The organism is Gillisia sp. Hel_I_29 (genome assembly GCF_000744275.1).
Taxonomy (GTDB): Bacteria; Bacteroidota; Bacteroidia; order Flavobacteriales; family Flavobacteriaceae; genus Gillisia.
The window spans coordinates 288357-344698 of record NZ_JQLP01000003.1 but is presented as its reverse complement, the minus strand read 5'-3'; the positions used below and the strand labels follow the sequence as shown (position 1 = coordinate 344698).

Annotated in this window: 43 protein-coding genes, 2 tRNA genes, 2 rRNA genes and 1 pseudogene (1 of these 48 only partly in view); 22 read left to right on the top strand and 26 right to left on the bottom strand. The window is 34.0% G+C overall.

The window, feature by feature from the left end; translation table 11 throughout:
* From P163_RS05115 to P163_RS05095, 5 genes are all read right to left on the bottom strand, one after another.
* A 23S ribosomal RNA gene (locus tag P163_RS05115) occupies nt 1-824 on the bottom strand; the annotation flags it as partial.
* A gap of 248 nt (nt 825-1072) precedes the next feature.
* Nucleotides 1073-1146 (bottom strand) — tRNA-Ala (locus P163_RS05110).
* A gap of 110 nt (nt 1147-1256) precedes the next feature.
* Nucleotides 1257-1330, bottom strand: a tRNA-Ile gene (locus tag P163_RS05105).
* 134 nt (nt 1331-1464) lie between these two features.
* Nucleotides 1465-2984, bottom strand: a 16S ribosomal RNA gene (locus P163_RS05100).
* Between the two features lie 963 nt (nt 2985-3947).
* Entirely contained in the window at nt 3948-4622 is a 675-nt protein-coding gene (locus P163_RS05095) for a DUF4294 domain-containing protein (RefSeq protein ID WP_034888301.1), read from the bottom strand.
* Between the two features lie 114 nt (nt 4623-4736).
* Between P163_RS05095 and P163_RS05090 the strand changes: the two genes are divergently transcribed.
* A complete protein-coding gene (locus tag P163_RS05090) occupies nt 4737-5825 on the top strand; it encodes a M42 family metallopeptidase (protein ID WP_034888299.1) in 1089 nt (362 codons plus the stop codon).
* A gap of 164 nt (nt 5826-5989) precedes the next feature.
* Nucleotides 5990-7066: a DNA topoisomerase IB gene (locus tag P163_RS05085; protein WP_034888297.1), complete on the top strand. Its 1077-nt coding sequence runs from the start codon at nt 5990-5992 to the stop codon at nt 7064-7066.
* Between the two features lie 117 nt (nt 7067-7183).
* Here the strand turns inward: P163_RS05085 and P163_RS05080 are convergent, their stop codons facing one another.
* Complete coding sequence (locus tag P163_RS05080; RefSeq protein WP_034888295.1) at nt 7184-7861, bottom strand: hypothetical protein; 678 nt, start codon at nt 7859-7861, stop codon at nt 7184-7186.
* Between the two features lie 41 nt (nt 7862-7902).
* Nucleotides 7903-9822: an acetate--CoA ligase gene (gene acs / locus P163_RS05075; RefSeq protein WP_034888294.1), complete on the bottom strand. Its 1920-nt coding sequence runs from the start codon at nt 9820-9822 to the stop codon at nt 7903-7905.
* 185 nt (nt 9823-10007) lie between these two features.
* Here acs and P163_RS05070 point away from each other — a divergent pair, with 185 nt between their 5' ends.
* The gene (locus tag P163_RS05070) at nt 10008-10721 is read left to right on the top strand and encodes a family 16 glycosylhydrolase (RefSeq protein WP_231556157.1); all 714 of its coding nucleotides are present in this window, start codon (nt 10008-10010) and stop codon (nt 10719-10721) included.
* A 69-nt stretch (nt 10722-10790) separates the two neighbouring features.
* On the opposite strand, the gene P163_RS05065 is transcribed toward P163_RS05070, so the two are convergent.
* Nucleotides 10791-11747, bottom strand: coding sequence for a phosphoribosylaminoimidazolesuccinocarboxamide synthase (locus P163_RS05065; protein ID WP_034888292.1), 957 nt, complete (start codon nt 11745-11747; stop codon nt 10791-10793).
* A 76-nt stretch (nt 11748-11823) separates the two neighbouring features.
* Nucleotides 11824-12777 (bottom strand): PhoH family protein, encoded by a 954-nt coding sequence (locus tag P163_RS05060; RefSeq protein ID WP_034888291.1) that lies wholly within the window; start codon nt 12775-12777, stop codon nt 11824-11826.
* A gap of 209 nt (nt 12778-12986) precedes the next feature.
* Between P163_RS05060 and P163_RS05055 the strand changes: the two genes are divergently transcribed.
* From P163_RS05055 to dnaN, 5 genes are all read left to right on the top strand, one after another.
* The gene (locus P163_RS05055; RefSeq protein WP_034888290.1) at nt 12987-13817 is read left to right on the top strand and encodes an S-adenosyl-l-methionine hydroxide adenosyltransferase family protein; all 831 of its coding nucleotides are present in this window, start codon (nt 12987-12989) and stop codon (nt 13815-13817) included.
* 2 nt (nt 13818-13819) lie between these two features.
* Nucleotides 13820-14116 carry a putative quinol monooxygenase gene (locus P163_RS05050; protein ID WP_034888289.1) on the top strand — a complete coding sequence of 99 codons (297 nt, stop codon included), beginning with the start codon at nt 13820-13822 and terminating at the stop codon, nt 14114-14116.
* A 15-nt stretch (nt 14117-14131) separates the two neighbouring features.
* Nucleotides 14132-14869, top strand: a complete 738-nt coding sequence (gldF, locus tag P163_RS05045; RefSeq protein ID WP_034888288.1) for a gliding motility-associated ABC transporter permease subunit GldF — start codon at nt 14132-14134, stop codon at nt 14867-14869.
* A gap of 3 nt (nt 14870-14872) precedes the next feature.
* Nucleotides 14873-16543 (top strand): gliding motility-associated ABC transporter substrate-binding protein GldG, encoded by a 1671-nt coding sequence (gene gldG / locus P163_RS05040; RefSeq protein ID WP_034888287.1) that lies wholly within the window; start codon nt 14873-14875, stop codon nt 16541-16543.
* A gap of 197 nt (nt 16544-16740) precedes the next feature.
* Nucleotides 16741-17859, top strand: coding sequence for a DNA polymerase III subunit beta (gene dnaN, locus P163_RS05035; RefSeq protein WP_034888286.1), 1119 nt, complete (start codon nt 16741-16743; stop codon nt 17857-17859).
* Between the two features lie 67 nt (nt 17860-17926).
* On the opposite strand, the gene P163_RS05030 is transcribed toward dnaN, so the two are convergent.
* From P163_RS05030 to P163_RS05020, 3 genes are all read right to left on the bottom strand, one after another.
* Complete coding sequence (locus tag P163_RS05030; protein ID WP_034888285.1) at nt 17927-19036, bottom strand: capsule assembly Wzi family protein; 1110 nt, start codon at nt 19034-19036, stop codon at nt 17927-17929.
* Nucleotides 19037-19084: 48 nt separating this feature from the next.
* Nucleotides 19085-19369, bottom strand: coding sequence for a hypothetical protein (locus tag P163_RS05025; RefSeq protein ID WP_156100655.1), 285 nt, complete (start codon nt 19367-19369; stop codon nt 19085-19087).
* 261 nt (nt 19370-19630) lie between these two features.
* Nucleotides 19631-19972: a DUF4870 domain-containing protein gene (locus P163_RS05020; RefSeq protein ID WP_034888283.1), complete on the bottom strand. Its 342-nt coding sequence runs from the start codon at nt 19970-19972 to the stop codon at nt 19631-19633.
* A gap of 102 nt (nt 19973-20074) precedes the next feature.
* Between P163_RS05020 and mnmE the strand changes: the two genes are divergently transcribed.
* Nucleotides 20075-21487 (top strand): tRNA uridine-5-carboxymethylaminomethyl(34) synthesis GTPase MnmE, encoded by a 1413-nt coding sequence (mnmE, locus tag P163_RS05015; RefSeq protein WP_034888281.1) that lies wholly within the window; start codon nt 20075-20077, stop codon nt 21485-21487.
* 277 nt (nt 21488-21764) lie between these two features.
* On the opposite strand, the gene P163_RS05010 is transcribed toward mnmE, so the two are convergent.
* From P163_RS05010 to P163_RS04995, 4 genes and pseudogenes are all read right to left on the bottom strand, one after another.
* Nucleotides 21765-22535 (bottom strand): membrane protein, encoded by a 771-nt coding sequence (locus P163_RS05010; RefSeq protein WP_034888279.1) that lies wholly within the window; start codon nt 22533-22535, stop codon nt 21765-21767.
* A 112-nt stretch (nt 22536-22647) separates the two neighbouring features.
* A complete protein-coding gene (locus P163_RS05005) occupies nt 22648-23229 on the bottom strand; it encodes a phosphatase PAP2 family protein (protein ID WP_034888278.1) in 582 nt (193 codons plus the stop codon).
* 82 nt (nt 23230-23311) lie between these two features.
* Nucleotides 23312-24526, bottom strand: a complete 1215-nt coding sequence (locus P163_RS05000; RefSeq protein WP_051931151.1) for a sensor histidine kinase — start codon at nt 24524-24526, stop codon at nt 23312-23314.
* Between the two features lie 76 nt (nt 24527-24602).
* Nucleotides 24603-25276 (bottom strand): annotated as a pseudogene (locus P163_RS04995) (response regulator transcription factor).
* Nucleotides 25277-25539: 263 nt separating this feature from the next.
* Between P163_RS04995 and P163_RS04990 the strand changes: the two are divergent.
* Complete coding sequence (locus tag P163_RS04990) at nt 25540-26304, top strand: exodeoxyribonuclease III (protein ID WP_034888277.1); 765 nt, start codon at nt 25540-25542, stop codon at nt 26302-26304.
* A gap of 100 nt (nt 26305-26404) precedes the next feature.
* Here the strand turns inward: P163_RS04990 and P163_RS04985 are convergent, their stop codons facing one another.
* From P163_RS04985 to P163_RS04975, 3 genes are all read right to left on the bottom strand, one after another.
* Nucleotides 26405-26626 (bottom strand): CDGSH iron-sulfur domain-containing protein, encoded by a 222-nt coding sequence (locus P163_RS04985; protein ID WP_034888276.1) that lies wholly within the window; start codon nt 26624-26626, stop codon nt 26405-26407.
* A gap of 166 nt (nt 26627-26792) precedes the next feature.
* Nucleotides 26793-27335: a hypothetical protein gene (locus tag P163_RS04980; RefSeq protein ID WP_034888275.1), complete on the bottom strand. Its 543-nt coding sequence runs from the start codon at nt 27333-27335 to the stop codon at nt 26793-26795.
* A 42-nt stretch (nt 27336-27377) separates the two neighbouring features.
* A complete protein-coding gene (locus P163_RS04975) occupies nt 27378-29231 on the bottom strand; it encodes an adenylate/guanylate cyclase domain-containing protein (RefSeq protein WP_051931147.1) in 1854 nt (617 codons plus the stop codon).
* A gap of 455 nt (nt 29232-29686) precedes the next feature.
* Here P163_RS04975 and P163_RS04970 point away from each other — a divergent pair, with 455 nt between their 5' ends.
* The 6 genes from P163_RS04970 (at nt 29687) to P163_RS04945 (ending at nt 39355) form a co-directional block, all read left to right on the top strand.
* Nucleotides 29687-30628, top strand: coding sequence for a YitT family protein (locus P163_RS04970; protein ID WP_081891288.1), 942 nt, complete (start codon nt 29687-29689; stop codon nt 30626-30628).
* Complete coding sequence (locus tag P163_RS04965; protein ID WP_034888274.1) at nt 30573-31163, top strand: HD domain-containing protein; 591 nt, start codon at nt 30573-30575, stop codon at nt 31161-31163. The genes P163_RS04970 and P163_RS04965 overlap by 56 nt, the downstream gene beginning before the upstream one ends.
* A 224-nt stretch (nt 31164-31387) precedes the next feature.
* A complete protein-coding gene (locus tag P163_RS04960; protein ID WP_034888273.1) occupies nt 31388-33742 on the top strand; it encodes a PAS domain-containing sensor histidine kinase in 2355 nt (784 codons plus the stop codon).
* A gap of 112 nt (nt 33743-33854) precedes the next feature.
* On the top strand, nt 33855-34949 hold the full coding sequence (locus P163_RS04955; RefSeq protein ID WP_034888271.1) for a sensor histidine kinase: 1095 nt from the start codon (nt 33855-33857) through the stop codon (nt 34947-34949).
* A 144-nt stretch (nt 34950-35093) separates the two neighbouring features.
* A complete protein-coding gene (gene sbcD, locus P163_RS04950; protein WP_034888269.1) occupies nt 35094-36317 on the top strand; it encodes an exonuclease subunit SbcD in 1224 nt (407 codons plus the stop codon).
* Nucleotides 36314-39355: an AAA family ATPase gene (locus tag P163_RS04945; protein ID WP_034888267.1), complete on the top strand. Its 3042-nt coding sequence runs from the start codon at nt 36314-36316 to the stop codon at nt 39353-39355. The genes sbcD and P163_RS04945 overlap by 4 nt, the downstream gene beginning before the upstream one ends.
* A gap of 57 nt (nt 39356-39412) precedes the next feature.
* Here P163_RS04945 and P163_RS04940 read toward each other — a convergent pair whose 3' ends face one another.
* Nucleotides 39413-40984: a serine hydrolase gene (locus P163_RS04940; protein WP_034888265.1), complete on the bottom strand. Its 1572-nt coding sequence runs from the start codon at nt 40982-40984 to the stop codon at nt 39413-39415.
* Nucleotides 40985-41187: 203 nt separating this feature from the next.
* On the opposite strand from P163_RS04940, the gene P163_RS04935 reads away from it, so the two are divergent.
* The 3 genes from P163_RS04935 to P163_RS04925 are packed head-to-tail and all read left to right on the top strand — an operon-like array spanning nt 41188 to nt 42840.
* Nucleotides 41188-41739, top strand: a complete 552-nt coding sequence (locus P163_RS04935) for a hypothetical protein (protein ID WP_034888264.1) — start codon at nt 41188-41190, stop codon at nt 41737-41739.
* Between the two features lie 2 nt (nt 41740-41741).
* Nucleotides 41742-42164 carry a hypothetical protein gene (locus P163_RS04930; protein WP_034888263.1) on the top strand — a complete coding sequence of 141 codons (423 nt, stop codon included), beginning with the start codon at nt 41742-41744 and terminating at the stop codon, nt 42162-42164.
* A gap of 13 nt (nt 42165-42177) precedes the next feature.
* Entirely contained in the window at nt 42178-42840 is a 663-nt protein-coding gene (locus tag P163_RS04925; protein ID WP_231556156.1) for an SOS response-associated peptidase, read from the top strand.
* Nucleotides 42841-42854: 14 nt separating this feature from the next.
* On the opposite strand, the gene P163_RS04920 is transcribed toward P163_RS04925, so the two are convergent.
* Entirely contained in the window at nt 42855-43886 is a 1032-nt protein-coding gene (locus P163_RS04920; protein ID WP_034888262.1) for a hypothetical protein, read from the bottom strand.
* 204 nt (nt 43887-44090) lie between these two features.
* Nucleotides 44091-45368, bottom strand: coding sequence for a cation:proton antiporter (locus tag P163_RS04915; protein WP_034888261.1), 1278 nt, complete (start codon nt 45366-45368; stop codon nt 44091-44093).
* A 214-nt stretch (nt 45369-45582) separates the two neighbouring features.
* Here P163_RS04915 and P163_RS04910 point away from each other — a divergent pair, with 214 nt between their 5' ends.
* Nucleotides 45583-46161 (top strand): pseudouridine synthase, encoded by a 579-nt coding sequence (locus P163_RS04910; RefSeq protein WP_034888260.1) that lies wholly within the window; start codon nt 45583-45585, stop codon nt 46159-46161.
* Here the strand turns inward: P163_RS04910 and P163_RS04905 are convergent.
* Genes P163_RS04905 through P163_RS04890 form a run of 4 tightly spaced genes read right to left on the bottom strand, consistent with a single transcriptional unit; the run spans nt 46158 to nt 53190 of the window.
* A complete protein-coding gene (locus P163_RS04905) occupies nt 46158-46727 on the bottom strand; it encodes a biliverdin-producing heme oxygenase (protein ID WP_034888258.1) in 570 nt (189 codons plus the stop codon). The two genes, P163_RS04910 and P163_RS04905, sit on opposite strands and share 4 nt — an antisense overlap.
* The gene (locus tag P163_RS04900; RefSeq protein WP_034888256.1) at nt 46717-47274 is read right to left on the bottom strand and encodes a response regulator; all 558 of its coding nucleotides are present in this window, start codon (nt 47272-47274) and stop codon (nt 46717-46719) included. Before P163_RS04900 ends, P163_RS04905 begins: the two co-directional genes overlap by 11 nt.
* Before the next feature lie 33 nt (nt 47275-47307).
* Nucleotides 47308-49536 carry an ATP-binding protein gene (locus P163_RS04895; RefSeq protein WP_034888254.1) on the bottom strand — a complete coding sequence of 743 codons (2229 nt, stop codon included), beginning with the start codon at nt 49534-49536 and terminating at the stop codon, nt 47308-47310.
* A gap of 3 nt (nt 49537-49539) precedes the next feature.
* Nucleotides 49540-53190 (bottom strand): chemotaxis protein CheB, encoded by a 3651-nt coding sequence (locus P163_RS04890; protein ID WP_034888252.1) that lies wholly within the window; start codon nt 53188-53190, stop codon nt 49540-49542.
* A gap of 313 nt (nt 53191-53503) precedes the next feature.
* On the opposite strand from P163_RS04890, the gene P163_RS04885 reads away from it, so the two are divergent.
* Nucleotides 53504-55624: a M3 family metallopeptidase gene (locus P163_RS04885; protein WP_231556158.1), complete on the top strand. Its 2121-nt coding sequence runs from the start codon at nt 53504-53506 to the stop codon at nt 55622-55624.
* A gap of 143 nt (nt 55625-55767) precedes the next feature.
* Nucleotides 55768-56342 carry the beginning of a translocation/assembly module TamB domain-containing protein gene (locus P163_RS04880; RefSeq protein WP_034888250.1) on the top strand. Its footprint extends 4408 nt past the window's final position, so only the first 575 of its 4983 coding nucleotides appear in the window; it begins with the start codon at nt 55768-55770; its stop codon lies beyond the right edge, outside the window.

The window sequence follows — 56342 nt, the reverse complement described above, 5'->3', positions numbered from 1 at the left end:
TTCCGAGTTTGATTGGCCTTTCACCCCTACCCTCAGGTCATCCCAAGACTTTTCAACGTCAACGGGTTCGGTCCTCCACTATGTGTTACCACAGCTTCAACCTGCCCAAGGGTAGATCACACGGTTTCGCGTCTACCACTACCAACTACAGCGCCCTATTAAGACTCGCTTTCGCTACGGCTCCACCTCTTAAAGGCTTAACCTTGCTGGCAACGGTAACTCGTAGGCTCATTATGCAAAAGGCACGCCGTCACCCCTAAAGGCTCCGACCGCTTGTAAGCGTATGGTTTCAGGATCTATTTCACTCCGTTATTCACGGTTCTTTTCACCTTTCCCTCACGGTACTGGTTCACTATCGGTCTCTCAGGAGTATTTAGCCTTAGCGGATGGTCCCGCCAAATTCATACAGGGTTTCTCGTGCCCCGCACTACTCAGGATACCACTATCAATAACGCTCTTTACCTATACGGGACTATCACCCTCTATGGTCACTCTTTCCAAAGTGTTCTAATTCATTACGCATCAAATATCGTGGTCCTACAACCCCAATAAGTCCGTAAACTCATTGGTTTGGGCTAATGCGCGTTCGCTCGCCGCTACTTGCGCAATCACTATTGTTTTCTTCTCCTCCGGGTACTTAGATGTTTCAGTTCCCCGGGTTCGCCTCCTTGCGGATAATACATCTTCAATGTACTGGGTTGCCCCATTCGGATATCTGCGGATCAATTTGTGTGTGCCAATCCCCGCAGCTTTTCGCAGCTTATCACGTCCTTCATCGCCTCTGAGAGCCTAGGCATTCCCCATACGCCCTTATTTAGCTTATGTGCTTTTACCTAATTTGCTCTGTTATTATTAAAACGCCGTGCAGCAGTTCTAATAACAACGATTATTATTTATTCTTTTGCACTTACAATGTAATTGTAAGCACCTAATGTTTCTCGTATTCTTTATTTCCCAATATGTCAATGAACGTTTTTCCCTTATAACGACCCCTTTTCGATGGTAACCAAACGAAGTATACTAATGTATCCTGGTTGTTTGAATTACCTATACCCAAAAGATCTAGGAATAGTGGAGAATATCGGAGTCGAACCGATGACCTCCTGCGTGCAAGGCAGGCGCTCTAGCCAGCTGAGCTAATCCCCCATTTTCGAAATTCAGAACTATGAATTCAGAATTAAAATGATTAGAATTCTCAACTTCTAAAATTTCCTATAATTTTAATGAACATCTTTTACAACTCTCGCTATAAAAAGTAGTCTCAGGCAGACTCGAACTGCCGACCTCTACATTATCAGTGTAGCGCTCTAACCAGCTGAGCTATGAGACTGTCTAATTTAAGAGACATTTCTCAAGGTCTCCCTTTATTCTTTAATAATTAAATTGACAGGAATCAAGACAAAAACAAAATCTTAAGAGATCTGCTTTGTAACTGCGATTGCTCTTTAATAAGCAATACTCTAGAAAGGAGGTGTTCCAGCCGCACCTTCCGGTACGGCTACCTTGTTACGACTTAGCCCCAGTTACCAGCTTCACCCTAGGCCGCTCCTTACGGTGACGGACTTCAGGTGCTTCCAGCTTCCATGGCTTGACGGGCGGTGTGTACAAGGCCCGGGAACGTATTCACCGCATCATGGCTGATATGCGATTACTAGCGATTCCAGCTTCACGGAGTCGAGTTGCAGACTCCGATCCGAACTGAGATAGGGTTTATAGATTCGCTCCTGCTTGCGCAGTGGCTGCTCTCTGTCCCTACCATTGTAGCACGTGTGTGGCCCAGGACGTAAGGGCCGTGATGATTTGACGTCATCCCCACCTTCCTCACAGTTTGCACTGGCAGTCTTGTTAGAGTTCCCGACTTGACTCGCTGGCAACTAACAACAGGGGTTGCGCTCGTTATAGGACTTAACCTGACACCTCACGGCACGAGCTGACGACAACCATGCAGCACCTTGTAAATTGCCCGAAGGAAAAGGTGTTTCCACCCCTGTCAATCTACATTTAAGCCCTGGTAAGGTTCCTCGCGTATCATCGAATTAAACCACATGCTCCACCGCTTGTGCGGGCCCCCGTCAATTCCTTTGAGTTTCATTCTTGCGAACGTACTCCCCAGGTGGGTTACTTATCACTTTCGCTTAGCCACTCAGTCTTGCGACCGAACAGCTAGTAACCATCGTTTACGGCGTGGACTACCAGGGTATCTAATCCTGTTCGCTACCCACGCTTTCGTCCATCAGCGTCAATAAATTATTAGTGATCTGCCTTCGCAATCGGTGTTCTATGTAATATCTATGCATTTCACCGCTACACTACATATTCCAACCACTTCATAAGTATTCAAGAACAACAGTATCAATGGCAATTCTATGGTTGAGCCACAGACTTTCACCGCTGACTGATTGTCCCGCCTACGGACCCTTTAAACCCAATGATTCCGGATAACGCTTGGATCCTCCGTATTACCGCGGCTGCTGGCACGGAGTTAGCCGATCCTTATTCGTACAGTACCGTCAAGCTCCCTCGCAAGGGAGTGTTTCTTCCTGTATAAAAGCAGTTTACAACCCATAGGGCCGTCTTCCTGCACGCGGCATGGCTGGATCAGGCTCTCGCCCATTGTCCAATATTCCTCACTGCTGCCTCCCGTAGGAGTCTGGTCCGTGTCTCAGTACCAGTGTGGGGGATCTCCCTCTCAGGACCCCTATCTATCGTAGCCATGGTAAGCCGTTACCTTACCATCTAGCTAATAGAACGCATACCCATCTTATAGCCATAAATGTTTAATCATCAATTAATGCTAATCGATAATACTATGGGGCATTAATCCAAATTTCTCTGGGCTATTCCCCTCTATAAGGTAGGTTGTATACGCGTTACGCACCCGTGCGCCGGTCGTCGGCGGTGCAAGCACCCCGTTACCCCTCGACTTGCATGTGTTAAGCCTGCCGCTAGCGTTCATCCTGAGCCAGGATCAAACTCTTCATCGTTAATCTTTAAATAATATAACAATTACAAGGTCTTCTTCTATTACTATCTCCGAAAAGATAATAACAGCTCAAAATTCTATTCTAGTCTTGATTCGTATTCTTTTGGTTTCTTCTGCCATTCTTGCGAACAACATTTGAAACGCGCTGTCAATTCAATATATCAATGAACTTAGTTGATCTCCTCTTAACGAAGAGCTCATTGTGAAATTAAAGGAGTTGAACCTTTTTTCTACTACCCTATCCCGGGATTTCAATTCAGTATTTCGCAGTGATCGTATCCGCTGTGTAAGCGGCTGCAAATATACAACGCTTTTTCTTTAAGTTCCAAACTTTATTTTAAAGTTTTTTGAAGTTTTTTTTGACCCCTTAGTAAGAAGTAAAAACCGTCGCAACCCACACTAGTAAAGAACTTTCTTACTTCTCAAACAACACCTTCATGTCATTCTCAAAGCGGATGCAAATGTACAACTCTTTTTCTCTAACCAGCAAACTTATTTTAAGTTTTTTTTAGCCTCTTTAAATCTTTAAAAATAATAAGGCTTTTTAACCGGGTACTCATCACTATACAAAGAACAAAGCTTCTTACATCACTTAACCAGTGGCGCCTAAAGCGGCTGCAAATATACACCGCTTTCTTTCTTATAACCAAGCTTTATTTTATCTTTTTTCTAATATTTCTTTAACGTAGCCTTAACGCTTTGAAACTTCGAACTTTAAACTTCTGATTATTTTATCGCAGTTTCCAGATCTAACACCAAGAACGAATAATTCCTGTTCAAATTAGGAGTTGTAGCTACTCCAAATACACGCATTAGGGAGCGAAGCGGTAGCTTAGTAAAAGCTCTTTCCGGCTTTTAATAACTACAAGCACAGCGCCCGACCCGACCAAAGAAAGGGTAACGCACAAAAAAATAGAGATTGAAAAATGTGATATATTATATTAAGGTATACTATATAATAAAATTAATTGGAAGCAGATGTCCATTTATTACGAAGATCTAGATATTTAAACTTCAATGCGCTTTGCTGTGGTTCTAAAATCTTAGCACGAAATGATCTTTGAAGAATATCTTCTATCATATAGTCTTCCTGATCACTCTCCGGATGATATTCTTCTTTTAAAGAAATCTCAAACAAACTAGCGGTGGTGTTATACCAAAATGCTCTCCACCCACTCTTTAAATGTTTTATAAGATCAAATGCAGTATGCCCCGTTTGCCTATGTATGAGTTTTACTAAAATCTGACCTTCTGTATGGGTAAGCTTTTTAAGATCTTCTGCAAATTGCTTCTCTATATAGTTTTGGACTATCTTGGTGTATTTCTTCTGATCTCTTTTGGATTTAATATCACCCAGTCTAGAGTTTAATGAAACCAATCTTTCTGAGGCTAACTTAGCATAAGGGTATACTTTTCTAGTCTTGCGTCTCAAAATAAGATACTTTCTTCTTTCCAGATCTGTTTTGAAATTGAACTTACTTAAAATTACCACCTCATCCAGATCTATTTTGTTTCGCACAATAGTATCTCCAAGAATCACGAAGAATTCTTTCTCGATAGTATCTGTATCCACTTCTGGAGTTTGCGCAGATAGATCAAGTGCAAAAAATAATAGTATGTATAGAATAAGGTATCTCAAATTTTAATAACATTTAAGTGTGAGACATATTTTAAACCAAAACCATTCCAAATTTACGAATATTGGATTTGCAATGCATTTTATTCTTAGTAAATTCGTGAAAATTAATATCCTATGAAGAAAGACGAGTTACTCGATGAGAAATCGATAGAATTTTTAGAAAAATATTTGAATAACGCATCTCCTACGGGCTATGAATGGGAAGGACAAAAGATCTGGATGGATTATTTAAAGCCTTACGTAGATGAATTTATAACTGATACTTATGGAACAGCCGTTGGTGTTATTAATCCGAAGGCTAAATTTAAAGTCGTTATTGAAGGGCATGCCGACGAAATTTCTTGGTATGTAAATTATATAACAGATGATGGATTGATCTATGTTATTAGAAACGGCGGTAGTGATCATCAAATAGCTCCTTCAAAACGTGTAAATATTCATACTAAGAATGGAATTGTAAAAGGTGTTTTTGGATGGCCTGCTATTCATACCAGAAGTAAAGAAAAAGAACAAGCACCTCAATTAGATAACATTACCATAGATGTTGGGTGTTCTTCTAAAGATGAAGTAATTGCTTTGGGAGTTCATGTTGGTTGTGTAATTACCTATCCAGATGAATTTTTCATTCTAAATGATAAGAAATTTGTTTGCCGCGGACTTGACAATCGTATGGGTGGATTTATGATCGCTCAGGTAGCAAGGTTGCTTAAAGAGAATAAGAAAAAATTACCTTTTGGACTTTACATTACAAATTCGGTTCAGGAAGAGATAGGTTTACGTGGAGCAGAAATGATTACGCAAACCATCAAACCAAATGTGGCAATTGTTACAGATGTAACTCATGATACCACTACTCCAATGATAGAGAAGAAAACTAATGGATACGCTAAAATTGGAGAAGGTCCCGTTATTACTTACGCACCTGCGGTACAAAATAAACTTAGAGAACTATTAATAGATACTGCAGAGAAAAAAGAGATCCCATTTCAGAGAAGTGCAGCTTCTAGAGCAACAGGTACAGATACTGATGCTTTTGCCTACAGCAATGGCGGCGTAGCATCTGCTCTTATCTCATTACCTCTTAGATACATGCATACCACTGTTGAGATGGTTCACAGAGATGATGTTGAAAATGTTATTAGACTCATCTATGAAAGTTTACTGAATATTAAAAACGGAGATACGTTCTCTTATTTTGAATAATCTTATCATTTTAAATTTTGTCTAGGGTCTAAGAAATTAAACAATTTTCAGAATTAGTATTAAACGGTCTAAAAATATATGTTATATTTTTAGACCGTTTTTAATTTTCACACTTCTTTATTATACGTCTATTCATTTCTTAATTATTTTTATAGAAAAAGAAAATGACACTCGACGCTGAAGCTGTTAAAACTATAAAAGATAATCCTCAAGATGCTGCATCTTTAGCAAATCTCATATATTTATCTGAACAAGAACTTTCTATTATTAGAAAAAGACGTGGTAGAGGGTTTTCCTATTTACGAAATGGAGAGAAGATTTCAGACAATGAGCATATTGAACGTATAAAAGGTTTAGTTATACCACCTGCTTGGGAGAAAGTTAGAATTGCGCATTTAGAGAATGGGCATTTACAGGTTATTGGTAGAGACGAAAAGAACAGAAAACAATATTTATATCATCCTACTTGGTCTAATCTTAGAAATCAGACCAAATTCTATAAGATGACCGAGTTTGGAAAAGTACTACCTAAACTAAGAAAAACGGTTGAAACAGATCTTGACCTTCCCAATATGAGTCAGCGTAAAGTTTTAGCTTTAGTTATAAGACTAATGGAAGAAACTCATATTAGAATTGGAAATGCTTATTATGCTAAAAACAATAAAACCTACGGACTTTCTACTCTTAGAACCCGACATGTAAAAACAAGTAAGAATAATTTAAAATTTGAGTTTGTTGGAAAAAAGGGAAAAGAACATTCTATTACTGTAAAGAATAAGAAGCTAGTTAAGCTTGTTAATCAATGTGAGGATATTCCGGGTTGGGAACTATTCAAATTTCTAGATGAAGATGGACAAAAGCAAACTATAGATAGCGGTATGATCAATGATTATATCCATGAAATTAGTGGAGATCAATTTTCAGCTAAAGATTTTAGAACTTGGGCAGCATCGAAGATCTTTTTTGAAACATTATATGAAGAAGGATATACCGAAGATGAAAAGATTAATAAAAAGAACATAATTACTGCTTTTGATGCCGCGGCAACAGGTTTAGGAAATACGAGAGCTGTTTGCAGAAGTTATTATGTACATCCAAATATTGTAGAAAACTACGAAAATGGTACAATAGCACCTTTCTTTAAAAAGGTTAAAGAAAATAGTTCTAAGAATTACGGAACCTTATCTGGAACTGAGAAGGTGATGCTAGAAATGATAGCAGGATACGAGATTGAGGTATGAGAAATAATTTAAAAAAATTTTACTTATAATATAATTCCGTAGATCTTAAAATAGAATTTAATGAAAAAGGGAAGTAAGCTTAAGACTTACTTCCCTTTTTCATTAAATTCGATATTCCTAGTTTTTGGAGTTGTAGAATTTCAGCATTTTGATAACATCATCTGTAGTTTTGATCTTATTATCATCAAAATATTCTTTCATGCCTTTTTTGCCTCCCAGAATCTTTTCAAAATCTTTTTCCTTAATCCTAACTTCTTTTAATTGCTCGTTAGGTTTTCCAATATAAAAATTTGTAGCAATATCTATAGTTGCAGGTTTAGCTTTATCATATCCCGTTTTAGCAGCTTGCCCGGGAATTACTTGTGCTAATGGCTTTCCTATAAATACTATTTTATCTGAAGCATAGTAAGTCATTACGTATCCTTTAATCAATCCAAGATCTTCAACATTATAAGCACTTAGCGTATATGAATAGTCTTTTAATTTATATGAGAACTTTTGTTGTCTTGGAAGTAGATAAATATCTTTTTGAGCAGGTGCTACTTTTAGTTCTACTTGATCATCTACTACGTTATACCTTATGTACACCGTCTGACTTTTATTTCCTTCTTCTACAATAAGACCAGGAGTAAACTGATCTTCCAGATAAGGAGAACCTTCGTAGTCTGTTACAACCATAGGTTTTGTAGTAACTTGATTTGTATTTGAATTGGAAGCATCAAAAGGATTATTTCCTTGAGAGTATCCATTAAATGCTAATCCGGTGAATAATAATGTAAATATTATTTTTTTCATATTTAAGTTATTTTAAATCTACTTTAACAATAATTAGACCATTATACGATAGACTGTTTAATAATAGTATCGATTATTTCAGGATTTAGCAACGTAGAAGTATCTCCAAGATTTGAAGTATCGCTGGAAGCTATCTTTCTTAAAATACGTCTCATGATCTTTCCACTTCTGGTTTTTGGAAGCGCTTCTACAAATTGAATTTTATCTGGTTTGGCAATAGGTCCAATTATTTTGGAAACTTCTGCTCTTATCTCATTTTTCAATTCATCTGAGGTTTCTACACCATCATAAAGAATTACGTAAGCATAAAGCGCATTTCCTTTAATATCATGTGGGAATCCAACCACCGCACTCTCAGCAACTTTTGGATGTTCATTTATAGCATTCTCTATTGGAGCAGTACCTAGATTATGTCCGGATACAATTACCACGTCATCTACTCGTCCTGTAATCCTATAATTTCCGGTAGCATCTCTATAAGCCCCGTCTCCAGTGAAGTATTTATCCTTGTAAGCAGAAAAATATACCTCTTTATATCTTTGATGATCTCCATAAATAGTTCTAGCTATAGAGGGCCAAGGGAATTTTATTGCTAATCTACCTTCCGCCTTCTCGTGTATATTCTCCATTTCCATTCCATTCTCATCCATTAAAGCAGGTTGAATACCTGGTAATGGCAGGGTTGCGAATGCCGGTCTTGTTGGAGTAATTCCCGCTAAAGGAGATATCATGATGCCACCTGTTTCGGTTTGCCACCATGTGTCTACTATAGGACAGTTTCCTTTTCCAATCATGTCATTATACCAGTGCCATGCCTCTTCATTTATTGGTTCTCCAACAGAACCTAAAACTTTCAATGTAGATAGATCGTGCTTTTCTACAAATTTTTGAGACTGCTTAGCTAATGCCCTAATGGCCGTTGGTGCTGTATAAAAATGAGTCACCTTTAATTTCTCAATGATCTCCCAGAATCTTCCATAATCTGGATAACTTGGAATTCCTTCGAACATAACGGTAGTTGCTCCTGCTGCCAATGGCCCGTAAATGATGTAAGAATGACCTGTAATCCAGCCTATATCTGCAGTACACCAATACACATCACTAGAAGTTTTCTCAGAATTATATTGAAAAACATTACTAAATGTGTACGCGGTACCAACCATATATCCACCTGTTGTATGCACCATTCCTTTTGGTTTTCCAGTAGATCCTGAAGTATAAAGTATAAACAACATATCTTCTGCATCCATAACCTCTGCACGGCAATCTTTCTCTACCTTCTCCAACTCTTCAAACCAAAATTTGTCTCGCCCTTCCTTCATCACAACCGGCTCCACTGTTCTTCTATAAACAATTACAGTTTCTATAGATGGAGTGGTTTTTAAGGCTTCATCGCAAATACCTTTAAGATCTACAGGTTTCTTACCTCTGTAAACTTCGTTTGCAGTAATAAGCATCTTACAATTAGCATCATTAATTCTATTGGCAATGGCCGTACTAGAAAATCCAGCAAAAACAATAGAATGAACGGCTCCAATTCTAGCACACGCCAGCATAGCTATGGCTAGTTCTGGTATCATAGGCATATAGATACAAACCCTATCCCCTTTATTAATTCCATTATTCTTAAGAACATTTGCAAAGTGAGAGACCTTCACAAATAATTGACGATATGAGATATATCTAGATTCTTCATCCGGATCATTCGGTTCCCAGATAATTGCAGTCTTATTTCCAAATTCCTTTAAATGTCTATCAAGACAATTTTCTGTTATATTAAGTTTTCCACCCTGAAACCATTTTATTTCAGGTTTGGAAAAATCCCATTCTAAGGTTTTATCCCACTTTTTCTGCCAATAGAATTTATCTGCAATATTATCCCAAAAAGCTTCGGGATTTTCTACACTTTCCTGATATGCCTTTTTATATTCGGCAAAAGATTTTATTTGGATGTCTTTCATCTTCTAAAAATATAGAAAGCTTTTTGATCCTCAAAACTTCAAATTAATAACTTTCACTATATTCCCAATTATCTGAAATTGTTGTTAAGGCATAATACCCTATTAAAATTTATTTTACTTTCATCTCCATACTAGAAATGACTTCAATGTTAAAAATTTATATTTTATTTTTTCTAACCTCAACTATGGCTTTTTCTCAAGATTATGAACTTATCTGGAGTGAAGAATTTGATGCTCCTATCCTCAACGCGGCTATTTGGAATATAGAAACCGGGTTCGGTAAAAACTATGAAGAACAACTTTACACTTCTAACCCAGAAAATATAAGGCTTGAGGATGGCAAGCTTATTATCACTGCCCTAAAAGGAAATGAGAAGAACAGTTATACTTCAGCCAGAATCAATACACTTAATAAACAACATTTTAAATACGGCAGAATTGAGGTACGCGCAAAACTTCCTAACGGGAGTGGCACCTGGCCCGCCATTTGGATGTTGGGAGCTAATCATCTTTCAAAAGGCTATCCCTACTGTGGTGAAATAGATATTATGGAACATGTTGGAAAATCTCCAAATGAAATACATGGAGCGGTACATTTTCCATTAGAAAGTGAAAAGCTAATATCTAGTTCTGATGTGCTTTTAGTTGAAGATATTAAAGATACCTTTCACGTTTATGCTATTGAATGGGATAGAAAAGAGATTACCTACTATATAGATGAAACAGAATATTTTCGATTTGATATTTCCCAAGCCAATCAAACATTTAAAAAGAATGTATTTAGAAAACCTTTCTATCTGATCATTAACCTAGCACTAGGAGGAAATTGGGCCGGAGAAATAGATGATTCTATCTTTCCAGCCCAATTGTATATAGATTATATTAAGTATTATAAATAAAACTAAAATTTTGTTTTGAAGACAAATGGTTCCTGACTTCCCTCGAAGTTATATTTACCAACTATTTTTTTAAGATCGTGACTCTAAGAATGCAAGTACATTCTTTTCTATACGCTCTTCAATATTAGAAACATCTGCTTTCTTAAAATTAGTCCCGGTAATTTTTTCGTACAGCTCTATATATCTTTCAGAAACGGAAGTAACATATTCATCTGTCATTACCGGCGCTTTTTGACCTTCCAAACCTTGAAAATCGTGACTTATTAACCACTGGCGAACAAATTCTTTAGATAATTGCTTTTGATCTTCATCCTTGTCCTGTCTTTCCTGATAGCCTTCCGCATAAAAATAACGAGAAGAATCTGGGGTATGAATTTCGTCTATTAGCACGATCTGCCCGTCTTTGGTTTTACCAAATTCATATTTTGTATCTACCAATATAAGGTCTCGAGATGCTGCTATTTCTGAACCTCTTTGAAAAAGTTTACGGGTGTACTCTTCTAAAATTTCATAATCTTCTTTTGAAACAATTTCTCTAGCAAGAATATCTTCTCTAGAAATATCCTCATCATGATCTCCCATTTCTGCCTTGGTAGCCGGAGTGATGATTGGTGAAGGAAATTTATCATTTTCTTTCAATCCTTCAGGCATTGTAACTCCACAGAGTACTCTTTTTCCTGCTTTATATTCTCTCGCGGCATGGCCGGAAAGATATCCTCTAATAACCATTTCAATTTTAAATGGCTCGCAACGTTTACCAACAGCAACATTAGGATCTGGAGTTGCCTCCAACCAGTTAGGAACTATATCTTTAGTATCTTCCATCATTCTGGTAGCGATCTGATTTAGTATCTGACCTTTATATGGAATCCCTTTGGGCATAACAACATCAAAAGCAGAAAGCCTATCTGTAGCCACCATTACTAGCAGATCGTTTTCTAGCTCATAAACCTCACGAACCTTTCCTTTATATACAGATCTTTGTCCGGGAAAATTGAAATTTGTATCTATAATGGTATTCTTCATAACTTCTTTATACTTAACTCTAGCTTTGAAAGCCTAAGATCAAATGTTTTTGTTTATAAAAATTAGAAAAACTTAATTACTCGGCGTGTTCAATTTCTTTATACGCAGAAATGATACTCTTCACTAATTTATGACGAATAACATCTTTATCATCTAAATAAACCATTCCTATTCCTTTTACATCCTTTAGAACTAATAATGCTTCTTTTAATCCCGATACCGTTCTTCTTGGAAGATCTATTTGCCCGGGATCACCAGTAATCATAAATTTAGCACTTTTACCCATTCTGGTTAAGAACATCTTCATTTGAGCATGCGTGGTATTTTGAGCTTCATCTAAAATAACAAATGCATTATCTAAAGTTCTCCCTCTCATAAATGCTAAAGGCGCAATTTGTATTACTCCTTTTTCAATGAACATTTCTAATTTCTCATGAGGAATCATATCTCTAAGAGCATCATATAGAGGCTGCATATAAGGATCTAATTTCTCTTTAAGATCTCCAGGAAGAAAACCAAGATTCTCACCTGCTTCTACAGCCGGTCTGGTTAGAATTATTCTCTTAACCTGCTTTTCTTTAAGTGCTTTTACAGCAAGTGCTACCCCAGTGTAGGTTTTCCCTGTTCCTGCAGGCCCAATAGCAAAAACCATATCATTCTTACCCATAAGGTCTACCAACTTACGTTGATTGGCAGTCTGAGCTTTTATAAGTTTACCTCCAACCCCATGCACTAGGACTTCGGCACTATTATTAGAAGAAGGATATTCTTCTTTACCTGTACTTGTTAATACACGTTCTATCACATTTTCATCTAGCTTATTGAACTTTATAAAATGGTCCATTAGCATGTTGAAACGTTTATCAAATTCTTCCAATAATTCTTCATCACCATACACCATGATCTTATTACCACGCGCAACGATCTTGAGTTTGGGAAAATATTTCTTTAGAAGTTCTATGTGTTCATTTTGTTGTCCAAAAAATTCTCTTGGACTAATTTCGGAAAGTTCTATAATGAGTTCGTTCAAAAGCTCGTAGATTATCGGTTAATTTTTAGCTCTAATTTAGAATTTTAAATTTGCTTTACCCCTATTAAACTCTAATTTTGCAATAAACAAAATATAGATTTTTGTTTAAAAATTATCAGGTTCTAGTTATATAAAATTTATCTTAGCCTGCTATACAAACTTACACAAAATAACCTTTTAAGCCTCTTAAAAAATATTAACAATTGCCTATGGCTATCATTACTTTAACGACTGATTTTGGAGAGAAAGATCACTTTGCCGGAGCCGTTAAAGGCACTATATATTCTGAGATGAGCGATGTTAGAATTGTTGACATTTCACATTCTATTTCTCCATTTCATATTACTGAAGCGTCATACATTATAAAGAATGCCTATAAATGTTTTCCAAAAGGAAGCATTCATATTATTGGTATAGATTCAGAACTAACTCCAGAGAATAAGCATTTAGCAGTTCTTCTAGATGACCATTACTTCATTTGTGCTAATAATGGTATTTTATCATTAATAGCTTCAGAAATAAAACCACAAAAGATCGTAGAGATCAATATTCATAATACGGTAGAATCTAATTTTCCGGTGCTTGATGTTTTTGTAAGGGTTGCGTGCCATATTGCTCGAGGTGGAACCCTAGAAGTAATTGGGAAGACTATTGAAAATTTAAAGTATCTAAAAGAAGTAGAACCCTACTTAAATTCAGATAAAAATCAGATCATTGGGCATGTATTATATATAGATAATTATGGAAATGTAGTAACTAATATCTCTCGAAAATTATTTGAGAATACAGGTAAAGGCAGAAGTTTTGGGATTACTGCCAGAACAGCAAAATTTCAAGAGATCCATGAAACATACAGCGATGCCATTAATTTTAAATTAGACAAAGAAAAACGAGAAGAAGACGGTAAGAAGTTGGCTATTTTTAACTCTGCGGGTTATATAGAACTTGCTATTTACAAAAGCAATCCAAGTACTATAGGAAGTGCCTCTACCCTATTTGGATTGGAATTGCGCGATACCATTACCATAAAATTTGATTAAAAATGTTTGTAAGAATTGTAAAACTAGGATTTGATCCTGCTAAAATTGAGACCTTCTTAGCAGATTTTGAAATTCAGAAAGCTAAGATCAGAGCTTTTGAGGGATGCTTGTTCCTAGAACTTTATCGGGATAAAAACAATACCAATCAGTTTTTTACGTATAGTTATTGGAGCGATGAAGATTCTCTAGAAAATTACAGAAATTCTGAGCTCTTCAAAGATATTTGGGCAAATACCAAAATTCACTTTAATCAGAAACCTGAAGCCTGGAGTGTAGATAAATTGGTAAGTTTAGAATAATTTAAAGCATAGAAATTGACAGCAATCTTTAAAAAAGAGATACAATCCTTCTTTTCCTCGTCTACGGGATACCTTGTTATTGGTATATTTCTAGTAATTAATGGTTTATTCTTATTTGTTTTTGGCGGTAATTACAACATACTGGATTATGGATTTGCAGATCTAAGTCCATTCTTTGACCTGGCACCTTGGATATTTATTTTTCTTATACCGGCAATAACTATGAAAAGCTTTGCTGAAGAAAGGAAAATGGGAACTATGGAACTTCTACTTACAAGGCCTATAGGAAAATGGAATCTTGTTCTGGGTAAATTTTTAGGAACTTTTACACTCGCCCTTCTAGCCTTAATTCCAACCTTTATTTATGTTTTTACAATCTATAAATTAGGAGATCCAATTGGTAATTTGGATGTTGGTGCTACCATTGGGTCTTACATAGGTCTATTATTATTGGCTGCCAGTTATATAACTATAGGGTTGTTTTCTTCTGCATTAACCAACAATCAGATCACCGCTTTTATTATTGCAGTGTTCTTATGCTTTTTTACTTTCTTCTTTTTTGAAGGGTTGGCTAATTATCAAATATTTAAGGATAGTACCTATGGATTGGAATATCTAGGTATTAATTATCACTATAAAAGCATGAGTCGCGGAGTAATTGATACTAGAGATCTAATTTACTTTTTCAGTTTAATTACCTTCTTTATTTCTCTTACCTATATTAAGATCTCTGCTAAACTTAAGAACCACTAAGTTTTGAAAAATAATTCTAGTATAAAATATATCGCTCTTCTTTTTCTAGGTCTTGTGCTAATTAACTTTCTTGCATCACAATACCATCAAAGATTTGATCTTACTGAGGATAGCAGATACACCCTATCTCCTGCTGCGAAAGACATTATTGCAGATGTAAAATCTCCCGTAATCATAGATGTTTTCTTAAAAGGAAATTTTCCCTCAGAATTTAGAAGGCTTGAGAACGAAACCAGACAAATGCTGGAAGAATTTTCAGCATACAATTCTAATATAAGATTCAATTTTATAAACCCTTTAGAAGAAGGTGAAGATGCCAATGCTATTGCAGAAGAATTCTACAAATTAGGAATGAGTCCGGCAAGAGTAAATGTTCAAGAAAATGGGAAAGCTAGTGAAACTCTCATCTTTCCATGGGCCACTGCAAATTTTAATGACAGAACTGTAAAAATTTCGCTCTTAAAAAATACACTAGGTGCAACCAATGAAGATCGTGTAAATAATTCTGTACAACAATTAGAATATAATTTTGCTGATGCGCTTAGTAGATTGGTTCATAATAAGGAGAAGAAAATTGCCGTTATGCGTGGTAACGGAGAATTGGGAGATGCTTATATAGCAGACTTTATTAAAACCGTGCGCCAATACTATTATGTAGCGCCTTTTACCTTAGATTCTGTATCTAAACATCCTCAAAGAACACTACAGGAGCTTAATGAGTTTGACCTTGTTCTAGAGGCTAAACCAACGATAGCATATACAGAAGATGAAAAACTGGTTCTAGATCAATACTTAATGCAGGGAGGTAAGGCTTTATGGCTAACAGAAAATGTTGCTATAGAAACAGATAGCCTTTTTAATGAGCTTGGAGCTACCCTAGCATTTCCTAGAGCGCTTAATCTTGGCGATCTTTTCTTCTCATATGGGGTAAGAATTAATCCGGTATTAATAAACGACCTCTATTCTGCGCCTATTATCTTAGCTCAAGGAAACGGAAGTGAAACGCAATTTACTCCATATCCATGGTTCTATAGTCCTCTTACCAGTTCTCTAAACACCCACCCAATAATCAATAACATTGAAGCGGTAAAATTTGATTGGGCAAATAATATAGATACTCTTAAAAACGGAATAAAGAAAACGATCTTGCTTACCAGTTCTCCCAGATCTAAAATTGAAGGCGTACCAAGAGAAATAAATTTGAACATTATTAGTACCAAGCCAGATATATCAACCTATAATGCCGGAGAGCAACCTTTAGCCGTCCTCCTGGAAGGGGAATTTAAATCTGTATATAAGAATAGAGTAAAACCTTTTGATCTTAAAAATGGATTGGATAAAAGTGTAAATACATCAATGATCGTAATTTCTGATGGAGATGTTATTAAAAATCAATTACAAAAAGGACAGCCTTTAGAACTAGGTTTTGATAGATATACTGGAAATTCTTATGGCAATAAAGAATTCTTATTAAATGCTGTAAATTATCTTTTAGATGATTCAGGCTTAATAGATATTAGATCTAAAGAGGTGAGCATTGCATTTCTAAATGTAGAGAGAATAGCAGAAGAAAGATCTTTATGGCAGTTGCTAAATGTGGTGCTACCAATACTATTATTAAGTATAGGTGCCTTTATGTTTGGTTACTATAGAAAGAAGAAATATAAAAAATAGGATCTTCAAATCTGCCAACTGCAAAGAATCTATTAAATATTAACAAAATCTATATATAACAAAATTAAAAAGTACTGATTTAAAGCACTTTAAATGATTTATTATAGATTTGAATGTTAATAAAATATCTCCATATGTACTTTAGTTTTTCAAGTAATAGGATATATTTGTAGTGATTAAAAATAATCGATACGTCCATGAAATTTATTGTATCCAGTACATATTTGCTTAAACAGCTTCAAATTTTAGGAGGAGTTATTAATAATAATAACACGCTACCTATTTTAGATAATTTTTTATTCGAATTAAAACAGGATGAATTAACTGTTTCTGCTTCCGATCTTGAGACTACCATGTCTGCCAAGTTAAAAGTAGAATCAGATTCTGAAGGAGCTATTGCAGTACCTGCAAAATTGCTTTTGGAAACTCTTAAAACATTTCCAGAGCAGCCTTTAACTTTTGTAGTAGAAGATAATCATACCATAGAGTTAAGTTCTAATCATGGTAAATATGCGTTAGCGTATGCAGATGGTGAAGAATTCCCTAATGCTGTAGAGCTTAATGAACCAAGTAGTACAGTAATACAGGGTGATGTTTTGGCAACAGCTATTTCTAAGACCATCTTTGCTTCTGGTAATGATGATCTAAGACCGGTAATGAGTGGTGTTTTCTTTCAGTTCTCTACGGAAGGAATCACTTTTGTGGCAACTGATGCTCACAAATTGGTAAAATATTCTAGAGAAGATGTTTCTGCATCGCAAGCTGCAGAATTCATTATGCCTAAAAAACCTTTGAACTTATTAAAAGGAATTTTAGCAGGAAGCGAAACCGATGTACTTATAGAGTACAACGATTCTAATGCGAAATTTACTTTTGAAGATACGCAATTGATCTGTAGATTGATAGATGGTAAATATCCGAACTACGAAGCAGTAATTCCAAAAGAGAATCCAAATAAACTTATTATAGACAGAAGTCAGTTTTTAAGTTCTGTAAGAAGGGTTTCTATTTTCTCGAATAAAACTACGCACCAGGTAAGACTTAAAATTGCAGGTGCAGAGCTAAATATTTCTGCAGAAGATATAGATTACAGTAACAAAGCAGAAGAACGTTTAACGTGTTCTTATGCTGGAGATGATATGCAAATTGGGTTTAATTCCCGTTTCTTAACAGAAATGTTGAATAACCTGAATGCAAATGAAGTTCAGTTAGAAATGAGTCTTCCAAACCGCGCAGGAATTTTAACTCCTGTTGATGGCCTTGATGAAGGTGAAAAAATTACCATGCTTGTAATGCCGGTAATGCTTAACAATTAGAATACTTTCCAATTATATTGTTTGAAACCGTTAGTTATCCTTAACTAGCGGTTTTTTTTATTCTTACTTAAAATTGTTTACTCAATCTTAGTCCGGCGCCGAGGTTAGAATCTTCAGAAGAAAGATCTGCTCCTATTTGCACATTCAACTTAATAAATGAATCTAATAAGCTAAGATCGATGAGTGCAGAAACTAGCTCATGTGGCATTGTAAATCTACCTCTGGGATCATCCTCTCGAAACTCTTCTCCTTCAGTATCATTTAAGTTTCGAACATGCCCATTATTGTTCCTATAACTTATCAATAATTTATACGGAAATTTTTGAATGATAGTACCCAAAATTCCAAAGTGGTGAACTATGATCCTATTATTTCCTATTGAAGGCTTTTTATCATTACCGTATTGATTGATGGTAAAAAAGGGCATTCCGATAACATCCCCTTTATAGGTCCATCCAGATTGATACATCCCATTATTAAAGTAATTATCCCATTTATGAATTAAAGGACTTCTTTTATGACTTTGATCTTTAGTATAATAAAATTCATACATGAACTTTTGAATCCAGGGTTTATCATTAAAAGTAAAATCTGTTAGATCTATGTACAATCCATACCTACCATCGGGTCTATTATAATAAAGCATACCAGAACCATCTTCAAATATGTGGCTATACATAAATTCGTAATAAATATTATTGATCACCTTACTAATTCTAAGCTCATAAGAACCTAGATGATTTCCCAAGGCATTGGTTTGTTCACCTATATATGAATTGCTTTCTCCACCTTGCCCCGTTACTATCCTCAGGTAATCTTTAAATGTTCGTGGCTGTTCTCCAATATGATCTTCTGGAGATTCACCAGCCCATTGAGCAAAATGCTCTATACCTAATTTTAGCTTAAATTTAGTGTTAGACCTATAGTTAAGGAAAAGAGACTTTTTATGAACACGAGTATTCTTCACAAATCTATCGGAGCCATCTCCCATTAAAAATTCACCCCAACTACCGGAAAGGCCAATATGATTATTAAATAAGAAATAGATAGGTTCTCTAATTTTAAGTTCAATTCCAGGCAAAGGTTTGGCGTTTATAGACCATAACATATTCCCATTAGTTCCGCTTAAACCATGATACAATTCTTCATGCTGTTTAATACCAATTACTGCTCGCAACCATTTATTATCATACTTTAAATAAAGTTCATCGAGATCAAAATTATCTTACCTTCCTGCATCCTGAGCCATTGCTCCTACTCCAAACTCTATATTTGAATTAGGGGAAAATTCATAATTAGCGGTTACATGAGACCATGCCGAAACAGTAGTAGCGGCATTTACTCTTCCTCTCTTATTAGAGTAAAACCAAAATGGCAGATCCTTTTTAGTGCTAAGATAACTTTCAATGGTAGCATCTCCAGAAAAAGTGACCTGAGCATTTCCCATCATTTGAAAAAGAATTAAAAAAAGAAAAGTAATTAGTCCTCGAAATATTGATTTCCAGATCATACGTCGTATATTTTGCCTGTAAGGCTTTAATAATTGGTAGGTTCTAGAACACTATAAAATTGAAGAAATTTGGAACGTAAAGCTTTAGTTTATAAGCTTTTACAATTTAACATAATTTTATTAACAAACTACATATAATTTTATCTCTCTTTAGAAATCAAGACGAAAATTCTAACATTTTAAAATAGATGCATAAAAAAAGAGTTCCGAAGAACTCCTAGAAATATGTTGAAAATGAGGTGAAAAATATGAAATGGATTACTATTTTAAAATATTGATAGTAAATGGATAATTGGGAATTTCACCATTACTCACTTTTATGGCGTTGATTATTGGAAATACCAGCATGATCAAACCAACTAGTATCAGTAATAATAAACCTAATCCGAAAAGGAAAATTAGTGGTACACAAATTAACGAGTAGATAAAAAGTGAGATCTGAAAATTCAAGATATCTCTTCCTTGTTGATCTAAACCTAGAACCTTGTCTTTTTGTGTAAGCCAGATAACTAGTGGCACTATGAGTCCGCCAAACCCTGTAATAAGATTAAGTAACTGACTAAGATGTGTTAGTATTAATAATTGTCTGTCTTCTCTTAACATGATGAAATTATTTTGGATGATTGATTAACCTATTTATAAGTACCTGTTTTCTTTAATAAGTTACAGTGGAATCCTGTCTTTTATCTTTCTTATCTTTGCCGCATGAGATTAAATGATACCATAGTTGCATTGGCTACTCCACCCGGAGCCGGTGCTATTTCAGTAATTCGAGTTTCTGGTCCAGAAGCTATAAATATAGTCGCTCCCATTTTTAAAGCGAAGTCTAACAAAGAAATTACAGAGCAGCCCACACATACACTGCATTTAGGAAACATTGCAGATAATGAACGCTTGATAGATGAAGTGTTGGTTTCTATTTTTCATGGACCAAGATCATACACTGGAGAAAATACTACGGAGATCTCATGCCATGGAAGTCCATATATTCAACAAGAGATTATTCAATTATTGATTCGAAAAGGATGTAGATCTGCAGAAGCTGGAGAGTTCACATTAAGAGCTTTTCTAAATGGAAAAATGGACCTAAGCCAGGCAGAAGCTGTTGCCGATCTTATTTCTTCTGAAAATGCCGCATCTCACCAAATGGCTATGCAACAGATGCGTGGAGGGTTTAGCAACGAAATTCAAAAATTACGTCAGGAATTACTCAATTTTGCTTCGCTAATAGAATTAGAATTAGACTTTGCTGAAGAAGATGTAGAGTTTGCTAACAGAGATGAATTTAAAGGTTTAGTATCTAGAATCCAGCAGGTATTAAAAAAATTAATTGACTCATTTGCAGTTGGAAATGTACTTAAAAACGGAATTCCGGTAGCTATTGTTGGAGAACCTAATGTTGGAAAATCCACATTGCTCAATGCGCTTTTAAATGAAGAAAGAGCGATCGTTTCAGACATTGCAGGAACTACTAGAGATACTATAGAAGATGAAATGAGTATTGGCGGTGTTGGGTTTAGATTTATAGATACTGCGGGGATAAGGGAGACCAAAGATGTAATTGAAGGTCTTGGTATAAAAAAGACTTTTGAAAAGATAAGCCAGTCGCAAGTAGTAGTGTTCTTAGTAGACAGCAGCAAATTAAAGGCAGAAAGAAGCAGGTTGCATGAAATACATGTTGAATTGGAAAAGATCAAAAATCAATTTCCATTAAAACCATTAATTATCGTTGTCAATAAGATAGACAGACTTTCTGAGCAGGATATTGATGCGCTTAAAAGTTCTTTAGATGATATTGATGGAGCAACACTTCAATTATTATCTGCTAAATCTGGAGAGGGAGTTGAAGATTTAAAAGATAAGCTATTGCAATTTGTAAATACAGGAGAACTCAGAAATAACAACACTATTGTTACTAATAGCAGGCATTATAATGCATTATTAAGTGCTTTAGAAGAAATCAATAAAGTACAGGAAGGTCTAAATCATGGTTTATCTGGAGATTTAATGGCAATCGACATTCGTCAGGCATTATACCACTTTGGAGAGATCACTGGTGAGATCACTAACGATGATCTTTTAGGGAATATTTTTGCGAACTTCTGTATTGGGAAATAAAATCTAAATTTCTTTTATACTTATGAATGCTCATCAAGATATATAAGCATTGGTATTAAAGTGTTCTGATTTAAAATAATAAGCTATTTCTGGCATTTACCTAGAATCATCCTTAACAAAAGATCATACTTTGGCATGTGTTACTATCGCGTTAGAAATTTTAGTTTACAAAATAGCAGTCCCAATAGTGCGTTTGGCGTATTATTATCGTCGTGAAGAGTAAAGACACTTTTAAATGGATAAAAATTAAAATAACTGTAATTAGGGTTTTATTGACTTAAGAAATCAATTTTTGAGCTACTTGATTTTTATGACTAAAAAACACCAAACCACTTAATAGTAAAATGCAAACTATGGTTGCCGGAACCGTACCCAGGTCAAATCCACCTTCCGCACTAGTTTTTGTAAGTAGGTCGCCAAAGGTTGCTCCAAAAGGTCTGGTAAATACAAATGCCAGCCAGAATAAGATCATACTATTAATTTTAGATATGTAATGCAATAGTACTACAACTACAATAACTGCTGCAGTTATTAATGCTCCTTCCAAGTAAGAAAACCCTGCGTTATCGCTTAAATAATCTCCAAAAGCGGTCCCCAAACTGTTAGAAAATAAAATGGCTATCCAATAGAACAATTCAACATTTTTGCGTGAGATTGGATATACTTCGATCTTTCCAATACGCTTCTTCCAAATAATTAAAGTGCTTAGCAAAAGAGTTATGAGAATTATTGAGCCAGCTAGGTAACCCAAATTAAGAGTTCTATCCATAAAGTCTGATATTTCTGTTCCTACGGTGGTAGTACCAGCAATTACTAGCCAATATAAGGTTGGACTAAATTTCCTAGCTTTTAGCTGTATAAATAAGGTGATGATAAAAAATATACCGGTAATAATAAGGCCAATTGTATATCCTAAATTCAAGGTGTGTGCTAATAGATCTCCAAGCGTTTCCCCTAGCGTTGTTGCAATAATCTTCATTACCCAAAACAATACAGTGATCTTAGCTACTTTATTAAATACAAGTAAATTCTTAGCAGTTTGTTCCATAATAACTATTTATTGAATCCATATTTTCTAACACGAAAGGCATTCAGAACATTTATATCTACATAGATTGAAAACTTTTCCTAATCATCTAATCTCAACATTTATTCAAAGCTTAAAACATATATTTAAAACCTATCATATGAGAGTTTTCAAATTTAGAATAGGTGAGTTCCATATGTTCCATTTCATAATCTGTGGTAAAAAGTAAATTACTGCCCAACCCAATGGCTGCTCCGGCTAGCACATCAAGAATATCATGCTTTTTAGAATCTATTCTACTAGCTGCAGTGTATCCTGCAATTATATAAGAGGGAATAGCATATTTAAAGCCATATCTTTTATTAATAAAACCGGCGCTATGAAATACTGTAGAAGTATGTCCTGATGGGAAGGAGTTGTCATTACTTTGATCTGGTCTTGGTTTATTAATACCAATCTTAAGTCCGAAGGTGATGACTTCTGTAAGTACAAAACCTTTAGTAAATTGCCAAACCCCCTTATCATCATCAAGAATTAAACTAGTTCCTAAAGTGGCAGCAGGAAGAACAAATAAGAACACATCTCCCACTCGTTGTACCGTACCTACTTTTGGCTTAGTCTCGCTTGTGTCCTGTGCTTTTAGCTGAAATGTAAAAAATGAAATAAGACAGACCGATATTACGATTCTATATAAAGAAGAATTAGATCTATGCACTCGCTTAATTTTAAAATTGATAATTGGGCACTAAAAATTATATCAATAAAAATAATACCGAATTCTAAAGCAATCTTAAAGCCTACTCTATTTTAAAATCTATTTCGAAGACGTGTTTTACTTTCTGGCTAGAACCTGTGCTAATATTTATTTCAGAAAAATGGTAGGTAGGCTTAAAGCCATAATAATCACATATCTTTTTGATAATAGAAAGTCCAAGTCCGGTAGAATCTGAACGGTTTCCCTCCTTATAATACCTTTCAAAAATCTTATCTGGATTTTGTAAAGCTTTATCGCCGTTGTTAGAAATACTTAAAATATTTTCGCTAAGGGTAACTTCTATTGTAACATGATCTTTATTATACTTTATAGCATTTGAGATTAGATTGTTACAAAGAATTATGGCTAGAGATCTATCCATGGATACATATAGGTCGTTTTTTATAACAGTTTTGATATCTTCTGAAGTTAATTCTCTAAAATTCGCTACCACTTCTTTAATTATAGTAGAAAGTTTAATTTCTTCAATACTCGAAAATTGATCATTGTCGATCTTTGCCAGAAGGATCAATTTCTTGTTTAGTTGTTTTAATCTAGAGATATCTGTTTGTAGGGAGGATATTTGTTGAAACTGGATTTCATTGATCTCTGTGGTATTTATAAAATTATCGATCTTAGCTTGCATGATCGCCAAAGGCGTCTGCATTTCATGAGAGACGTCTTCGGTAAATTGCTTAAGAATTTTATAATCTGTCTGAATCTTGGTGGTAAGCAGTTGCATTTCTACTTGTAACTCATAAAATTCTAAAATATCTGAATCTTCAAAAATCAATTCTTTATCAGATTTTAAACTAAAATTCTTGAGTCTGTTCAAATTAGTAAAAAATGGTTTCCATAGTATCTCATTTCTGGATCTGTTGATATAAAAAAGAAAAATGAACGCAAGAATGAGTATTGCTAAAAAAGTAAGAACAATAACAAGTAGAATATCTTCAGACTCAATAACCATAGCTCTTACCGTAATTCTATAATATTCCCCCTTTATTTGAGTTGTTTGTGAAAGCTGCTCAAAAAGTTCAACCTCGTCTTGAAGAGGATCGAATATTAAAGTGTCTTTTAAAGAAATCTTCTCTGCCTCATTTACCTTTTCCACCATCATTATAGGTGGAATTCCTTTGATGGTTTGATCTTCCCGAAGCAACCGCTCTACTCTATCTTTGTTGGAAAACAGCTCTTCCTCTACTTCATTCTGCAATAATTCTCTTGTGAAGAAGAACAAGCTTATAGTAGATAGCATTAATAAGATTAATGCTGTCTTAAAAAAAGTCTTAGAGGCCTTTCTTAGTAATGGGGTTTTATGTGAAGAAAGTTTTTTAATCTGCTGTAAATTTATAACCGCTAGCATAAGCAGTTTGTATATATTTTGCCCCCTTAGAAGTTAGTTTCTTTCTGAGATTATTTATGTGTACATAAATAAAGTCAAAATTATCTAACAGATCACTACCACACCCCATAGATGCTCCGCGATTATTGCTTTAGATAAAATTCTATTTTTATTGGTTATAAAGAATAAAAGAAGATCATATTCCTTTCTAGTAAGTATAATTGGACTATCTAAAATAAACACAGTTCTGGCCAAAGTGTCTACACGAATCTCATTAAATACTATGGCATCATTACCTCCAAATTGTCTTCTTCTTGTAATAGCTTTTATACGGGAATTTAATTCTGCTAAATGAAAGGGCTTTGTGAGATAATCGTCTGCGCCCAAGTCTAACCCTGTAAGTTTATCTTCTAGAGAACTGTTTGCTGAAATAATAATGACTCCACATTTTTTATTTTGTTGCTTTAGCTTCTGAAGTAATTGTAATCCACTACCAGATACTAAATTGATATCTAGAACTACTACGTCATATTCATAAAGTTCTAATTTCTGGGAAGCTTCTAAATAATCTGATGCTGTTTCGCAAACATTACCATCATTGCTTAGATAGGTAGCAATGGAATTTCGAAGTTCATTTTCATCTTCAGCAATTAGATATTTCATTTATAAAATATTTGGACCTCAATGTAGTTTGAAATCCTTAAGATATTTTAAAGTTAGCATGTTAAACCAGAATCACCTTATGTTTTATCAAAATAGAGCGATATTGAAATTCAGAATTAATTAAATAACTATTTTATTATGAGCTCTTATCATAAGTTACTAGTTGATTTTATTCTGGTACTATTTCAAATAACACCTGCTCTACAGAGAGTTTCCGGAAAAATTTTGAGATATTAGATTTCTAATTTATTTTATAATAATTTATGAAGATCATCTCATGGAACGTTAATGGCATTAGAGCCATCGTGAAAAAAGAATTCTTTGAATCTGTTAAAGCATTAGAACCAGATATCTTATGCCTTCAGGAATCTAAAGCACAAGATATCGAAATTGAAAAAGCAGTTTCAGAAATTCAGGATTTTCAACTTTATAGCAATTCTGCAGAGAAAAAAGGCTATTCCGGTACTGTAGTTCTTAGTAAGATCACTACCAAACAGGTGAAGAACAACATCGGAATAGATATACATGACCTTGAGGGTAGAGTGATAACGGTAGAATATTCAGATTTCTATCTGGTAAATGTGTATGTCCCCAATTCTGGTCAGAAATTAGAGAAATTAGAATATAGAACTCAATGGGATAAAGATTTCTTGAGCTATTTAAAACAACTAGAAAAAACTAAGCCTGTTATAATAACGGGAGATTTTAATGTTGCACACAAGGCTATAGATCTTAAGAACGATAAATCTAATTATAATAAGACCGCCGGTTATACTCAAAAGGAAATTGATGGTATGGATAATTTACTCGCTGCCGGATTTGTAGATGTATTCCGCCACTTTCATCCAGAGAAAGTTGCTTACACCTATTGGAGCTATAGATTTAAATCTAGAGAAAAAAATACCGGATGGAGATTGGATTATTTCTTAGTAAGTAGCTCGCTTCTAGATAAAATTAGCGCTATTAGCATTTTACCCGAATATATGGGTTCAGATCATTGCCCTATAGCTTTAGAGATTCAGTTCTAAAAACCTCGTAAACTTTGGATATTTTTTAGTTAAATAGCTAATAATAGAAAAGAGCAACTTATAGTAAAGTTGCTCTTTTATATTTAGATTAAGAATTAATCTATTTCTTTGGCGGTAATGAAAATGCTACGGCATCATGTTCAAAATGATTTCTGTGGGCTCCATCACAAAAAGGCTTATTCTTAGAAAGACCACATCTGCATAAAGAAACTACATCTCTCCCACCAAGATCATACTCATTCCCATCCTTATCTACAATTTCAAAATCTCCCTGAACCTTTAAAGATCCATTGTTATTCACAACTAGTTTTGTCTTACTCATAATAATTATATTTTAGGTATTCATTTAAGATTCTTCGCTTTTCGAATTGAACTTCTGGTTCAATTCTTCAAAGAAAAGAAAATTAGTCAAAACTATATCTGCGAATTATGAAAAAGAAAAATGCAGCGATGTTTTTAGGTCACTGCATATATTTCTCTGAGGAGTTTTAATCTATAGCAAGCATTTTAAGCTTAGGGTCTATATCATAAATTCTTGTAGTATCTTGATTGATCATTATTCTGATATTATAATATTCCAGACCTTGAATTTTTTTATTTTTGATCTTACCCACTACAACACCCTTCTTATTAGGATCTTTAAAAGTCTTATCTAAAATTTGAGATCCTCCGTCTGTTTTTCTAAAGATCTTTATAATTTCTACAACGTCTCTACTATCGGCATTTTTAGCAATACCTCTCCAATAGATCTTTTGATTTTTTTCTACTACAGATACAAAATCTTTAGGCTTACCAAAATTCTCACCCCTATCATCAGATAATGTAACCATCTCCTCAATATTATATCTATCTATACTATCTGTATTTACTGTAACTAGCACATTAGTATCCTTTTTAAAATTGATCTTTTCTTCGGTGCCATAGACTGATTCACTATTAGAATGTTGCTTTTTACCAGCAAATAATAAGGTGAATAAAACCAGTACTACCAGAAATAATCCTGTCTTTTTGAAAAAATTGTTTACTTTCATAATTTTGATTTTTAGTTGATAATTGCTTTTAAGATTAACAGATTATTTTGCAGAGAAATCAACATTGCTATTATCTACTTTTGCTGAGTCTTCTGCACTTTTATCACTTACAAAATACATCTGCATCATCCCTTTATTTTTTACTTCTAAAACTCCTCTATCTTCAAATTGAAATTTTTCCTTTACCAATAAATAGGTAGATTGGGAGATATTTATTTTTCCGGTCTCAGAACAGGATTCCATTCTAGAAGCCATATTTACCGTATCACCCCAAATGTCATACACAAACTTCTTACTGCCTACAACCCCTGCTATAAGTGGTCCGGAATTAATTCCTATTCTTATATCAAAAGAAGCGCCTTTATCTTGAGTGACCATTTTGGCACTTTCTACATAATCCAGCATTTCTATAGCAGCATTAATAATTTTAGTTGCATGATCTTCTAGCGGAAAAGGAACGCCACCAGCACACATATAGGCATCTCCAACGGTTTTGATTTTCTCTAAACCATACTTCTCTACGATCTTGTCAAATTTTGAGAAATACAGATCTACAGTTGCCACCAGGTCTTCTGGAGGGAGATTCTCTGCATAATGCGTAAAACCTACAAAATCTGTAAATAAGACACTTACTGCGTTAAATTTCTTTGCTTTTACTTTACCTGTTTCTTTCAATTCCTGAGCAGTTTCAGCAGGCAAGATATTGAGCAATAAATGTTCAGATCTGTTTTTTTCTCGCTCAATGATCAATTTTGTTCTACGTATAAATCTATTTCTTCGGTAGAGTCCGAATGCCAGTAACAACAGTAAAAAGCAAGCAATGACTATAGCTATAACAATGTTTTTCTGATATCGTTTTTGCTGACTCAAAAGATCTACCTCCGCCTGTTTTTGAGATACTTCAAAGTCTGTTCTAAGATCAGCCATTTCTCTTATAGATCTAATATTCCTAAAACTATCTCTGTAGGTTATATAGTCTTTATAATATCTAAAAGATCTGGAGGTGTCTTTTGTTTTCTCGTAAAGCTCAGAAAGTTTGAGGTTTGCTTCAGCTATAGAATTCTTAAATCCATAAGTATGTGCAGCTTCCAAAGCTCGTTCTGCATAAATCTTTGCTCTGGCATCTTCTCCATTTTCTGAATAAACATTTGCCAGGGAGATCAAAAATTCTGATACAGCATCATAAGCATTAATATTTCTTAGCAACGTAATAGCCGCATTCAGGTTTTCTTCTGCCTGAAAATGATTACCCATTTTGGCGTTTATTGTTCCTAAATTGCCGAGACTATAGGCTCTCCCTATATTATAACCTTTCCTTCTAAAAATAGCTTCAGATTCTTTAGTATAGATCTTTGCTGAATCTATTTTCCCTGATCTTAAGTATTCATCTCCGGCATTAAATAGTGCTCCCGCTAAAGTGATAGAGTCTTCACTCTCTCTTAAGATCTTAATTCCTCTACCATAGTAGATCTCTGCATTAGACGAATTTCCGTTAAGAGAATACACATTCCCAATCTCTATATTGCATTTTGCAATGTGCAAGGGACTTTCTGCTATTATAGCATATCGCAAACTGATAAAATATTCTTTTAACGCCTTGTCATAAACTCCCTTCAACCTATAAGCATTTCCTTTTTGGAGATATCCATTATGCAACATTAGAGTGGAATCTTCTGATCTGGCAATCTTTATCAAAAGATTTGAATATTTAAAAATACTATCCGGGTTCGCTTCTGCTGCTGCAATATCAGAAAGCAACTCCAAATCTTTAGTAACCTCACCCTGATTGCGGTACACATTTTTTAAACTATCTGCCAATTTTGGATTTTGCGCTGCAACTCCAAAAACCAGAAAAGAAAATAATGTAGTAAGGGTATATTTTCTTAAATTCTGCATATGTCTATAAGCTATGTGGCGCAATATTTCTTACGCATGTAATTAAATCTATCTTATTTAAGAATCTTAAGGGGAAGATCTAAATTCTAAGAATCTCTTGCATCTTAGAAGTATCGATGATAATTATTTTAATCTTTTAAGATACCGTGGAGTGTATCTTACTATCAATCAAGTTACTAAAGTTAATCGTGGCAAATTACCAATTTCGGTGAAATGTAGTTAATAACTGACTAACGCACAGATAGTTATAATTTGTAAGAAATTTAATCGTCATTGAATCGTTAAAAACCTACAATTAAGATCATGTCAATACTCAAATTCAAGAAAATCTCTAAATATGAATCTGGTTCATTTAAAATACATTAGCATAAAATGCTATTATTTAGAACGTTAGAACCAATATTATCATTTAAAATTAGTAAGTTAGATAGATATCTTTATTAAAATCTAACCTTATGAATACAACCGATAGAGTAAATTGGAGATCTATATTTTCAATTTCTTCCATTCTATACTCTGTGCTTGGTGTATTTGCGGCGATGATTGCTTTAGAAGGTTTTATGTTGCCAAATCATTTTATAGATGGTGGCATTACAGGAATTTCCATAGTATCAGAATCTCTTTTTGGTATCCCTTTTACCATATTCTTAATTTTCTACAATCTTCCTTTCCTTATTTTAGGTTATAAAAGAATAGGAAAAACATTTGCAGTAAGAGCATTTCTGGCTATAGTTCTTCTTACCCTATTAATGTATTTTATAGAAATACCTGCATTTACCAATGATAAGGTTCTAATAGCCGTGTTTGGCGGATTTCTAATTGGGCTAGGTATTGGTCTAGTAATTAGAGGTGGTGGTGTGTTAGATGGCTTGGAGATCATTGCTTTTTATACTACAAGAAATTCTAGTTTCTCTACAGGAGAGATCATTTTGGCTTTTAATGCGGTTATTTTTATAATCTCAGCTTTCGTATTTAGTGTAGAAACTGCTATGTATTCCTTTCTTGTTTATTTTACGGCTATGAAAACATCAGATTATGTAGTAGATGGATTTGAAGAATTTACAGCCTTAAATATTATCTCTAAAGAATGTGATGAAGTTAAAGCTTTAATCGTTAAAGATCTTGGAAAAGCCATTACCGTATACAGAGGAGAACGTGGGTATTTGCCAGATTCTTTTGATATTAAATATGACTGTGACATTGTTATGACCATAGTTTCTAGACTGGAAATTCATAGGCTAAAAGAAGCCATATTAAAAATTGACGCAGATGCCTTTTTCTACGTCCAACGTATAAAAGAAGTAAAAGGAGGTATAGGAAAACATACTAAAGACGCGTTTAATGAACAATCTATTTTATCAGATATCTCAAAGCGTGATGTTAAGGCTGGAAAATGAATTGCCTAAATATCTCACGTATCATGCCCCCTATCACACCAAATATGTGATGGATAGAGCTGTCTTTATAGCTAAGGAAGAAAATATTGAAGAAGAAGATCTGTTTCTCTTAAAAGTGGCTGCTCTTTATCATGATACAGGATTCACAGTGAATAGAGAAGACCATGAGGCTATTAGTTGCAAAATTGCAAATGAAGAACTACCCACCTTCGGCATTCATAAAGATCAGATTGAAATAATATGCGGACTTATAAGAGCTACTAAAATACCGCAAAGTCCGAAGAATAAGTTAGAAAAAGTATTAGCAGACGCAGATCTGGAGTACCTGGGAACAGATAAGTTTCAAGAATTTGGTGATAAACTATATCACGAGCTTTTGCATTATGAACCAAAGTTAGATTTACAGAAGTGGAACGAAATACAATATGATTTTGTGAAGAATCATAAATATCATACCGCATATGGCAGAAAATATCTGGAGCCAAAGAAACAGGAAAATCTGAGGATTCTATTAGATAAAATGCATCAATTATAATTAGGATGTCAATAACTTAAACTTAGGTTATCTCCCCTCAAATTTTATTAAATATTACAGTGTTTTAGATTTTGAATATGCCGCATTATACTTATTGACAGAGTATTTAAAATTGAAGAATAAATCTTTAGCAGAATATGCAAACTGCTAAATTTAATATCAGAATTAAGTGTATTTTGCGTACGTATTTTAACATTTGTTGAACAAGCTGAATTTTGGTGATAATGAATAATTTAAAGGATAAAACTGAAAAATATTTAGTTACAGATGGGTTTAACCAATTAAAAGACACTCTTAATGATCAGTCCTTTTTATTGATGATCATTGATATAGAGAACTTTCGCTTAGATTATTTCAATCATTTATATCCTTTTTGGTCTAATAAATCTAGTAATGAGTATTCTTCCACAGAGGATTGTCTTTTTAAAAAGATAATTCATCCAGATGAATATTTACAGTTTATTGCTCATTTAAAGGAGTGTAGTGATCTTCTTGTTGGGCAAGAAAAGGTTTCTTATTTCCACATCTTAAATAAGGAAGGCTATTATGATAAACACTGCTTTATAGATAGAATCTACAAAGGTTTACCTAATTGCCAACATCAGCAAATCATAAGCATTGCTCAAAAAGTGGAGACAGAGCAGGATTTATTGGATAAAGAGAAAAATCATCTTGAAAACTTAGAGCCAATTTCCAATAGATATCAGCAAATTCTTTCTACCATAGATGAAGCTTACTGCATTATAGAAATGATCTTCGATTTTGAAGGAAATGCTATCGATTATCTCTTTACAGAAAATAATAATGCTTTTGAATATCAGGTGGTGCTGCCAAATGCCATTGGACAAACCATGAAAGAAATGATCCCAGATCATGAAAATAAATGGTTTGAAATTTATGGAAAAGTGGTTAAAACCGGTGAATCTATAAGATTTCAAGAGAATGCTGAAAAACTAGATAATACCTGGTTAGATGTTTATGCCTTTAAACTTGGAGGTAAAAACAGCCAGAGTGTAGCGGTATTGTTCTTTAATATAACAGAGAGAAAGAAACAAGAGCTTGGCCTTCTTAAAGAAAAAGGAGATCTAGAAGTTTCAGCAAAAAAAACCAAAAGAAAATTAAGAGAGAACAACGATCTTTTGCAGATGGTTTTTGATTCTACCAATCTAGGAATTGCTGTTTTTTCTATTATTTATGATCCTCAGGGAAATCCTGAAGATTTCAAATTCATACGTGTTAATGAGGTTTTGAAAAAAATGTATAAGAATGTGAACCCTTTAGGGAAAACTTATTCAACATCTTCTAAATTAGGATTAGAGCTTGGAGCTTTAGCAATGTTCAAAAGGGCTGTAACAGATGGTAAAAACCAGGATGAAGAGTTCTATGTAAACAAAGAAGGCTACAATAATTGGTTTAGAATGACAGCTCGAATTCAGGACAAACTTTTAATAAGTACTATAGAAGATATTACAGACCGTAAAAAAGAATCTCAGCAATTAGAAGAAACTATTAGATTTAAGCAGCAATTAATAACCACCTCTCCAGAAACCGTTATTATAATAAATCTAAATTCTTATACGGTACGTTACATAAATAAAGATATTTATCCAGAAGAAAATCTTACCAAAGAGAGTATCCAAGGCATGCCCATTGGCAACATATTACCATACATTCATCCCAGAGACAGAGAGAAGATCATGAATCTTCATAAGAAGTTATTAAAATCATCAGAAGATGATATTTACGATCTGGACCTTAGGATGAAATTTGACGATTTGGAATGGGAATGGTTTAGCGTTAGAGGAAAAATATTTCATAGAAGAGATGAACACTGGGTAGATGAATATGTGCTCTTAATAAGAAATATAACCAATCAAAAGAATATTCAAAAAGCCTTGATTAGTGCAGAAAAATTATCTATTCAGGGTGAAATCGCTAGAACCTTGGCTCATGAACTAAGAAATCCTTTGGCAAGTATTGGTCTGGCGACAGAAGTTATTAGAAAGAAGTTAGAACTTATGGCTAATAATGAATTTAAAAATTATCTAGGAATACTTAATAGAAGTACAAAAACTTTAAACAATCTAGTAACCAACCTTTTAAATTCTTCAAATTATACTCCTGCAAAGCTAAAAAAAGCAGACCTTGGTAAAATTATAGACATTACCGTAGAGAAAGCTTCAGATAGAATATACCTTTCTGGAATTAAGGTGGTAAAGAATTATAAAGGTTCATTTCCTATTCTGGCAGATCAGGAAAAATTGATCATTGCTTTACTAAATATTGTTGTAAATGCCAGTGAAGCTACCACTCCAGATAAAGGCCTGATAACTCTGGATATCAAAGAACATAAAACAGATTTTATGCTAAGCATTTCAGATAACGGGCATGGCTTGGAGAAAGATCAGATAGATCATCTTTTTGAAGCTTTCTATACCAATAAAGCTACAGGAGTTGGTGTTGGCCTGAATTCTGTAAAAAGTATTTTAGAGGAGCATGATGCTAAGATAAAGGTGGAAAGTAAGCCAAATTTGGGTACTACTTTTAAGATCTACTTTCATAACGCGAATTTGAAATAAAATTATGTTACATTTTTTATCATTTAGTCTTTTAAGTTTAAACATTTTTATAAATTTAATGATATAGCAAAAAAATTAATACAGCTTCAATTGTCTTAATCCCCTACGATTTATGCCAAAGTTTGAAAGATTTTCTGCTGTAACCAATAAATCATATCTTTTGGAGAACTTTTTTCAATATTCTCGTGATTTTTTATGCGTTGCAGGGTACGATGGATACTTTAAAAATGTAAATCCTGCCTTTATTGAACTTTTGGGTTATACAGAGAGAGAGATGCTAAGCAAACCAATTAGCGAATTCATATATAAAGAAGATAGAACAGTTACGTTAAAGAATAGAAATAGTTTAAAGCGAAATATACCTTTGTTAAACTTTGAAAATAGGTACGTTTCTAAAGAAGGAGCTATTATCTGGTTATCATGGACCTCCATTCCAGAACCAGAGAATGAAATTGTATATGCAATAGCAAAAGATGTAACCTATATTAAGAGTAAGGAATTAGAAAGAAATGAATTACTTACTAACCTAACCAAAGCCAATTCAGACCTTAAACAGTTAAGTTATACCTCCTCCCATGATCTTAGATCTCCGGTAAATAACATGTTGTCTCTCTTAGAATTATTAGACCTTTCCAAGATTGATGATGAAGAATCTCTTAAATATCTGGAATTAATTAAACATTCTGCAGTTACTTTAAAAGCCACTATAGACCAACAGGTAGATCAGTTTGCTATACAGGATAGTTTAATTGTAAAGGTAGAAGAACTTAATGTTGAGAAGATTTTAAATGATACACTGGCTTCTATTAGATCTCTTATTACCAAATCTGGAGTTAAGATCCATGTAAATTTTTCTGAATTTACCCACCTAAAATTCAATGCTTCTTATTTACATAGCATCTTTCTAAATTTGATCTCAAATTCCATTAAATATGCTCAACCCGGAATTACTCCTAGAGTTTCCATTGCAGCTGTAAAATCAGAAGATTGCAAGCAACTTATTTTTAGCGATAACGGTCTAGGTTTTAATTTAGATATGGTGAAAGATAGGATCTTTGGTTTACATCAAAAGTTCCATAATCATATAGATAGTAAAGGCATAGGTCTGTATTTGGTATATAATCACATTACCAGTTTAGGCGGTAAAATAACTGTAGAAAGTGAGGTGAATCAAGGAACTACATTTGTTCTAAGTTTCCCCAGATAATTTCAAATTTCTAAATTGCTACTTTGCCCTTTTTTAAAAAAGAAAACTTCCTAATAAATCCTAGTTATTACTAAGCTTAAATTCTTATTTTTCGGAATACAGAATATAAACTTACTTTCATAGCTGGCAAATACTATAATTAGAATGAAAATTCTTCATACTGCCGATTGGCATATCGGTAAAAAATTACATAAACACGAACTTAGCAAAGATTTTGACCTTTTTACAGATTGGTTAAAGGAAGTGATCGTTAAAGAAAGTATAGATCTTTTATTGATTTCCGGAGACATCTTTGATCTTGCAAACCCTTCGTCAGAAGCTAGAGCTCAATATTATAAAGCGCTAATAAAGCTACAAAAGCTTAACTGCAAGATAATAGCTACTGGAGGAAATCATGATTCTCCTACAATGCTCGATGCTCCTAAAGAAATTTTGAAAGCTTTAGACATGGAAGTTATTGGAGGATTGCCTAAAGAACTTGAAGATACTATCATTCCTGTAAAAAATGAACAAGGAAATATAGAAGTTATAGTTGCTGCAATACCATTTTTAAGAGATGCAGATCTTAGATCTGGCACCAGTGCCTCAACTTATGAGGAGCGGTTGCAAGCAATAAGAGAAGGCATAAAAAACGTTTTTTTAGATGCTTGGGAAATTTGTGAGACCAATTACCCGGACATTCCCGTAATTGCAATGGGGCATTTGTTTACAGCAGGGTCTGATACCTCCGAAAGTGAACGAGATATACAAATAGGAAATCAGGCTGCTTTTAACGCCTTACAGTTTGGAGAGAATTTCAAGTATATAGCTTTAGGACATATTCATAAACCTCAAAGAGTTTCTGCCAATATCCCAATTTTCTACTCTGGTTCTCCCCTGCCCTTATCTTTTAGTGAGCGTAAGGATGAAAAGAGAATTTTGATCTTAGATACAACAAAATCTTGGGAACCTGAAAGTATAAATATTCCAATATTTAGAAGGCTCTTAAGAATAAGTGGTACCCTACAAGAAATACAGCAGAAGTTAGAAGAATTGATTTTTATGGGTCAATTAGATTCTTTGATAGAAATTGATATGATTGAAGCTCAATATGATGCACAAAAGATATACATGCTAGATCAATTGGTTAATAATTTTGATAAGAACGGGTTTGAAATTGTAAAGCAAAGAGCTCAATTTACAAATCAAGTTAAAGGTACATCAGAATTATATTCGGAAAATCAACAGCTAGAAGATCTAGCACCTAAAGATGTTTTCTTAGAACTTATTGCTAATCATGCATATAATGATGAGCAAAAAAAAGAGATCCTAAGTGCTTTTGATGAAATAATGGAAGAAGTTCAACATGCTGAAAAATCTGATCAATGAAAATTTTAAAGATAGAATTTACTAACATAAATTCTTTACGAGGTTCTCATGAGATAGATTTTACCAAAGAACCATTTATAAGTAGTTCTCTATTTGCTATTACCGGCCCAACCGGAAGTGGAAAAAGCACCATTCTTGATGTGATCTCACTTGCGCTTTATGGTAAGATCCCTAGAATACCTGGTAGCAGACCAATTTCTAAAACAGATATCGAAAAGTTTGGCACCATACTTACTAGAAATCAGAAAGAAGCCATTGCAAGAGTTACCTATGAGTGCAAACACGGCATATTTAGTTCGCAATGGAATATTTCTACCAATAGGAATGAAAATCTGCGAGACAATGATATGGAAATCTTCGATCATCAAAAGCAGGAATTGATCACTGAAAAAAAATCTGAAGTTCCGGATATGAATGAGGAACTTATTGGTTTAAGTTATGATCAATTTATTAAAGCTGTTCTTTTGGCGCAGGGAGAATTTGCTCAATTCTTAAAAGTCACTAAAAAAGAGCGTGGTGCCCTATTAGAAAAAATTACAGGAACTGGAGTTTACAGATTGCTTGGACAAAAAGTATATGAAAAAAATGGGCTACTCAACAAAGTTATTGAGAAGCAGCAAACAGAGATAGGCATTATTAAGAATGCGCTGATGGCAGATGAAGTTCTAGAGAGCAAAAAGAAGGACATATTAATAAAAACTACTGAATTAGAAAATTTTCAGAAAGATATTGAAGGACTAAAAAATGCTCTAGAACTTAAAAAATCAATTCAGAAACAAGCTTCGGAAATAAGCTCGTTGGAGGATGAGAGGTTATTAGCAGTAAAGAAATTATCTATTTTTGATGAAGAGCATGGCGCTCCTTTAAAGCAACACGAAAAAGTTCAGGATTTCTCAGAAGAATTACGCAACTGGAATTTATATAAGCAAGAGGAAAAAAAGATTAGGGAAGAGCAAATTACAACTGTCCATAGTTCTAAAGCTAATTCAGATAAAATAACAGCATTGCTATCTAACGTTTCTGCATTTACGAGAACAGATACTAACACTAGTAATTTATATCAGCATCTTACCAATTTTAGAGACAAGATCTTAACATTACAAGAGCAGCGAAAAGAAAAGTTGAACGAGCACACGCTAGAAAGAACAAAATTAAAAGCGGAATTAGATCAAACATCGATAGAACTTAATAATGAAAGTCCCAATTCCTTAAAGATCGCTATCAATGAGAGCGTAAATGAAATAGCATATTCCCTAAAAAGCTGGAAGGATGAATTTCAGGTTTCAGAATCAGAAGAGATCGCTAATTTAAGAGCTAAATTTCAGGAGAATTATAAAAAAACCCGAGAGGCTTCTAGAGAATATGCTGCCATAGAAGCTCTGGAAAAAGAGATCTATAGAAATTCTTCTGATCTTGAAAAGATCCAACCGCAATTACAAGAACTTCCAGATAGGATAGATAAACAACAAAAAAAGGTTGAAAATTGTAGGACCAAGGAAGAAAATCTAACTTTAAAAAGAGAAAATGAGCTCTTAAAAGCTAGTTTACAGCAGCATAGACATTCCCTTAGAGATGGAGAAGCTTGCCCTTTGTGTGGAGCTCTAGATCATCCCTACGCAGAGCAATTGCCCGAAAAGGATACTAGTTTAGATCTTAGATTGGAGGAAATTAGAAAAGAATTAGCAATAGAAATTAGCATTCTAAATACTGCGACTACTAATTTGGAAAATTTCAGAAGATCTGCTGAAGAGTTAAAAGCGAATGCAATCAATCTCAAAAATAATTTACAGAAATTAAATGTCAACTTCAAAGCGAAATTTGGAGAATTATCTGGTGTGAAGAATATTCAGGAACTAGAAAAAACCTGTGATGATCTAGAAAAGAAGATTGAAGATCTCAACCAATTTGCTACAGAACAGAAAAAACTTAAACATTTAAAAACAGCATTGCCTATTCTGGACAGATTAGATACTATTCTAAAAGACGGAAAATTACTTAAAGAAAAAATAAATGAACTTTATTCTGGAAATAATGTTCAACAAGAAGTTGAGAACTATCAAAACAATTGGATAAGCTTAGAAAGAGATCAGAAAAACCTGAAGGATACTCAGACAAAATTAGAAAGCGAAGTCGAGCAATTAGTAAAAAAGATAAAATCTTCTGAAGGTGTTTTACTGCCATTACTAAAAGCAAAAGGATTTGTAGCAATTGAAGAGGCTTATGCCGTTTTAATGCATACTAATGAAGCTAACCAATTGCGAAAGGAACGCCAAGAAATTCAGAAAAGTATAGACAATTCTATAGCTTCTTTAAAGCTGCTCAAAATTCAGCTAGAAGAATTAGTGAAAAATGATGTTGAATCTAAAGAAGAAAAAGTTCTGGAACAATTGCAGCTTAAACTTCAGCAATTAGACGCTTTAAGTACAGAATGTAAGGAAACGGAACGAATCATTAAAAATCAGGATGAGAGTGTTTTAAGATTGAATAGCCTTCAAGAGCAGATCGCAGAAAAAGAAAAAGAAACGCGTAGATGGCGAATGCTTAATGAATTAATTGGAGATCGCTCGGGTAATAAATTCAATGATTTTGCGCAGGATCTTAGCTTAAGTAGACTTATTAAGCTTGCAAATGCAAGATTAAAAGATCTTAGTGATAGGTATTTAATAGACAAACCTACAGAAGATGAAGATGATGGATTGGTTGCTATAGATGCTCATATGGGAGGGCAAAGACGTTCTGTAAAGACATTATCGGGAGGAGAAACATTTATTTTAAGTTTATCTATGGCACTTGCACTATCTGATCTAGCTTCCAAAAACGTGGAAATAAACAGCTTATTTATAGATGAAGGTTTTGGGACCTTAGATCCTGAGACTTTAGACCAAACTTTAGATACCTTAGAAAAATTACAGGCAGAATCTTTTAAGACCATCGGAATTATAAGTCATGTAGATTCTTTGAAAGAACGTATTGCTACTCAGATTAAATTAACAAGGAATGGACAAGGCTATAGTACGTTAAAAGTAGAAAGCTTATAAAAAAAACTCCCTGAATTCTTTAATTCAGGGAATTTTTTGTTCTTGTAAACGCTTGAATTAATTTTTTGTTCTGCTAAAATCCAGATCTTGAAAATCAAAACTAAAATCTGTCATTGGAGAAACCGGTTGCATACTAAATCCTATAGCCTTGCCTTCTTTATTTAAAGTAAACACTAAAAAAGCATCGGCATTTAAAGTTCTTTGGTTCCATTTTACTAAAAAGGTATTGCCTTTATAATAAGACATTGTTCCCTTAAAATCTGCAATATTGCTAGATTCAAACATTAGCTTTCCATCCTTCTTTGTAAGTGCAACATCTCCAAACCAATTATCTGTGTAGGTACCGGCATAAGTATCTAAATTTATAGGTGCCATCTTATTTTTTTGTTGCATTTCTATCTCTTTCCAAATATTAGCTACCACCTCATCTGCTTTTTTTTCTTGTTTTAAACGTGCGGTGTTATAAGCGCTTATTCTATCTTTCCCTTCAATGCCAAAATATGCGTCTTTTATCGAATTGGTAATAGATCTAAATGCAGATCCAGACTGCTGATTTGTTAAAACAATAATACCAAGATCTATTTCCGGGATCATAGTAACCTGACTCACTATTCCTAAAAGTCCGCCGGTGTGAGTAACTTCTAATTTTCCATCTACATCACTCAAGAACCATCCTAATCCATAAGCAGAAAAATGCGTATTATAATCTCCTTTACTAGCGTTTAGTAAGGTTTGTGGAGCCCACATCTCATTATGCATTTTTTTACTAAAAATACTATCCTGCAGCTCATTACCGTATTTACCTTCATTTAATTGCGCCAGTACCCATTTGCTCATATCATTTACAGAAGAATACATTCCTGCAGCAGGATTAGCAACCTTCGTAAAACTTAATCCAACTGTCTCCAATTTGCCATCTACGGGAGCATGGCCATCTATTACGTTGCTATAATCTGAAATTCTGTGCCAAGACATGGCGGTATCATTCATATTTAAAGGATCTAGAAAGTTTTGTTTTACGAATTGTTCATATTCCATTCCTGAAACTCTAGACACCACCTCTCCTGCAACTATGTAAAGTAAATTATCATAATCAAATTTAGATCGAAACGAAGACACCGGCTTTAAATATCTTAAATTATGGATTACTCCATCTTTATCCAGAACATTAGATGCCGGAAAGACCATCATATCTCCTGCGCCTAATCCCAATCCACTTCTGTGAGTTAGAAGATCTCTTACGGTAAACTGGCTGGTAACGTAGGGATCATATAATTTAAATTCAGGTATAATATCTGTTACTTTAGAATCCCAAGTTAATTTACCTGAATCTATAAGTTTGGCCAAAGCTGCACTTGTAAAAGCTTTGGTATTGGAGGCGACACCAAAGAGCGTATTTTCATCTACCTTCCCTCCTTTCTCTAGAGATCTGGTTCCGTATCCTTTGGAGTGAATAAGCTTACCATCCTTCACAATTGCAACGGCTATTCCAGGTACATTAAAAGTTGTCATTGTCTTTTCTACTAAACTGTCTACCTGCTTTTCTGTAAAGTTTTGTGCAGAAACAAAGAGATATGTTGAAAGGAAGAGCATTGTAAACAGACTAGTCCTTAAGGAGTAATTTTTCATATTATAATTGTTGAATGAATTTAATAGCGCTTAAAGGTATAAAATCTTTTAAAAGGCTCTCTATACATTTAAAGGTTGTAATTGTATTACAGATTTTTCTGATTGATTTTATCCCTAAACTTTGATAAAAGCTTAAGGTTTATCATTTGTGAGAACTCCTACAGGTACCGAAATTTGCAGCCTTAAATTTTTTAAGTAAAAATATGACAAAGCTAATTCGCAGATTTTCATTTTTTATATTGATAGTTTTCCAGATGGTCTTTTTGCTCGCTATTTTATTTGATAAAATGGCCACCCCACTTATTTTATCTTTCATTATAGGAATATCTATATTAATTAGCATCGCGTATTTTAAGGCACCAAGAGATGAAGAAGAACATTTTTTGGAAGATGCTTATCTCATTCTTTTTGCTGTGCTAGGAGCAGTAGCAACCTTTTACTTAAATACAAAAATAAATCTTGGAAGTATTATCTCTGCAAGTCTGGTTGGGTTTATAGCTTCCTTTGCTCCTAACTTCGATAAAAAATCTTCTATATTGAAAGAATTTCCTGCTGCGGTTTATTGTGGTTCTTTTGTGGGTATGACCTCATCACAGGTAGCTCCTAACATAAAATTTATACTCTTTGCAGGATTTATTGCCGGTGCAATTTTAATGCTTTCCAAGAATATATTTAATGGCTTTGGTGGTAAGTTAGGCACAATTGCCTTTGGAGGAGTTGCTATAACTTCAGTTCTAATTTACTTGATATTTTAATAATGGAACAAGCTATAATTATATTTACAGGTATTATATCTGCTCTTTTAACCTACATTATAAATAATTATCTAAGACAGGGTGCGGTTAGAGCCTCTTCAGGATTATCATTAATTATAGGACTATTTTTCTATTATTTTCCAGATCTTTTATCTGATTATTTAAGCGAAAATATACCGCTAATTTTTATAGGCGCTACTTTTATAGGAATGGTATCTTCCAAAATTCTTCATAATTACCATCTGGTAGGTATTGCCGGACTTATATTTTCTTTGATATATCTTAATACCGGAATGTTTTTCCAAGGTTATGGTGGAGCTTTAGGTACTACTGCGGCAATTTCTGTATTGGTTTCTTTAAGTCTTACACTGGTTGCAAATAGCAAAAGAATCAAAAAATGGAAAGCTTCAGGATTTTCAAAATAACGTAATTATTTTTATGCATTTAATAAGTATATTAAGATCTGATAAATTGAAAATGTGTTATAGAACCAAACTTAATTCAGAATATAAGTCTATAGAGAAGACCTTCGAAGCTAAATTTATTGCTCCCGAAGAATATATTCCGCAGGAAGAGATCAATGCGTTTAGTTTTTCAAAAACCCCAATTATTACCAATGAGAATCCTGAAGAGATAAACTTGTTTAATTGGGGACTAATTCCTTTTTGGGCAAAGAATGCAGAAATAAGAAAGATGACTCTAAATGCAAAGATCGAAACGCTTACAAAGAAACCATCATTTAGAAATGCTGTTACTAATAGATGCTTAATAATTGCAGATGGTTATTACGAGTGGCAATGGCAGGATTCTCGAGGTAAGGAGAAACAGAAATATTTAATTATTACTCCAGATCAGGAAATATTTGCTTTTGCCGGTATTTATGCTACATGGAAAGAGCCTACTACTAACATATTAATTAATTCATATTCTATTGTCACTACAGAAGCTAATGACCTTATGAGTAAGATACATAATAATAAGAAACGAATGCCGGTAGTACTAAATAGTAAAGATCATAAACAATGGCTTAATGGAACCCAGGTTTCCAATTTTGCATTACCATATCAGGCTAATTTAAAAGCGGTTCGGGTAGATTACTAAATGTTATTATCAATTTATTGGAATAAAGATGGAGTGTCATTCATATTGCAATTACCTTCTCTAAAATGATATGGGCTGATTCTTTTATTCTCTTTATATAAAGTTTTAATCTGCACATCAGAGATCACACCTTTTCTTATGATACTTTCTTCTGTAGTATAATTTAAAGGAAGAATGGTAATTTCTAAATAATATAGATCTTCTCCATTGGTATCCGGCAGTTGAATGCATAGTGGTGCTGACGAAATATCTGATGATTCATTGTTTTCACCAGTGCTAATTACATTCTCTCTATTCGAAAATAATAGTTTGCCCTTGGGAGCTATGGGATCTCCGCTATATAACCAACCACTAATTTTGTATTTTGCTACATAAGATCTTCCTATTTCATCACAGTAACTACCAAACACACAAAAATCTATTGCTCGAGTAGATTGAATTTGAAAACCTTCATTATCCAATGCATCTGTTTCTTCATCTATAGATAGCCATTTATCATAACAAAGAACTCCTACTTCTACTATTTGTTTTATGCCAGTCTTTAAATCAAATTCTAATGGAAGGGAAGATTCCACAAAATTTGCAAACTCACCTTTCTTAGATGGAGCTTTCCATAGCAATTTAGAATCTACATCTTCCGGATTTCCACTAAAAACTGCAAAATACTCTAAAGTATATTTACCGGGTTCTAATTTAAGTTCTGCATTATTAAAAATATAAGCGCCACTATTTTCATCTTTTTGAATTGCACTTGAATTCGCATTTATTTTTAAGACCATAGGTTCTTCCAAGCTCCCAACATTCGTTGCTCCTTTTAGAACTACTTCTAAATAGGTGGGCGTAATTTCTAAGCATTCTGGAATCCTTTCCTTATTTTCTTTCTTTAGGCCAGTTACTTGATCAATTGTAAAATAGGCACCAAAAGATAAAGTTGTTGTTCTGGTACTTTGCTTTATAAATAAGGACGTATCCCCATCTTTGGTACAAGCATAGATAGAACAAAGACCAATTAAACATATCATCGAATTATTCAGAAATTTTCTCATACTGTACATGATGCTAGGATTAGATTAAACACAATGAGCCAGCTATAGCCATCAAAATTTGATGGTATAGCTAAAATTAACTGGGGAAATATAGGGATGTTACCAACTCTTAATATCTAGAAAGAGTTCGCTTGGACTATTGGAATTTATAACTTTTTAGACCGGTATTTGATGAGGGAATTCCCTTATTTTCAGGGAATAACATCAGACATTAGAATGAGGATTTACGTCTGAATTTACTTCTTCTGCTCCCAGTTTCTTAACAAGTTTGCCCACAGTAAGACCCTGAACTAATATAGAAAACACAACTACAACATAGGTAATTACTAAAAACAGTTCTCTATGCATTTCATCTGTTAAACTAAGTGCTAAAGCAATGGAAATACCACCTCTAAGCCCTCCCCAGGTCATGACCAAATTAGTATTCGGTACAAAATTAAGTCGGTTCTTAAAAAAGTTAATAGGGATGAGCAGCGATAAATATCTACATAATAGAATTACCGGAATTGCTATTAATCCTGCCCAAATATATTGACCCTTAAAAGTTAGCACCAACATTTCCATTCCAATAAGAACAAATAGAATAGTATTTAGTAAGATATCTACCAGCTCCCAAAATTTGTCTACATAAATTTCGGTAGTTTCAGACATCGTAGAAGCCCTTACAGTATCATTTCCTACAATAAGTCCGGCAGTAACCATAGCTAAGGGTGCAGAAAAGTGAAATTTTTGAGCTATTGCTGTACCCAGCATTACGGCGGCAAGGGTGATAATAACTTCAATATCATAATCATCTATAGATTTCATTAACCTATAGGTTATATAACCTATAATCATCCCTAAAACTATTCCTCCAATTACTTCCTCTCCAAATAATTCAAAGATATGTAGTGGTTCTATATTAGCGCCTCCAACAGAAGCTATTTGGTAAATAGTAAGAAACACTACAACCCCTACACCGTCATTAAATAGAGATTCTCCTACGATCTTAGTTTCTAATATTTTTGCAACCCCTGCCTTTTTCAATATTCCTAATACAGCAATGGGGTCTGTAGGTGAAATTAAAGCTCCAAAAAGCAAACAGTATATATATTCTACATTGAGCTGAAGAAAATATAAAATGTAATATAAAGCCGTTCCTACCAGAAATGTAGATACTAAAACACCCAAAGTGGAAAAAGCCAGAATAGGCCAGCGCTGAACCTTTAATCTTTCAAAATTAGTGTGTAAGGCGCCTGCAAATAGTAAGAAACTTAGCATCACATCCAAGAGTACAGTCTCAAAGTCTATTTGGTTGATGATATCAATCTCTGCCTGAAGTAACGTATCATCTATAAAGCTAATGAGAAATATAGCCAAGGTGAATAGTATCGTAATAAACATTAAACCAATACTATTCGGCAATTTAAAAAACCTCACATTTATATATCCAAATACTGCAGAGAGTGTTACTAAAATGGTAATTATGAGGAAATAGTCCATTTAATTCTAAGGTTTAAATTTAATTTTCAGCAGTGATTGCTAAGTTTCAATAAAATACAAATTTAACAAGATTTGAATACTGTCAGCTATGGACTATCACCCAGTACAATTCTTTTATAAACATTTTCAGCATTAAAAAATAACAGCTTAATTAGAATATTCTAACTTGCTGCTTTCTTTAAAATTGAAACAATAATTAGTTCTCAGAAATTCTATGCAAGACCATAAGCATTTCAAAATATATAAACCTTACGGATATCTAAGCCAGTTCATTAACAACCAGAATTCACGTCGTAATAAGAAGTTGCTAGGAGAATTATCTAATTTTCCTGAAGGTATTATGGCTATTGGAAGATTAGATGAAGATTCTGAAGGTCTTTTGTTCTTAACCACAGATGGGAAGATGAGTGAAGAAGTGAGAGGTAGAAAAGTTGAGAAAGAGTATTATGTTCAAGTTGATGGTGTGATAAGTAATGAAGCTATAACACACTTGCAAGATGGAGTATTAATTGGTGTAAATGGAACCAAATATAAAACATTGCCCTGCAAAGCCAGCAGAGTAGAAAAGGTTCCAAATTTTCCGGAGCGAAGTAAAAAAATAAGAGATGAGCGTCATGGCCCTACAAGCTGGGCTTCTATAACAGTTACCGAAGGAAAGTTTAGACAGATAAAAAAGATGACAGCAGCTGTTGGGTTTCCAACATTAAGACTGGTACGCGTAAGAATTGGAAATGAAACTATAGAAGATCTTCAAGCAGGTGCTATTCAGGAAATATCTTCTTTTAGCATTTAAGCATTTACAGCCTGTGCAGGCTTAAGAGAATTAAAAATTAATCCGAAGAACTTAAAGGTTTCTTTTGCCTTATTTATTGCAGCTAATTCCTCTGCTTCAGTAAACGCTACTTGTTTTAGTCCTTTACCAAAACTTCTCCAGCCTTCTACAGAGCTGCGATCCCCATTAAAAAAATGATGCTTTTCAATATTTGAAAGAAGTTCACAATGAATAAGTTCTTTAGAGATCATCATTCCACCCAGTACAGAACCTTCTACTACATACCATGCACCCCAAGCCTCTGCAATACTATTAATGGAGAATTGATCTTCAAATTCTTTATAAATGGAGGTATCTACTTTAAGATTGCTAAGATCTTCCTGCAATCTATTCGCTTTGTTGGAAGAAAATTCTGGAATATACTTAGCTATTTCTTTGTCTACAACGTTGTAAGCAATAAAATTCTGAAGTAAAATCAATTTATAGTTTTCCAGACTTATAGTATGAGACATAATATCTCCGGCCAAATTCCCCTCCTCGATCTTTGTATGTAAGGTATTGGTAGCATCTCTAAACTTATTCAACATCTCTCTCTAGATTTATCTGATCTATATTTGCTTTGATTTTAGAAATATTCTTACGTTGCTCTTCATTATCAGCATTAATATTATCTAAATACTGATAGATCTGATTGACCGCTATTTTATTTTTTCTAATATTTTCTCTAAGCTCTTCTTTTTGGACCATGTTAAAAACTACTTGCTTTAATAAGGGTCTTAATTTCTCATCCAACGTGTTCATATGTTTTTTGAGAATAAATCCTGAAGCTCCGGAAAGAATTGTATTTGCAGCCATCTCATCATCATCAATAGTACCTGTGATAAATATAAATGGAATAGAATCATCTATAGACTTTGCTAATTTCAAAACATCCAATCCAGAACATGCTGGAAGATTATAATCAGATAAAATTACATCTGGCACAAAAGTTCTAAGATAATCTGATACCTGATCTAGATTATCTGTGAGTCTTATCTCTGGTTTTTCAACAATTTTACGGATATTATATTCAATTAACTCTGCATCTGTTTTAAAATCTTCTACCAACAATATGCGCAACGATGTTTTAATCATATAAATAGTTATTAAAAGCTATAGAAGATACTACTAAAGATCTTCAGGAATGCTAAAATAGAATGTGGAGCCTTCATTCAATTTAGAATCTAACCATAATGCTCCATTATGTTTTTCAATGATTTTTTTTGCAATTGCAAGTCCTACTCCACTACCTGCAAAATCATCTCCCGCAACTCTAGAAAACACCTCAAAGATTTTCTCTTTCCCGGCAGCATCAATTCCTATACCATTATCTTTTACAAAGTATACTGTTCTTCCATCTTTAACGTTAAATCCTAATTCTACCGTTGGATGGGCTGTTTTAGCTGAATATTTTAACGCATTTCCAACAAGATTAGCTAATAACTGAGAGAACATCCTTCTATCTGCAACAATTCTTGGAATGTCCTCCTGTACAATTATTTCAGTTTTAGGATATTCACCAGATAAATTATGAGTTGTAAGGATTTGATCTAAAATAGTATTGATAGATAGTGACACCGGTTGAATTCGGGTCTGGCCAACCTTAGAATATGATATAATATCTTCTATGAGCGTGTCCATTAATTCAGCAGAGTTTATTATCGTATTTATGGCATTCCTACCATAATCATCTGTCTTATTTTTACAATAGTCTCTTAAAATTCTAGCATACCCATCTATACCTCTTAGCGGTGCTCTAAGATCATGAGAGACACTGTAACTAAAAGTTTCAAGTTCCTTATTTGCTTCCAGAAGTTGGTCATTTAACGCTTTAATATGATCTTTTTGATTTCTTACAATGATATTTGTAATACTTTCTTCTAGATTATAAGCTGCTTCAAAATCATATTCTTCCCAGGGAATTGCTGCGCCAGATTTTTTCTCTGTCCATTTTTCAAAAGATCTTCTCGGACTAAGATATTCTACTCCGTCCTTAACTACACCAGATTTTACCGGCTTCCCACCCCAGGATACACTTTCTATAGCTTGAGGTCTAAACCAAAGGAGATAGTCATTCTTATTTTCACCAATTCTAATACTTAAAACTCCAGAAGCCTTATCTTTAAAAGAAGTTGCTGCGGGAATTTTCTTCATTAGATTTTTAGTGAAAAATAAACTTTCCTCTTGTTTAACCAAAAATTCACTTAACAGAAATTTTATTTGTTCTTCCGTTGGTGTTTTTCCAACCATACAAATAGTTCCATCTAAAACCAATGCACCTCCAGAACATTCTACGATGTTTGTGAAATTAGGTTCAAATTTGCATATGGCATCATTTAAATGCTTTATGGATGACATTTGAAGTACCAGCTTTTTTCTGATATCTTCAGAATACGCCATTTTTTCTATAAAAACATTACTGGTTCTTAATGCTAGTTTATTAGAAAATACTTGAGTTAAGAACTTACAAGATTGTCTCTGATTATAATTTATAAATTTAGGCGAATAATGATGGCAAGCCAGTAAACCCCACAATTCACCATTTAAAACTATAGCAGCAGTTAAGCTGGCACCTACTCCCATATTTTGAAGATATTCTATATGAATAGGAGAAACTGCTCTTAATTCAGATTTGGAAATATCTATAGGTTTCCCATTAATTGGGGAAAGTTCAGGAAATATAGCAGCAGGCTTATAATTTACATCAGCAATAATTCTAACTCCTTGCTTTAGGAAGATCTGTCTGGCTTGCTTAGGAATATCAGAAGCCGGATAATGCAAGCCTAGCCAACTTTCTAAATGAGATTCTTTAACCTCTGCAACTACTTTCCCATTCCATTCTTCATCAAATTGGTACATCATTACCCTGTCATAATCAAACAGGTATTTTACTAATTCTACTGCATTCTGACTAATTTCTGGAATGGTTTGCTTATCCCCAATTTCATTCAAGATCTTGGTTAGTTGCTCCTGATACACCAATGGATCTAAAGACCCACCATGTGGATCAAAATCTAATATTAAGCTCTCACCCGATAGATGCGGAATAATAAAAAATTCTTTATTATTTAACCTTATGGTTTTGGGAAGGAGTGTAATATTGTCTTTTAACTTACGCACTAAGGTCTTCATAAGATCTTCAGGAAGAATCATATCTATATTCTTCTTAAGGATCTCCTCAAGACTAAAACCAAGAATTTCCTCTACATTCTCACTGCATTGTAGAATATCCAAGGTAGTAACATCACAAATAATAATAACCCCATGAGCCTGAGCTTTACCTATTATATGTATAGGTTCTTGCTCACAATTAGTAATTGTTGTTTTCTGTAAAGAATTCAAAGAATCTTCAGACATATATTATGTTGCTATTATTTTAAAATAAAAGGTACTTCCAACTCCAAATTGAGAATCTACCCAGATAGTACCCTCATGCAATTGTACGATCTTTTCTACATGAGCTAGACCTACTCCTGTTCCTTCATATTTCTCTTCTGTTCTTACTCTATTGAAAATGGTGAAAATGTTCTTAAGATCTTCTTCCTTCATTCCTATACCATTATCCATCACAGCGAATACCCAATATTTACCATCTGGATACGCAGAAATTCTAATCTCCGGATTTCTTTCTTTATTTCTATATTTAAGCGCGTTGCTTAATAAATTTTGAAATAAAAGTCTAAGTTCTACCTCATAGGCTTCTATTTTTGGAAGAGCACCTACATGAATCTGAGCTTTACTTTCTCGAATACTCTTACCAAGATCATATTTTACAATCTCTACCAGTTCTTTTGTATCTACTGTGGTTTTCTTGGTATCCCTACCAATTCTAGAATGTTCTAATAAAGCTTTGATCTGATTTGCCAATCTATCTGAAGCTTCATCTATATAAGAGATATACTCTTTACCTTTAGCATCCAATTTGTCTGCATAGATCTTTCCTAAAATATCACTACCAAATTTTATGGTAGCCAATGGCTCTTGTAAATCATGTGAACAGATTGAAACAAACTGTTCCAGATCTTTATTAGCTCTTTCCAGATCTGCTTTCTGGTCTTTTAATTCAGATTGAACTTCTTTTAGTTTAGAGATATCTACACAAGTAAACCTGTTGGTAATAATAGTTCCTTCTTCATCAAATTCTGCAGTAGAATTCAGGATTATTGGAATAAGTTTACCTGTACTGGTAACCATTTCCTGCTCGATATTCTTTAATTCACCGGTTTCGTTAAAAACTTTGTTCAGTCTTAAAGCTTTTAATTGCGCCTCATCAGCATAAAGTTCAAAGATGGGTTTCCCTATAATTTCTTCTTTAGAGGTATATTCAAGTTTAGTTACTGCCTCGTCATTACATTGCACAATTAAAGCGGTATTAGGATCTACGCTAAAATGCATTACCGGATCATCCTCATAAAAAGATTTAAATCTTTTCTCACTGGCAATCAAGTTATTGTTAGCTTTCTGAAGACTTTCTATATCTATAAAAGTTATAACAACCCCGTCTGCTTCTTGTTGTGAATTTTTAAATACAGAAATGCGTTGCAGATAATTCCTTCCTTCTTTAGAGATAATATGTTTCTCCAACGATCTTCCAGTCTTTAATACCTTCTTACACCTTGCAACCAAACCTCTACCCCTGTTTATTCCAAAAGATGTGGTAAAATTCTCAATGGGCCTTCCTATATCTGCACCTATAAGACTGAAATGTTTTTTAATGGCAGGAGTAAATTTTCTGATCCTTAAACCAGAATCTAAGAAAATCGTTCCTATATCTGTACTCTCTAATAAATTGATCATATCAGAATTTAAGGCTGCAAGATCATCCATCTTCTGAACGTTCTCTGCATTCACGGTGTTGATCTCTTCATTTACACTTTGAAGCTCTTCATTAGTACTTTGCAACTCTTCATTACTTGCCAATAATTCTTCATTAGCTGCTTGAAGTTCTTCGTTACTAGTTTCAATTTCTTCTAAAGAGATCTGTAATTCATCTTTAGTCTTTTTTAATTCTAGCTCTAGATCTTCAATATACTGCTTAGTACGACTATTAATTGTAACTTTTTCTACCTCTTGAACATTATTAAAATTCAATTCTTTCTCCACAAAGGTGATGGCAAAATTAGTTTCGTTATCTAGATTTTCATTTTTAAATGGTTTAACAATTAGATCCAGACTTTTGGTTTCGCTATTATGTTGATAAACTGCATCCCTATAAAATACCTTAGAATTGTCTCTAGCAGCACTCTTAACGCTAGATTGCACAATATGTTTGAGATCTTGAGATAACATATCTAAGAGGTTAATGGAAAACCCATTAACGGGTAAATTGGCATATTTTCTAAAAGCACCTATTCCCTGAAGAATATTATACTCAGAATCTACATATACACTTGCTCCTCCAAACTGTTCTAAAATAGCCTGATTAAGATCTTCTATGAATTTAGATGAATTACTACTAGCTGTATTCACTTCTCTAACTTTACTCCTTGAGATCCTTGCTTTAGGAGTAGTGCCTCTACTTGTTGAAGAATGCAATGTTTCTGCTCTTAAACTGCGCTTGGGATTAACATTTTTGAAAATTTTCCACTTTCTACTAATGTCTTCAAAGAATTCTCGATGCGTATTTACAGTTTCTGAAGTACCCATAACAAGATAACCGTCTTCTTTTAAACCGTAGTGAAGAACATTTAAAGCCTTAAGCTGAATAGAGGGCTGAAAATAGATAAGTAGGTTACGGCATAAAACCATATCCATATTGCTAAAAGGCGGATTCTTTATAATATTATGCTTTGAAAAGATAACCATTCTGCGTAAGCGCTCTACTACATGATATCCATCTGCTTTACAAACAAAATATTTATTTAGAAGAAACGTATCTATATCTGCAACAATACTTTCAGAATAAATTCCATTACTTCCAATATCCAAATGCTGCTGAGAAATGTCTGTAGCAAAGATCTTTACTTCAAATTTCTTATCCTGCCGCTCCATTTCTTCATTAATGTACATTGCTAGAGAATATGGCTCTTCTCCTGTACTGCAGGCAACATCCCAAATCTTTAAGGTTGCACCCGGCTCTACGCTTCTCACCATTTCAGGGATAACCTCATCTTCTAGTATCTCCCAAACCTGACTGTCTCTAAAAAATTTAGTAACGCCTATAAGAAATTCTCTATATAATATAGGAGTTTCGTCTGGATTTGCTTGCAAATAAGAAAAATAATCTTCTAAAGATGAGCATTTACAAACACTTACTCTTCTTGCTACTCTACGTGCTAATGTAGCATGTTTATATTCTCTAAAATCTAGATCTGTTTGCTCATCAATAAAATGTAAGATCTTAGAAAGAGTTTGCTCATCATACTCTACATTATCATCATCATAACCTACAACCAATGGCGCATTTATGAAATTATTGATCTCTGTACCCATTTCTTCTGTAGACAATATATAATCTACCAAGCCTGTGTTAATAGCGCTTTTAGGCATGCCATCAAATTTAGACTCATCTGGGTCTTGAACCATCACCATCCCATCTGCCTCTTTAATAGATCTTATCCCTCTGGTACCATCACTTCCTGTTCCACTTAAAATTACAGCAATAGCATCTTCTTTAAAACATTGTGCCATAGATGTAAAGAACATATCTATTGGAAGATTTAGCTTTTGATTTTTTGGCTTATCTAATAAATGAAGCTTACCATCTTCTATCACTAAATTATTTACCGGTGGAATTAAATAGATCTTCCCTTGTTCTATTTCTGAGTTGTCTGAAATTTGCACTATTGGAAGCGTTGTAGATTTTGCCAAGAGCTCTGCCATCATACTTTTGTAATCTGGAGATAAATGTTGAATAACTACGTAAGTAGTAGAATCATTTTCAGGAAGGTTTGCAAAAAAAGATTTAAGGGCTTCCAATCCACCCGCACTGGCACCAACAGCCACTACTCTAAAATCTTTAGACTTGTTTTTGTGCTTTTTTAATTTACTTAACTGCTTGATTTCTGCCATTATAGATATAAAGGGTAAGGGTGATAATATTTAAAAATCGAGATTTATTTTTGAAAACATTACAAAAAAAGCAAATTTAACAATTTCAGGTTTAATTAGAAATAGGTGTTTTACACCATATCTACCAAATCTTAATGTTTTTAATCTTAACGTTGTAAATTTTGAAATATTAGTACCTTAGGGGGCTAACAGAGTTATTTTAAAAAATAAATCATAAATTTTCTTCTACATGAATAAATCTATGCAATCTATTACCCTTAACTCTTTTAAAGTATTAACGGTAATAGCCTTAGGATCTTCGCCAATGATGACGATGAGCGCGCAAGAAAAAAATCAACACGCAACAGAAATGACAGAGAAACAGAATTTCAGCAATCCATTATTGCAAAAATGGAACGGACCCTACGGAGGTGTTCCAGCTTTTAACAAAATGGACCTGCAACAACTAAAACCAGCTATGGAAGAAGCTATGAAGCTTCATCTAGAACAAATAGAAGCAATTGCTAATAACAAAAAACCGGCAACCTTTGAGAATACCATACTTGCTATGGAGAGTGCCGGGAAGCCATTAGATAGAGTCTTCACATATTATGGAATTTGGAGTAGCAACCTTTCTTCGCCAGAGTTTCGTGAAATTCAGCAGGTATTAGCTCCGGAGATCTCAGATTATTCTTCTAAGATCTCACAAAATGAGAAGCTATTTAAGAGAATAAAAGCAGTTTATGACAAATCTAAAAAAGAGCCTTTAGAGGCAGATCAACAAAGAGTGGTACAGCTCATCTATGAAAATTTTGCAATGGAAGGTGCTAATTTAGACGCGAAGGCAAAAGAACGTTATGCAGCTATCAATAAAGAGCTTAGTAAACTTTATACAGATTTCTCTAATAATATTCTTGCAGATGAAGAAAATTATGTGGAATATCTAAATGAAGATCAATTAGGCGGTTTGCCAGATTCTTTTGTAAAAGCTGCGGCAAAGGCTGCTCAAGACAGAGATCATGATGGTGAATATGCAATAACCAACAGTAGATCTTCTATGGATCCTTTTCTTACCTATTCTACAGAACGTGAGTTGAGAGAGAAAGTTTGGAAAACTTACTATTCTCGTGCAGATAATGGAGATAAATATGATAATAATGAGAACATTGTAAAGATCTTAAAACTTCGTGATGAGCGTGTAGAGCTAATGGGATATGACAATTTTGCTGAATGGAGATTGCAAAATAGAATGGCCAAAAACCCAGAGAATGCTATGAACCTTATGAATGCAGTTTGGCCAGCAGCTCTTGCAAGAGTTGAAGAAGAGGTTGCAGATATGCAAGCGCTTGCAGATGCCGAAGATGCAAACATCACTATCAAACCTTGGGACTATAGATATTATGCAGAAAAAGTAAGAAAAGATAAGTATGATCTAGATTCTGATGAAGTAAAGCAATACCTTCAGTTAGACAATCTTACACAAGCGCTATTCTTTACAGCGGGAGAATTATTCAATTTTGATTTTACCCCTGTAGAAGAAGGTAGCGTTCCTGTTTTCCATCCAGATGTAAAAGTTTGGGAGGTTACAGATAAAACCAGTAAAAAACTTATTGGACTTTGGTACTTAGACCCTTATGGACGCAAAGGGAAACGTTCTGGAGCATGGGCTACCACCTATAGAAGTTACACCAATTATGAGGGTGAAGAAACTGTACTTGCTTCTAATAATTCTAATTTTGTAAAACCTGCATCGGGAGAAGTCTCCTTAGTTTCATGGGATGATGCAGAAACTTTTTTCCATGAATTTGGACATGCTCTACACTTTTTATCTGCAGATGTAAAATATCCAACCCTACAAAGCGGCGTTAGAGATTATACCGAGTTCCAATCTCAATTATTAGAGCGTTGGTTATCTACAGATAAAGTGATAGAAAAATTCTTATTAAATGCTAAAACTGGAGAGCCTATGCCGGCAGAACTAGTAGCTAAAATTAAGAAGGCTTCCACTTTTAACCAAGGGTTTGCAACTACAGAATTTTTAGCTTCTGCATTGATGGATATGAAATATCATACTACAGATCCAGACAAGATTGGAGATCCAAGAACGTTTGAAAAAGAAACTCTTAAAGATTTGAACATGCCGGAAGAGATCGTGATGCGTCACCGTTCTCCTCATTTTGGTCATGTATTTTCTGGGGAAGGCTATGCAACCGGATATTACGGATACCTTTGGGCAGATGTCTTAACTGCAGATGCTGCAGAAGCTTTTGCTAATGCTCCTGGAGGTTTTTATGATAAAGAAGTGGCTCATAAATTGGTTAAGTTTCTATTTGCCCCTAGAAACGCTATGGATCCAGCAGAGGCATATAAGAAATTTAGAGGAAGAGATGCTAATATAGATGCACTCATGAGAGACCGTGGGTTCCCTGTTCCGGCAAAAGAAGAGAATAAATAATTATATCCTCTTAAAATTAATATTATGGGCTATGCAAACAAACTGCGTAGCCCATTTTTTATGATAAATTCAAAACTTTTGTTCTAATATTTTTAACACCTTTAAAAGCATAACTTTATATCTTTACCTCTAAAATCCTGAAATTGAATAAAACAGTTAAGAAGAGCTTAAAAGTACTTGCTTGGATAGTGGGTATCATCATTGGTTTTTTCCTACTCATCGTCTTATTGCTTCAAGTTCCGGCAATACAAAATGTAGTCAAGAAAAAAGCGGTTAGCTTTATTGAAGAAAAAATCCATACCCCAGTTTCCATAGACAGATTAGAGATTGGTCTTCCAAAAAAGATAGTGCTTTCAGGATTTTATTTTGAAGATCAGGAACAAGACACTTTGATCTACGGTAAAAGATTAGCTATTGATATTAGCCTTTTTAAATTAATAAGCAGTGATGTAGAGATCAATTCTATAGAATTAGAAGGAACTCAAGCTTATATTAAAAGAAACAAAGATTCTGTTTTTAATTTTGATTATATAATAGAAGCCTTTGCTACGCCAACCACAGATACCACTGCAACGTCTACCATTACTTTAGGAGATATAGCACTAGATCAGATCAAGTTTAAATTTGAAGATGCTATCACCAAAACAAATATCGATCTTCAGCTTCAACATTTTGATACGTATGTAGAAACTTTTGATCTTGATAAAATGAATTTTTC

Excerpts from the sequence above, each read along its gene's own strand:
- P163_RS04955 (WP_034888271.1), top strand. The coding sequence starts at position 33,855 with ATGCCAAAGTTTGAAAGATTTTCTGCTGTAACCAATAAATCATATCTT.
- P163_RS04945 (WP_034888267.1), top strand. The coding sequence starts at position 36,314 with ATGAAAATTTTAAAGATAGAATTTACTAACATAAATTCTTTACGAGGT.
- P163_RS04965 (WP_034888274.1), top strand. The coding sequence starts at position 30,573 with ATGAACAATCTATTTTATCAGATATCTCAAAGCGTGATGTTAAGGCTG.
- P163_RS04910 (WP_034888260.1), top strand. The coding sequence starts at position 45,583 with ATGCAAGACCATAAGCATTTCAAAATATATAAACCTTACGGATATCTA.
- P163_RS05055 (WP_034888290.1), top strand. The coding sequence starts at position 12,987 with ATGGCTATCATTACTTTAACGACTGATTTTGGAGAGAAAGATCACTTT.
- P163_RS05020 (WP_034888283.1), bottom strand. The coding sequence starts at position 19,972 with ATGTTAAGAGAAGACAGACAATTATTAATACTAACACATCTTAGTCAG.
- P163_RS04905 (WP_034888258.1), bottom strand. The coding sequence starts at position 46,727 with ATGTTGAATAAGTTTAGAGATGCTACCAATACCTTACATACAAAGATC.
- P163_RS04890 (WP_034888252.1), bottom strand. The coding sequence starts at position 53,190 with ATGGCAGAAATCAAGCAGTTAAGTAAATTAAAAAAGCACAAAAACAAG.
- P163_RS04895 (WP_034888254.1), bottom strand. The coding sequence starts at position 49,536 with ATGTCTGAAGATTCTTTGAATTCTTTACAGAAAACAACAATTACTAAT.
- P163_RS05000 (WP_051931151.1), bottom strand. The coding sequence starts at position 24,526 with ATGCTATCTACTATAAGCTTGTTCTTCTTCACAAGAGAATTATTGCAG.
- P163_RS05070 (WP_231556157.1), top strand. The coding sequence starts at position 10,008 with ATGGCTTTTTCTCAAGATTATGAACTTATCTGGAGTGAAGAATTTGAT.
- P163_RS04925 (WP_231556156.1), top strand. The coding sequence starts at position 42,178 with ATGCATTTAATAAGTATATTAAGATCTGATAAATTGAAAATGTGTTAT.
- P163_RS04915 (WP_034888261.1), bottom strand. The coding sequence starts at position 45,368 with ATGGACTATTTCCTCATAATTACCATTTTAGTAACACTCTCTGCAGTA.
- P163_RS04990 (WP_034888277.1), top strand. The coding sequence starts at position 25,540 with ATGAAGATCATCTCATGGAACGTTAATGGCATTAGAGCCATCGTGAAA.
- P163_RS04935 (WP_034888264.1), top strand. The coding sequence starts at position 41,188 with ATGACAAAGCTAATTCGCAGATTTTCATTTTTTATATTGATAGTTTTC.
- P163_RS04970 (WP_081891288.1), top strand. The coding sequence starts at position 29,687 with ATGAATACAACCGATAGAGTAAATTGGAGATCTATATTTTCAATTTCT.
- P163_RS04920 (WP_034888262.1), bottom strand. The coding sequence starts at position 43,886 with ATGAGAAAATTTCTGAATAATTCGATGATATGTTTAATTGGTCTTTGT.
- P163_RS05050 (WP_034888289.1), top strand. The coding sequence starts at position 13,820 with ATGTTTGTAAGAATTGTAAAACTAGGATTTGATCCTGCTAAAATTGAG.
- mnmE (WP_034888281.1), top strand. The coding sequence starts at position 20,075 with ATGAGATTAAATGATACCATAGTTGCATTGGCTACTCCACCCGGAGCC.
- P163_RS04930 (WP_034888263.1), top strand. The coding sequence starts at position 41,742 with ATGGAACAAGCTATAATTATATTTACAGGTATTATATCTGCTCTTTTA.
- P163_RS05025 (WP_156100655.1), bottom strand. The coding sequence starts at position 19,369 with ATGATCTGGAAATCAATATTTCGAGGACTAATTACTTTTCTTTTTTTA.
- dnaN (WP_034888286.1), top strand. The coding sequence starts at position 16,741 with ATGAAATTTATTGTATCCAGTACATATTTGCTTAAACAGCTTCAAATT.
- P163_RS04900 (WP_034888256.1), bottom strand. The coding sequence starts at position 47,274 with ATGATTAAAACATCGTTGCGCATATTGTTGGTAGAAGATTTTAAAACA.
- P163_RS04980 (WP_034888275.1), bottom strand. The coding sequence starts at position 27,335 with ATGAAAGTAAACAATTTTTTCAAAAAGACAGGATTATTTCTGGTAGTA.
- P163_RS05010 (WP_034888279.1), bottom strand. The coding sequence starts at position 22,535 with ATGGAACAAACTGCTAAGAATTTACTTGTATTTAATAAAGTAGCTAAG.
- P163_RS05080 (WP_034888295.1), bottom strand. The coding sequence starts at position 7,861 with ATGAAAAAAATAATATTTACATTATTATTCACCGGATTAGCATTTAAT.
- P163_RS04885 (WP_231556158.1), top strand. The coding sequence starts at position 53,504 with ATGAGCGCGCAAGAAAAAAATCAACACGCAACAGAAATGACAGAGAAA.
- P163_RS04985 (WP_034888276.1), bottom strand. The coding sequence starts at position 26,626 with ATGAGTAAGACAAAACTAGTTGTGAATAACAATGGATCTTTAAAGGTT.
- sbcD (WP_034888269.1), top strand. The coding sequence starts at position 35,094 with ATGAAAATTCTTCATACTGCCGATTGGCATATCGGTAAAAAATTACAT.
- P163_RS04940 (WP_034888265.1), bottom strand. The coding sequence starts at position 40,984 with ATGAAAAATTACTCCTTAAGGACTAGTCTGTTTACAATGCTCTTCCTT.
- acs (WP_034888294.1), bottom strand. The coding sequence starts at position 9,822 with ATGAAAGACATCCAAATAAAATCTTTTGCCGAATATAAAAAGGCATAT.
- P163_RS04960 (WP_034888273.1), top strand. The coding sequence starts at position 31,388 with ATGAATAATTTAAAGGATAAAACTGAAAAATATTTAGTTACAGATGGG.
- P163_RS04975 (WP_051931147.1), bottom strand. The coding sequence starts at position 29,231 with ATGCAGAATTTAAGAAAATATACCCTTACTACATTATTTTCTTTTCTG.
- P163_RS05085 (WP_034888297.1), top strand. The coding sequence starts at position 5,990 with ATGACACTCGACGCTGAAGCTGTTAAAACTATAAAAGATAATCCTCAA.
- P163_RS05090 (WP_034888299.1), top strand. The coding sequence starts at position 4,737 with ATGAAGAAAGACGAGTTACTCGATGAGAAATCGATAGAATTTTTAGAA.
- P163_RS05065 (WP_034888292.1), bottom strand. The coding sequence starts at position 11,747 with ATGAAGAATACCATTATAGATACAAATTTCAATTTTCCCGGACAAAGA.